Below are 57,671 nucleotides of genomic sequence, written 5' to 3' on the forward strand. Positions count from 1 at the left end.
GTTTTTTTTTTTTCTCACTACGCCTCCACTTGACGGGGGCCGTTTCAGACCGCCCCCCCGGGGGGGCACCCCCCCGGGGCCCCCCGCCCGCCTGCCTGCGCAAGCTGCTTCTTGCGCATCTCGAACAAATGGCCGCAGCGCCGCGCGCCCGCACCCCGCTGGCCTTCCGGCAGACCAGACATGGCCATGGGTGCAGCGCGGTGATTCTCATAAATGAACAGTTGCGAGAGTCCTGCGAGAGCCCCGAAGTCGATCACGTTTCCCCAGCTCGCCGTTGGCCGAAAACCTCTCAAAACCTAGGCGTTGTGCGAGACAGTTCTGACAGACTGCCGGGGTGCATCGGGCGCCCGATCAAGCCGCAAACGCGGTAGAACGAAACGACTGTCCGAAGTGTGAAGCCCCGGCGGGCGGTCGGTGCCGCACCCGGGCCGGGAAAACCGCGACGAAGTACCACACCGCCCGCTTCATCCTCGTCCCCGCGCTCCGCGAGGAGCTGGAAGTGCCGGTGCCCGAGGACCACGGCCACGGACGGCCGTGGAAACCGGGCCCGCCCGTCGAGGCGGCGCCGGCCGACCCAGGTGGCCCCCACCGGTCCCGGCAGCGGCACCACCGACGCGGTGGGCACGCTCGGCCCGGCGCGACGGGGAGGACGGGTGATCCCGCTGCCGCCGCACCGTACGAAGGGCCCCGGCGTACTCGGAGCCGAAGGCCCTGGCCAGATCGGCCCGTTCGGCCGCTGGCCCGAGCCCGGCGAGGACGAGGAGACAGAGGACACCCACCCCGGAGAGCTGCACCCAGAGCATCGCTCTCAGCTACTTGTCACTTCGCCGTAGCTTCGGGAGAACGGGGCCGCCTCCAGGGTGCGAGGCGGCCGCCGGACCCTCAGTGCTCGTAGCGCGTGAACACGTCGTACAGCCGGTTCTCCGGGCCGCGCAGGAACAGCGCCTCGATCTCGTCCTGCGGCACGCACAACGGCACGTACCCCTCCTCGTCCTCCTCGCCCTTCCCGTCCTCCTCCGGGACGGGCGGTTCCGGCAGGGTCACGAACGGTGTGTCGTACTCCCACTCGGTCAGGGCCTCGCGCGGGCGGCACTTCCACACCGTGCCGCAGTGGCGGACCTGCACCTCGCCGAGGTACCAGGCGGCGACCTGTACGCGCGGGGTCGCGGCGGCGGCGTGGATGTCCTCGTAGGTGGAGTACCAGCTCCGCAGCAGTCGCTCCAGGCGGTCGACGGAGGCGGGGGCGAAGTCCCAGTCCTGGCCCGTGTCCCGGGCCCAGGCGGGGAACGCGGCCCGCTGCCGGGCCAGCCAGTCGTGCAGCCGGGGGTTGTCGAACCAGTCCTGGGGGTCGTCCGCGATGGTGTCGTTCATGGTCTCCGAGCGTACGGCGACATGGGCGCGGAACTGTAAAGATCCTGTAGGGAAAGGGAGTTGGCGGGCAACACGCCGGTGAATCGGGGTACCGACCGACGTCGTTCCGCCTAGGCTCACGTGTTCGGCGGCGCCAGTGAGCACGGGGGCCCTTGGCGCCCTGTGAGTGAGACCCATTCTTCGTGGGCTCCCGGGAAAGCACCCTTCACTGTGAGAACACGCGGTACGCGCAGTACGCGCATCACACATCGCCGTCGCGGCCTGCTGTGGCGCACCACCGTCGCGGCGGCGGTCGCCGGTTCCGTCGCGCTCGTCGGGCTTCCCTCCTTCGGGGACGAGGCCCAGGCCGCGCCCAAGTCGGGCCAGAAGTGCAAGGACCTGTTCAAGGACGTCGTGGGTGACGTCGCCGACGACCTGCCCTTCGACGACGGGTACGTCCGTCCCGAGGCCGACTGGGACACGTACGACTACGACAACCCGCGGCACTCGTTCGACGGGCTGAGCCTGCCCGCCGATCCGGCCGAGCGGGAGCGGTTCCTGAAGAAGATCGGCACGGACTACAAGAAGTACCCCGAGGACTCTCCCGAGCGCGTCTACGCCCGCTTCTACAACAACCAGGTCAACGGCAAGCAGCCCGCGTCCAGTTTCACCGACTGGCTGATGGACGACTACATAGGCCTGGAGGGCGACCGCGCGCGCGGCAAGCAGTACCACCGCAAGGTGGTGCAGGACCTCGGTCTGCTCGGGGACGACTGGCTCTGCGAGGAGCCGATCGAGTACATCGACAAGAACGGCAACAAGCGCTACCGGAAGTACGACTTCGTCAACTACAGGCTGGGCATCTTCGGGGAGGTGAAGTCCGGACCCAACCACGACGGCAGCCAGCGGCCGGCGGACCGGATCATCCTCCAGCAGGACAAGTACAAGAAGTTCACCCTGTACGCCGTCCACGGGGACAAGCCTTCCAGGGAGACCGGGACGGCCTGGAAGAACCTCAACAAGGAGGTCGGCGGCACCGACACCGACAAGCGGGTGAAGGTCATCCAGCACCGGGCGACCGGCAAGCCGCGGTACGAGCTGACCAAGTACACGGACAGGGCCAAGTGGCAGGCGGGGCCCGGAGCCGCCGGGGCCGTCGGCGGCGCGGTCGACGAGATCCGTCGTTCTCCGGAGAATCCGCGCCAGCTCGCCGAGCGTCTGGCGCGGCTGCGGGCCAACGACCCGTCCGGCCTGCGCGGCCGCGGTCTGGGCGGGGTGGACTTCTCCACCCTCGAACTGCGGTACATCGGCAAGCCGGTCAAGGGCAAGGGAATCGAGTACGCGTACAGCGCGGCCGCGGCGGACGAGGAGGACGGCGTCGGCTGGGGCGGCAGGGCGAAGGCCCAGCTGATCTCCGACAGCTTCTTCACGTGGATGGCGCTGACCCCGGAGAAGTTCTGGGTGAACCTCAACCCGGACCAGCCGGACAAGATCATGGACCCGCTGTTCGGGAAGACGGACGCGGGCCGGGTCCTGCTGGAGGCCGACCTCCAGATGAAGCACGACTACGCCCGCAACATGGATCCGCGTGAGGGCGTCGGCAAGCTGTACTGGGACGCGATGACGGCCGCCGGCGTGCCGTGCGGGCACGGCCTGCGGGTGTGGATCGTGCCCCGGCCCGCGCAGGTGCGGGCCGAGGAGGAGGGTCTGTACATCCTCGACGCGCCGCTGGAGGTCAAGAGCGAGCCGCTGGAGGTCGAATTCCCCGACCCCAACGGCGAGTGCGCACTGACGGAGGCCCAGCGGAAGACCTCACAGCGGCTGGTGAACGAGCTGGTCGTGCCGGACATCGAGCGCCAGGTCAACGCCGATCCCGAGTACGCCGACCTGCGGCGCGTGTACAAGGCGCGGGTCGCGGCGGAGTACGTCCGCCAGCAGGACGCGGCGAAGGCCACCGACTACCGGTCGCTCATCAACGGCAATGACGTCAAGGCGTGGCCGCTGCGGGCCCCCCACCAGGACTGGACCCCGCGCAAGACCTGGGACGCCTACATGAAGTCGTACACGGAGGGCGACTACACCTACCCGTGTGAGATGAACGGGGAGCAGAAGACCTGCGTCATGGGTGGCGTCGACTTCTCCAAGGCGCCCAAGCAGCAGGTCTCCAAGGCTCGGTTCACCAGCGAGCACCGGCACCTGCCGCGCACCACGCGGACGAGCGTGAAGGCGCTGACGCCGGACGCCGAGAACCACAGTCTGATGGCGATGGGCGCTTCCGGTGACGTGAAGTCCACCACCCCGAAGCCGGTCCCGACTCCGTCGCCGAGCGACGACGGCACGCCGAGCCCGCAGCCGTCGACGCCCACGCCGACGGCCTCGCCGGAGCCGACGCGGTCCGGTGGCGTGCGGCCGACCACGGCCCCGCAGGACCCGGGCGGCGACCTCGCCGACACCGGCAACGGCATGCCCGTGGGGCTGATCGGCGGGTTCGCCGCCGCGCTGCTGGCCCTCGGCGCCGTACTGACCTGGCGGATGAGGCGCCGCCGCGGCTGAGACGCGGACGGAAACAAAGGGCGGTGTCGCCGGTTCCCCGCGCGTGCGGGGCCGGCGGCATCGCCGGGCCGCCCGGCTCGACAACGGTGCGAGGCGCTTCTCCCTCCGGTCGGCCACCCGGAGCCGGCCGTGCCGATCGTCCGGCCGTCCGCCGCGACCAGCGCCTCTCCAGCGTCTCCAGCAGACGCAAGCAGCCGCCCGCCTCCCGCGTCTCGGCCGAGCTCTGTCACTCCTCCCGGCGGAACACCATCACGAAGTCCGCCATCTCCCGCACCCGGGGTACGTCCGGGTCCGGGAGGGCGCGCAGGCGGTCGCAGGCGTCCGCCACGAGCGGGAGGTCCTCGTCGCGGAGCTGCCAGGCGCCGGTGAAGAGGCGCCCGGTGGCGATCGAGTCGGCCATGGCGGTCGGGGAGACGCGGAAGACGGTGGGGCGTTCGCCCGCCGGGCCCTCGTAGGTCAGGCCGTGGGCGGCCGCGAGGGGGGTGAGGACGTCGGGGGCGTCCTGGCGGGTGGCCGCGGGGTCGAGGCGGGCCTCGAGGGCGCGCACGATGCGTCCGATGTCGTCGTCGGGTTGCCTGCCGCGGGCCGGGATCACCAGGTAGCGCCCGCCGGGCCGCAGGACCCGCGCCACCTCGCGGAAGACCGCCCGCGGGTCCGGGCCGGCGTGCAGCAGCCAGGTGGAGACGGCCTGCGCGACCGAGGCCGTACGGACCGGCAGCCGGCCCGCGTCGCCGACCGCCACCCGGGCGCCGAGCCGCTCGCGCGCGTGGGCCAGCATGCCGGGGGACAGGTCCACTCCGTACACCCGGTGGCCGAGCGCGGCCAGTTCGGCCGCCACGATCCCGGTGCCGACGCCGATGTCGAGGACCGGCTCGGCCGGGTCGAGCAGCGGGGCGAGCTGCCCGGCGAAGCCGGCGGCCCGGGCGGTGCCGCCGCGTGAGGCGTCGTAGGTGGGGGCGATGGCGTCGAAGGCGGCGGTCACGCGGTGCCGCCGCTCGGTGCCGACGGCGTGAAGCTGACCGGCAGGGTCGCCATGCCGCGCAGGATGCCCTCGCGCCGGGTCAGGTCCTCGTCCGGATCCGTGAGCCGAAGGTCCGGGAAGCGCCGCAGCAGCGTGCCGAGCGCGATCCGGGCCTCCGCGCGGGCGAGCGGCGCGCCCAGACAGAAGTGCATGCCATGGCCGAAAGCCAGCTGTTGCGGCATCTCCCGGCGGGCCACGTCGAGGACGTCGGGTCGGTCGAAGCGGCCCGGATCACGGTTGGCCGCCGCCAGACCGATGATGATCATCTCTCCGGCCGGGATGGTGACGCCGCCGATCTCGTACGGGTCCGTGGTGAAGCGCGCCACCCCGCGGCTGACCGGCCCCTCGTAGCGCAGCAGCTCCTCGATCGCCCCCGGCAGCAGCGAGGGGTCGTCGCGCAGCGCGGCGAACTGGTCGGGGTGGCGCAGCAGGGCGTGCACCCCGTTGGCGATCAGGCTCGCCGTGGTCTCGTGCCCGGCCAGCGTCAGGAGGATCGCCATCGCGAGCAGTTCCCGGTCGCTGATCTTCTCCTCCGCCTGTGCCGCGCACAGCGCGCTCAGCAGATCGTCGCGCGGCTCCTTCTTCCGCAGGGCGATCAACGGCTCGTAGAACTCGGTGAGTTCGGCCCGCGCCCTGGCCCCCTTCGCGAGCCGCTCCGGAGTGTTCGGCGGCATGATCAGGCCGACCGCGAGCCGGGCGAAGTCCGGCCGTCCCTCGGCCGGGATGCCGATGAGCTCGGCGAGCACGGCCATCGGCAGCGGCAGGGCGAACTCGGCCACCAGATCGGCCGTTCCGCGCGCGGCGAAGGCGTCGAGATGGGCGTCCGTGTGGGCCTGGATGCGCGGAGCGAGCGCCTCCACCCGGCGCGCGGTGAAGGCCTTGGAGACCAGGTTGCGCAGCCGGGTGTGGTCGGAGCCGTCGGCCACCAGCATGCTCGCCATCAGGACGTTGGTCCGCTCCTGGTGGGCCATCTCCTCGGCGAGACCGTTCACCCCGGCCGGACTGCTGCTCAGCCGGGGATCGGTGAGGGCGGCCACCGCCTCGTCGTAACCCGTGACCATCCAGACTTCAAGGGTGGGATTCAGCCGAACCCGCTGCACCACCCCGTGCTCCCGTATCCGCTCGAACAGCGGGTACGGGTCGGGCTGTTGAGCGACGTTCAGCGGCACGTCATGGACGATGGTCTGACCCTGATCCGACATCCGCTACTCCCCGTGAGCGTGGGAAAGATCTGTGGCAGGTAGTCATACCAGCCACGGAAGTTGCGTGGTAGCGTCACCGGCCATCGGCACGGAGGATTACCCGCGGAGCGGCGCCGCCCACCGGCGAAACGTTTGTTCCGCACTGCTCAACCGCAAGCATTTACGGCCTCGACCAGGTCCTACGGCGCAGGGAGAGACGTTTCGTGGCAGAGCTCGACCAGACGGTGAAGGACGATCCGCTCCTGGGACTCGCCCGCCCCGACGTCCTGCGCAACCCGTACCCGGCATATGCCGAGTTGCGCGAAAACACCCCTGTCCTCTGGCACGAGCCCCTCGGCTCCTGGGTCCTCACCCGGCACGCCGACTGCCTCGCCGTCCTCACCGACAGCACCCGCTTCGCCTCCGACTGGCGCCGGGCCGGCGAGGACGTCCCCGACCCGCTGCTGAGCGTCCAGACCCTCGACCCGCCCGAGCACACCGCCATCCGGCACCTGCTCCTCGACGGCTTCCGCGCCCAGGACCGGCACGCCCTGCACGAGCGCCTCGACCACCACGTCAAGGAACTCCTCGCCGACCTGGCCCGCCGCCCCTCCTTCGACCTCGTCGGCGAGCTCGCCGAACCGCTCGCCCTGCGCTTCGTCACCGACTTCCTCGGCGTGCCCGCCCCGGACCTCGGCCGCTTCGTGCCCATGTCCCGCGCCATCGTCGACGGCATGGACGCCGGACTCTGGCCCGAGAAGCACGAACCCGCCGTCGCCGCCCGCGCGGAACTCGCCGCGTACGCCGGCGGCTGGCTCGCCGACCCGCCCGAGCACGGCCTCATCGCCCACGTCGCCGCCCACGCCGACGACAGCGGCGTCGCGCCGGCCGTCCTGCGCAACAGCCTGCGCGCCGTCCTCCACGCCGGCTACGAGTCCGCCTCCCGGCTCCTCGGCAACGCCGCCGCGGCCCTGCTCACCACCCCCGGCGCCCTCGCGGCCTTCCGGGAGGCGGGGCCCGCCACCGCCGTCGACGAACTCGTCCGCTACGACGCCCCCGTCCAGGCCGACGCCCGGGTCTGCGTCACCGACACCGAGATCGGGGGCGTCACCCTCCGGGCGGGCGACCCGGTGACCCTCCTGCTCGGCGCGGCCAACCACGACCCGCTGCGCTTCGCCCGCCCCACCGAGCTGCGACTCGACCGCGCCCCGAACCCGCACCTGGGATTCGGCCGCGGGGCCCACGCCTGCCTCGGCGCGTCCATGGCGATCCGGCTTGCCGGATCGGTCCTCGGGACCCTCGCCACGGACCACCCCCAGGCGCGGGCGGTCGCGGAACCACACCACCGGCGCAACCTCACCCTCCGCGGACTCGACCGCTTCGAGGTGACACTGCGCCCCACGACGGGGGAGGAGGTCAGGACATGAAGTACTGGCACTGAGCACGCACCGTGTGATGCCCGCGCCCTTCACCGAGAAGGAGGTACGGACATGAAGTACTGGCACTGAACCTGACCACCGCGCCGCCCGCCCGGCGGGCGGCCGCCACGCCATGAGCCCCGGCCCCGCGCACAGCCATCCGCGCGGGGCCGGGCGCCCGGCCCCCCGACCCCGCCAGGCCCCCACCAAAGGACGCGCCCCCGGCCGCCTACCCGCGCAGCACCCGCACCCGGCCCGCCGGGAGCTTCGCCCACCAGTGGGCGTACCGCCCGTAGAGCCCCGGATCGCGGGCCGCGAGCAGGCCGTGCAGCGACCGCGCCTCCTCGGCCAGCCCCTCCCACACCGGGGCCGGCAGCTCGTGGAAGGCCGTCGCCTCGATCCCGCCGTCGACCGGGCGCCACACGCCCGCCACCCGGCCGTCGACCAGCAGCGTCGGCAGCACGTCACCGTTGGCGCGGATCACCGTCCGACGGTACTCGGGCGGTATCACCCGGCTCCGGTCCGCGTACGCCAGCAGGACGCTGTCCCACATCGCCATCAGCCGCGGCGGAGCCGGCGTCTCCGCGTCCGGCCGCGGCGCCCCGGGCAGATCGAAGAGCTCCGTGCCGTCCGGGCCTTCGAGCCGCTCCACCTCGTCGTCCAGTTCCCGCAGCACCCGCCGGATCGGTGCCCTCTGCACCATGGCGAACTGCGCCATGTCCGCCACCGAAGCGGGCCCGAACCCCGCCAGGTACCGCAGCAGCAGATGCCGCAGCGCCCCGGGCGCGCCCTCGCGGCCCTCGGGCAGCGGGCCGCCTCCGGCCGCCACGTACGAGGGACGCTCGCCGAACGACCAGGGGCCGCCCGTGGGGTGGTGGTGCAGCGGCGCGTAGCCGCGCAGCCCCCACCAGGCCGCCTCACGGCCCTCCGCCCCGACCCGCCGTTCCAGCCAGTCCCGGAACTCCGCACTCGTACGGGGCACTTCGGCGAAGGCCAGCAGATCGGGCAGCAGGGCGTGCGCGTCGGCCGGCGAGAAGCCACCGGCCGCGAACCGGAACCCGAGCCGCGCCCCGTACAGCGTCGACTGCATCGCCTCCCGGAAGACCGGACAGTCCTCGGCGTGCACCACGTGCAGCGTGATCCGCATCAACGTCGCCTTCACCACCTCGCGGCGGGCGAAGACATCGTCCAGCTCGGCCGGATCAAAGCCCGCGAGCCGGTTCCACAGCGCCACGTACGGCGAACCCGGCTGCTGCGCCTGCAACGCCACGACCCGCCGCACGCCCTCCGCGACGGCCAGTCGCTCGCGCGCGAGGAGCAGTTGACGGCCGAGAGTGGCCCGGTTGAGCTCCCGGGCGGTGATCTTCACACCGAGCATTCTGCCCGCCGCGCCGGCCCGGCCGGATGAGAGGGTGGGCCAGGAGACGGATCCGGGGGCACGGGAGGCGACGCCATGGCGGTCGGTGAGCTCGTACGGGCGGAACTCGCCCGCCACGACTGGGCGTCGCTGCGCTGCGGATGCGGGGACACCGCGGAGCACCTGCCCCTGATGTTCGAGACGATCCTGGAGGCCGCAACCGCCCGGGACATGATCGGCTACACCCTGGAGGACCACGTCGAACGCAACGGCGCCCTCTTCCCCTGCTTACCGCCGGCCGTCGCCGTGATCCTGGCCGCCCTCGCCAGTGGACCCTCCCCGCTCGCCCGCGGAGTGCTGCTCCAGACCCTCTGGTCCATGTCCGGATGCGACACGTCCTTCGGCCCGCCCGACACGATCCCGGAGGACTGCCGATCCGCCGCCGACCGGGGCTTCTGGGTGCTCGTCCACCTCGGACTCAGCGGCGACGCGGAGGACGCCGAGCACGTCGCCGACATCTGCGCGTTCTTCGGGCTCGGCGGCGAGCGGCACGCCGACTACCAGCGGCTGCTGCGCGAACGGATGGTGACGAAGACCAAGCGCCGACAGCGGCGGTGACCCCCGGGCGCGTCGGACCGCGCACATCTCGCCAAGGTGCCGGGACAGTTGGCCGAGACCCGCTGGTGCCGCCTTTGCGGCTTGCTCCGGCGCCGCCGTACCGGCGAGGATCGCCGCTGAACGACGCGTCGAACGGGGGACCTCATGAAGCCTCGCCTGGTCTTCGTCCACGGCATCGGCGGTCCCCGGGACGCCGCCGCCGACCTGGACGAATGGCTACGGGCCGTCGCCGCCGGCGCCCGCGCCGCGGGACACTCCGCCCAGGTGTCGGCCCTGACCGGCGGCTGGGGCGCCGACGCCCGCTTCGCCTACTACGGCGACCTGTTCCGTACCGCCGGAGCCCAGGGCGGCCCCGCCGGCACCGCCGAGGAACAGGACGACGAACTGCTGGCCGCGCTGCTCCTCGAAGCCGTCGACGAACGGCTCGCCGACCCCGCGCTCGACCCCGCCGAGGCCCGCGCCCTGCACGCCGCCCGCACCCGGCTCGCCCCGCCCGGCGGCGCCCAGGGCACCGGCGCGCCGGCCCGGCGCGCGGTCAACGCCGTCACCAGCCTGCTCGCCGTGCCCGGCCTGCGCTCCGTCGGCGGCTGGCTCAGCGCCCGCGCCACCGTCGGCATGCTCGGGCAGGTCGCCCGCTACCTCAACCGTGGCGAGACCGACGGCACCACCACCCTCGACCAGCGGATCCGCGCCCGCGTCGCCGACTGCCTCGACCCCGACGGCCCCAACATCGTCGTCGCCCACTCCCTCGGCACCGTCGTCGCCCTGGAAACCCTCCACGAACAGGCCGCCGACGTCCCCCTGTTCGTCACCCTCGGCTCCCCGCTCGGCATCCGCACCGCCGTCCAGCCCCGGGTCCGCCCGCACCCCCTCGGCACGCCCGGCACCGTCCGCCGCTGGCTCAACTTCTGGGACCGTGACGACCTCGTGGCCGCCCGGCCGCTCCTGGAAGGCTTCGTACGGCCCAACGCCGACGACGTCGTGCCCGCCAGCCGCCGCGTCGACTCCGACGGCGCCTGGGTCCACCCGGCCGCCAAGTACCTGGCCCAGCCCGCCGTCGCCGGTCCCCTCGTCGAAGCGCTCACCACCGTCGCGGAGCGATGAGCGCACCGCGGCACGTACTGGTGATCGGGGCCCAGTGCCCCGACCTCGGCCTGCTCGACGACCTCGAACGGGCCGCCCGCTCCCTGCACGACACCCTCACCACCCCGTGGGCCGGCGCCTGCGAGAAGGACCCGGCCCACGGCCCCACCCTCCTCGTCGGCCCCGACCTCACCCAGCAGCGGATCGAGACCGCCGTACGCCGGGCCGGCCGCACCGCCGCCGAGGCGGGCGCCGTCCTCGTCCTCGCCTTCCTCGGCCACGGCATGGCCGCCGGCACCCAGCTGTACTTCATGGCCGGCGACTCCCGCGCCGAGGACCCGCTCAGCGCCGTCGACGTCGGCTCGCTGCTCGGGGGGCTCCTCGACAGCGCCGGACTCGACGGGCTCGTCGCCCTCGTGGACACCTGCCACGCCGGCCACGCCCTGCCCGACCTGAAGTCCCTCGCCGGCGGCATCCGGCGCGGCGACACCCGCCTCTCGCTGCTCATGGGCGCCGCCGCCGACGAGGAGGCCTACGCCCTCCGCTTCAGCACCACCCTCGTCAAGGTGCTCAACGAAGGAATACCCGACGCCGGCGAGACGCTGACCGGAGCCGTCGTCGCCCGGGCCGTACGCGAGGACGGCGGCGCGGTGGGTCAGGCTGTCCAGCACGTCGACTACGACGGCGCCCAGTTCTCGGCGGGCCCGCTGTGGCTCGCCCGCAACGCCCGGCACACCGTCCGCCGGACCGGCTCCCCGCTCGGCCCCGTCGGCCGGGCGGAGCTCGACCGGGCCCTGCACCCCCTGCGCCTCATGAACGGCGACGGCGGCGGTGACGGCGACGGCGCACGGGACGGCGCGGGTGACGTGGGCGACGGAGCTGGAGGCGGCGGGAGCGCGTGCTTCGCCGCGACCGCCGTCGACGGCGCACTCCACCTCCACGACCTGGAGGCCCCCCACGACCTGGAGGCCCCCCACGACCTGGAGGCCCCCCACGACCTGGAGGCCCTGCGCGGCCGCGTCGAAACCCTGCCGGCGCCCGAGCGCCAGTGGGCCCAGGGCGTCCTGGACGCCCTGCGCAACGCCGCCCGCACCGTCGACCTGCTCGACGCCTGGCCCGGCACCGCCCTCACCACCACCCTGCTGCGCCGCGGCCTCGCCGCCGTCGAGGCCGCCCCGACCGCCCCGCTCCCGCGGTCCACCGGCACCGACCTGCTCCGCGACGCCGTCGAACACCTGCTGCTCCGCGCCCCCCGTGCGGGACGCAGCCGCACCGGACCGCTCGCCGAGTTCGTCGCCCTGCTGGCGAGGGAGACCGGCGTCGACCCGCAGGACCCGGCCCTGCGCGCCTGGGCCAAGGAGACCGGCGCCGTCATCGACCTCAACGACGCCTTCGCGCGGCTCGCCGAACGCACCGAGGAGATGCGGCTCCGGCTCGTCGTCAGCCTCCACTCCGCCGTCGGCGACGAATGGCCCGAATCGCTCGCGGCCTGGCTCCTGGACGGCGGCACCGTCCGCCACCGCGAGGAGTTCCCGTGCGCCGGCCAGGACCGCGCCGGCACCGAACGCGCCCTCGGCACGGTGCTGCGCTGGGCCTCCGGACTCGCCCGGAGCCTGGACACCCCGCTGCGCCGGGTGGAGATCGCCGCGCCCGCCCCGCTGCTCGCCTGCTGGCGGCCCGAGGAGACCGACCTCGGCATCCGCCTCGGCACCCGCTACGACGTCGTCCTGCGCTGGAGCGACCGGATCCAGCCACCCGACCACCTGTGGTGGATCAACGACCAGGCCCGCGACATCCTCAAGGCCATCGACCAGGGCCCCGGCGCCGACGGCAGCCGCGTCGACTGGCTCGGCGAGGCCGACACCCGCCGCGTCCCCGAACTGCGCGCCCGCCTCACGAGCGCGCCCCGCACCCGCGCCCTCGCCCTGGCCCACCGGCCCGAACGGCTCGCGGACCTGATGGAGACCCTGCTCGCCTCCTCGCCCATCGTCCTGTGGCCCGACGACGACCCGGCCCGCCCCGCCGTGACACCCGTGCCCGCGCCCGTACGACGCACCGTGGACACCCACTGGCACCTGCTGCCCGTCGGATTCTGCCGCGCCTACCGGGAGAAGTGGAGCGCCTGCTCCGCCCCCGACGACCACGCCCCCGCCCCGGACGGTGGCGGTCTGCACCACCTCGCCCGGCTCCGTACCGTCTGGGACGGACCCGAATGGCTGGACTTCTGCGCCTGGTTCGACCGAGAGCACACGGACCACGCGCCCATGGACCACGCGCCCACGGCGCACGAGCACACAGATCGCATGCACACGGATCGCGCGCCCATGGATCGCGCGCCCATGGATCGCGCGCCCATGGACCACGCCCACACGGATCGCGCCCCCATGGACCACGCGTCTCTGGGCCACGCCCACACGCGCCACGCTCACATGGACCACGCGCCTACGGATCGCGCCCCCATGGACCACGCGCACACCGAACGGGAAAGGCTCCACCCGGAGCCGTTCCCGACGCACGGGGAGGAACCCGCATGACCTGGCAGCCCTTCTACGCCGGCCACGGCACCCCGCCCGCCGGGCCCGCCGACCGCGTCGAACTCCCCCCGGCTCCGCCGTGGCGCGAGTTCCCTCGCCGCTCCCTGCACCGCCAGTTCGTGCCGCCGCCCGGACTCGTCGAGGCCGTCAACGCCGCGCTCGCGCTGCGCCGCCCACTGCTCGTCACCGGACCCGCCGGCTCCGGCAAATCCACGGTGATCGAGCAGGTCGCCGCCGAACTCGACCTCGGCACCGTGCTGCGCTGGCACATCACCTCCCGCAGCAACCTCGCCGACGCCCTCTACCGCTACGACGCCCTCGGCCGCATCCACGCCCAGCGCCTCCAGGGCCCCGCCGGCGGCGACGACATCGCCCCCTTCCTGCGGATGGGCCCCCTCGGCACCGCCCTGCTGCCCGCCGACCGGCCCCGCGCCCTGCTCATCGACGAGATCGACAAGAGCGACCTCGACCTGCCCAGCGACCTCCTCGACGTCCTCGAACGCGGCGAGTTCGAGATTCCGGAGCTCGCCCGCTACGGGACGGACGTCGTCGCCGTACGGGAATGGCAGGGCGACCGGCACCACGAGGTGCGCCGCGGCCGGGTGCAGTGCACCGAGTTCCCGTTCATCGTCATGACCAGCAACGGCGAACGCGACTTCCCCGCCGCCTTCCTGCGCCGCTGCGTCCGCTTCACCATGCCGCTGCCCACCCCCGAGACCCTGCTGCGCATCGTCGAGGCCCACATGGGCGCCGGCACCGCCGGCACCCCCGAGGCCGGCCGGCTCGTCACCACCTTCCTGGACCGCCTCAGCGCCGGCGAGAGCCTCGCCGTCGACCAGCTCCTCAACGCCGTCCACCTGCTGTCCGGCACCGACGCCCCCGACGAGGCACGCCGCCAGGCCGTCGAGGACCTGATCCTTCGCGAGCTCTCACATGCCTGATCCGCTGCCCCGGCTGCTCTCCGCCCTGCGCGCCGCCGTCCCCGAACTGGACGGCACCGCGCTGGCGGAGGCGCTGTGGCTGGCCGCCCGGATGGCCGACCGGCGCGAGGGCGACGGGCCCGACCCCGTACCCCACCCGCCGGCCGACCCGGACCGGCCCACCCGGGCGCTCCCGGAACCGCCCGCCCCCACGGAAGCGACGGGGAAGCCGGCACCGGCCCCCGCACCGGCACCGCGGTCCGGCACGCGCGACACCACCCCCGCCGCCCGGCCCCTGCACGAACGGCTCCCCGGCAGCGCCGCCCCCCTCCGCGGCCACGCCGTCGCCGGGCCCCACGCCGCCGGCCTGCCCCGCCCCCTGGAACTCACCCGCGCCCTGCGCCCGTGGAAACGGCGCTGGCCGGAAGGCCGCAGCACCGCCCTCGACATCGACGCCACCGTCGACGGCTACGCCCGCAGCGGCGAGCTGATCCCGGTGCTCAAGGCGGCACCCGAGCGCTGGTTCGACCTGGTCCTGGTCGTCGACCGCTCACCCGGCATGCGGGTGTGGGCCGAGACCGTCGCCGAGTTCACCGCCGTCCTCGACCGCCTCGGCGCCTTCCGCACCCTCCAGGTCACCGACCTCACCTTCGCCGCCACCGGCGAACCCCAGGCCCCGGGACCGCTCCGCTCCGCCGACGGACGCCGGCTCGTCGTCGTGGTCTCCGACTGCATGGCCGACGCCTGGCGCCGCCCCGGGATCTGGCACCTCCTCAGGGACTGGGCCGGCGCCCACCCCACCGCCCTGCTCAACCCGCTGCCGACCAAACTGTGGCGCCGCGGCGGCCTCAACCTGCCCACCACCCGCTTCACCCCCGCAGCCCCCGGCACCCACCGCAGCCGCGTCCCCGTCACACCGCCCCCGATGCTCGGCCCGACCGCCCCGGACCCGACGGCGCGGGACCGTGGCGGACAGGGCGGCGACGGCACATGGCTGCCGATCCCGGTCCTGTCCCTCACCCCGCACTCCCTGGGCCGCTGGTCGCGCACCCTGATGCGGGGCGACCCCGAAGGCTGCACCGCCGTCCTCGTCCCGCCCACCGGGCGCACCACCGCCGGGACCGCCCGGCCGCGCACCACCCCCCTTCCCCCGGGCCGAACTCGCCCGTCGCTTCCTGCGCACCGCCTCCCCCCGGGCGGCCCGCCTCGCGGTGCTCTGCGCCCCCTTCGACCGGCTGAGCCTGCGGCTGCTGCACCTGGTCCGCGAGAAGCTGGTCCCGGACGCGACGGTGGCCGACGTGGCCGAGGTCGTCACCAGCGGCGTCTTCGAGGTGGTCGAGCGGGCCGGAGCCGGAGCCGGCGCCGGGGCCAGCGCCGGGGTGGGGGCGGGGGCCGGTGCCGGGACCGGCTCCGGGGCGGGGGCCGGGATCGTCGAATTGGTCCTGCCGCCCGGCGCCCAGGAGGTGCTGCGCGAGCACCTGCCCGCCCACGAGGTCTGGTCCCTCCACCAGGCCCTCGACCACCACATCGCCTCCCGCGGCAGCGGGCGCACCCGCCTTCCCTCCGTCGCCCACGACGGCGAGGGCCCGCGCGACCTGGCCGCGGAGAAGGCGGCCTTCGCCCGCGCCTCCCGCCGCACGCTCGAACTGCTCGGACTCGCCGAACCCCGGCCGGAGGGCGAGCCGGAGCCCGTACCGGGGGAGGGGGACACCGCGACGTGGACGGTGCTCCCGTCGGCACCGGAGCCGTACGTCGGTCACGCCGGCCTGGCCGACGCCCTCGTCCGGAACCTGGGCCAGGGGACCGTGCGGGCCGCGTGGATCACCGCCGAGGCCGCCGTGCCCGGCGCCGGCCGCACCGCCCTCGCCCTGCACGTGGCCCACCGGCTGCGCGAGCACTTCCCCGACGGGGTGTTCTTCGTACCGCTACGGAGTTCCGGACGCCATCCGGTGGCGCCGGACACCGCGCTGCACCGGCTGCTCGGCGACCTCGCGACCCGGACGGGCCAGGCGCCGGAGCCGGTCCGGCCGGGCCGCGACGCCTTCGGGGACCTGGTCGCCGTCAGCGCCCTCCTCCGGACCCTCGGCGGACGCCGGGTCCTGCTCGTCCTCGACGACCTGGGTACGCGGCAGACCGACCAGGAGTTCGCCCACGAGCTCGCCGACGGCCTGCCCGAGGGCTGCGCCGTCCTCCTCACCACCCGCGCCACCCAAGGAACTCCGCGACGTCACATGGGGGTGGAACTGCCCCCGCTCACCGGCCGCGACGCCGCCCGGCTGCTCGCCGTCTCCGGCGAAGGCGGCGGCGAACCCGCCGAGCACGGCGCCTGGTGGCCGCTCACCCTCCGTATCCTCGGCGGCGCCCTCGGCTCGCGCGACCCCATGGTCGTGCCCAAGGCGGGCCGCTACGCCGCCGAGTGGCGGGACACCGGCCGGGCGGAGAACCCGGAGAGCGCCGTCCGCCGCTGGCTCACCGACCTGGCCCGGGGGCGCGCCACCACCCTCGTCGGACTGTCGGTCGCGGCCGCGGGGGAGCTCACCCGCGACGAGGCCGCGACCGTGCTGCGCACGGACCCCGAACGGGTCACCGCCGAGCTCGAAAGCCTCGTGCGGGAAGGGCTGTTGGAGCACCCGGACCCCGGGCGGTATGCCCTCCCCGCGGTCGTCGAGGCGGAGCTGGCACGGCTCGAAGGCTACGACGCCCGGCGCGAGGCCGCCCGCGCCCGGATCGGCCCCTTCTACCGGCGGGCCGCCGCCGCCCTCTACCTCGACCGGCGGGAGGGCGGCGGACTGGCCGGACGCCTGCGGATCGGCGCCGCACGGGCCCCCCGGCCCGAGGTGTGGGTGCCCAACGCGCTCGCGTTCGACGGCGTGGACGCGGAGACACTGCTGCTGCTCCACGAAGCGGGGGCGGCGGAGCTCCATCCGGAGCAGTTCGTACGGGCGGCCAAGGCGCTCGCCGCGGCCGACCGGCCCGACGGGCGCCACGCGAAGGGGCGGGCGGCGCTCGTCCTGGCGCTGGCGGAGCACGGGGCCGGGCGGCCCGAGGTCGCCTGGGAGGTGCTGCACCACGTGGGCATTCCCCGGCTGGAGGACGACGAGGCGACCTACGGCCTGGCCGCCCTGCTGCTCGCCCGGCTCGCGCTCGCCCTGTCGCCCTCGGGGGCGTGGACCGCCGTGGCGTGGGCACAGGAAGCCCTCGCGTACGTGGGCGGCGAACCCACCCCCGAGACCGGTGACGTGCTGCTCTGTCTGGAACGGGCGCTGACCGTGCGCGGCGTAGGCGAGGAACTCGCGGCCGTCCAGCGGCAGTTGTCCCTCCACTACCGGGCCCGCGGCCTGCGCCTCGACGAGGCCCGGGCGCTCGCCCGCACCGCGGCGACGCTACGAGGGCAGGGCCGCTCCGCCGAGGCCGAGAACGCGACGCGGCAGGCCCTGGAGATCCTGGACCACCTCGACCGGCTCGGCCAGGGTGACCCGGCCGCCCGGGAGGAGACCCGGCGGCTGCTGCGCGGGGCGGGCACGACGACCCTCATCGCCGTCGACGCCTCTTCCGCCGCCGGCCAGGAGCCGGTGCTCAAGGACCTGCTCGCGGGAAGCCCCCTCGTGCAGGGCGTCCGTTACCGCACCCGGCTGTTCGACGACTGCCAGCTGCTGCTCGTCGAGGGCGACGTGCCGATCGTCCCCTTTCTGAGCAGAGGGGCCAGGGGGCTGCCGGGGTGGGGGAGGAACGCACCGCGACGGCGGCCTGCGCCGCGCCTCGCCGTGCACCACGGCCCCGTGGGACCCGATCCGGCTGACGACGTCGCCGTCGAGTACACGCGGACGATGCTGCGCTCGGCGGAGTTCCGCCGGGTGGCGGACAACTACCCGGACGATGCCGTGCTGTGCGTCTCACCGGAGGCGTACGAGATGCTGGCGCGCGAGGACGGGCAGCAGGCGCTGGCCCGCGACTTCGCCGCGCGCGAGGTGCGCAGCCGCTCCGGGGAGGTGGTGTGCGTGATCCTCGTCCCGCGCGTCGACCTGTCGGCGTACGACGCCGAACTCCTCGGCCTGGCCCGGCTGTTCAACGAACTCGACCCGGACGGGCGGACCCTCGCGGGTGTCCTGCGCCGCTGCCTCGACGTCGCCCTGGGGACCTGGTCCACCGGGACGATCGACGTGCGGGACCTGGACGGCGCGCGACGTGACGTGCTCCGGGGGGAGTTCGCGAAGGCGCTGTGCGACGTGTTCCCCTTCGGCCCCGCACCGGCCGGCCGCACCGGCAGCCTGCTGTGGGAACGACCGCAGGGAGCGGTGCCGTTCCAGGTGCGGCTGTCCCTCGACGGCCCCGGCCAGAGCCCCTTCGAGGCCGGGACGGAAGGCTCCGCGTGCCTGGTCGTGTTCCCGGACGACCGGAGCGCCCGGTGGTCGGCGGGTCTCGTGCGGGCGAAGGAGGGACCGGCGGCGCCCGGCGCGGTGCTCTGGCTCCACCGGGACGCCCCGCTCCCCGAGAACGTCCTCCTCGGCCTCGCCCCGGAGGACCGCGCCGCCGTCCTCGCCCGCCCCGACGACGTGCGACGCGTGGCCGAACTCTTCCGCCGCACCCGCTTCCGTACCGTGCCCGCCACCGCGCTGCGGCCCCTGGTGCGCGAGAGCGCCTGGGAGAAGGAATGGGTCGTGCGCCTCGCCGGCGCGGAGCTCCGCGAGGACGGCCTGCTCCTCCTGGCGGGCAACGCGCGCGGCCGGGCCACGGCGGAGGCACTGCGACAGCCCGTGCCGCAGCCCGGCGAGTACGTGTGCGTACCGCTCGTCCGGCAACGGCCGGACCACGGCGGCCGGCCGTCGGTCGTCGTGGACGGCACCGCCTGGGTCGTGGCCCGCGAGGACGAGGAACGGGCGCCGCTGCCGGGCGGCTTCCCGAGCCTGCGCACCCGTTGACGGTACGACGGCGGGCGCGGGCGGTGGTCCGTACGAGGTCCGTACGAGGTCCGTCGGGTGAGGGGCGGCCTCGGGCGCCCTCCGCTCCTTTGAACCGGCCCCGGGAGGACGGACGTTTGCCGTCCGGGCTTCATGTCCCCGTCTTCCCTGGTGCCCTCCCGCCACCCGTGATCGCTTGGTAGCCTCCGTCCGTGCTTCACGCGCGTCGACGTCCCCACAGCGGCCGCGGCGGGCCCTCGTGATCGTGCGTCAGGTGATGCGGCGGGCCGCCTCGGTCACCGGGCGATCCCCGCGTGTGGCCGCCGGTCGCGCCTCGGAGGGGCAACTGCGCGCGGTCGTGGTGGCCTACGCGGTCTCCTCCTACGGCACCTTCCTCAACCTCATCGCGCTCAGCCTGTTCGTCTACGCGGTCTCCGGCAGCGGGCTCGGGCTCGGGCTGCTGATGGCCCTGCGGCTGTTCGCCGGACTGCTGGCCGGGCTCGGCGCCGGTGCGCTCGCCGCCCTGATCGGGCGCAGGCGGATGATGATCACGGCGGATCTCTGCCAGGCCGCGGCCATGGCGGCCCTGGTCGTCCAGGGCCGGTCGGTGCCGGTGTGGCTGCTGGCGGTCGTGGTGAGCGTTCTCGGCGCGGGCAACACCTTTTACAACGTGGCCCTGCGCAGCGCGATCCCGGTCCTCGTGGGTGCCGAGGCCCGGGTGCGGGCGAACGGGCGCCTGGTGACGGCCCGTTCGCTCGCCACCGTGGCCGGCTTCGCCTCCGCGGCACCCGTCGTCGGTGTCGCCGGCCACGAGGCCGCGTTCGCCGTGAACGGCGCCAGCTTCCTGGTGTCGGCGGCGGTGATGCTCCGCCTGCGGGTGCGGACCGAGGAGCCGGGCGAGGTGCCGGAGACGAAGGCGCGGCAGGTCGAGGTGCCGGAGGCCAAGGCACCGGAGGCCAAGGCACCGGAGGCCAAGGTGCCGGAGTCGGAGGCTTCCGGGGCGGGGACCACAGCGGCGGGGACCCAGGTGCCGGGGACTGAGGTGCCGGGGACCTCGATGCGGGGCGTGGCGCCGGAGACCAAGGCACCGGAGTCGAGAGCTTCCGAGTCGAAGGTTTCCGGGCCGGGGGCCTCGACCCTGCGGCGCGTCCTCACGACGGTGCCGGCCTTGCTGCTCGGCATGGTCGTCCTCCGCGGCGTCGACGCCCTGGCCTCCTCCTCGCACAACGTCGCGCTGCCCCTCGTGGCCGAACTCCGCACGCCCTCGAACCCCGCCCTCTTCATGACCCAGTTCTGGGCGTCCTGGGCCGCGGGCACCTTCCTGGCCCACCAGATCCTGAAACGGCGGCAGGCGGCCGTCGCCGAAGGACACGGCGGCACCCTGGCCTTCGCCGTCGGCACCTGCGCGATGTCGATCTGCTTCGTGCTGGCCTTCACCGGCCCCGCCCCCCTCCTCCTGGCCGTGGTCGCCGGCCTCGCGGGCGTCGCGGACGGCATCACGGAGATCGTCTACACCTCCCGGCTCCAGGCGGCGCCGGACCGCGAGCGCAGCCGCCTCTTCGGCCTGTCCGCGACGGCGGAGACCTGCGGCTTCACCCTCGGCACGATCGGCGCCGCGGCCGCCCTCGACGCCTGGCCCGCCCTCGCGGTCGTCGCCCTCTTCCACGGCCTGGCCTGCTGCGGAGCGCTGTTCCTGCTGCTCACCACCTACCGCGCCCGCCGCCGGGCGCACCGACCACAAGCCCCCGCCCGACGCACGACCGCACGCTGACGTAGACGCTGACGCAGACGCACGAGGAGAACCGACCCATGGAGCGAGCGCCCGGCCATGCCCTGTACCGAGGGCCGGAGCTGGAGTTCACCGACGACGACGCGCCCCACGCCGTCGCGGCCCTCCACCGTGCGGCGGAACGCCACCCCGAGGCCGGCGTCGTCATCGTCGAGGACGACGGCGCGACCCGGACCCTCCGCTACCCCGAACTGCTCTCCCAGGCCCGCCGCATGCTCACCGGGCTGCGGCGGCGCGGCCTGCGACCCGGCACGGACGTCGTCCTGTGCGGCCTGCCGCTGCCCGTCTTCTTCCCCGCCGTATGGGCCTGTCTTCTCGGCGGTACCCGCCCCGCGCTCGTCGCCGAACGCGCCGAGCCCGGTTCCCCCACCCTCGAACGGCTGCGCCACACCTGTGCGTTGCTCGACGGGCCGCTCGTGCTCACCGACCGGGCGGGCGCCGCCTCGCTGGCCGCCACCGCTCCCGACCTGCGCCGCGTGGTCGCCGAGGACTGCCTCGACGGGCGGCCGACCGAAGCCGGGGCCGAAGCCGGGGCCCCGACCGAAGCGCAAGCCCAAATCCAAGCGGGAGCGGAGGCGGAGGCCGAGGCGGAAGCCGACGGTGGCCCCGGCGCGTACGGCGACCTCGGCGCGTACGGCGTCCTCGACGCGGGTGTCGTCGAGCCCGACGGCTCCGACGTCGCCCTCCTCATGCTCTCCTCCGGCAGCACCGGCGCCCCGAAGGCGGCCCGGCTCACCCACGCGGGCCTCGCCGAGTTCGCCGCGAGCACCCGCAGGATCCTCGACGTGCGGCCGGGCGACACGAGCGTGAACTGGCTCCCGCTGGACCACAGCGGAGCCTTTCTGCTCTCCCACCTCCTCGAGGTGTTCGCCGGCTGCACCAACGTGCACGCGCCCACCAGTTACGTCCTGGCCGACCCCCTCCGCTGGCTGGACCTCCTCCACGCGCACCGGGCGAACCACAGCTGGGCGCCCGCCTTCGCCTACCGGCAGGTCGCCGAAGCGGTCGCGGAGCACCCCGACCGCACCTGGGACCTGACCGGCATACGGTCGCTCCTGTGCGGCGGCGAACAGATACCCCTGCCGGTGATGCGCGCGTTCCTCGGCGCCCTGGAACCGTACGGCGTGCGCGAGGAGCACATCGTCCCCGCGTGGGGCATGGCGGAGACGGTCACGGCCATCACGTACGGGCGGCTCGGACGCCCGGGCTCCGTGCACCGGATCCGCAAGGACACCCTCGGCGGCACCCTGATCACCGCCGACGCCACCACGCCCGAGCGGGACGTGCTGACCTTCGTGTCCGTCGGCGCCCCCGCGCACCGCGCGGAGGTGCGGGTCGTCGACGGGCGGGGCGAGCCGCTCCCCGAACGGCGGGTCGGCGCGCTCCAGGTGCGCTGTGCGGCCCGCGTCACCCCCGGGTACGTGCGCGACGCCGAGGCCGACCGTGCCGCCTTCCCGGCCGGCCGGGACTGGCTCGCCACCGGTGACCTGGCCTTCCTCGCCGACGGGCAGGTGACCATCACCGGCCGGAGCAAGGACCTGATCATCGTCAACGGGCACAACGTGCTCTGCCACGAGGTCGAGGACGTCGCCTCCACCGTCCCCGGCACGCGCGCGGGCGCCGTCGCCGCCTGCGGCGTGCCCGACCGGACCACCGGCAGCGAGTCGCTCGTCGTCTTCTTCGTCGGCTCAGGGAGCCCTGCCACGGACAGGGACATCGCCGCCGGGATCAAGGCGGCCGTCTTCGCGGGGCTCCGGCTCACCGTCGCCCGCGCCGTGCCCGTCGCCGAGGCCGACTTCCCGCGCACACCGGCCGGGAAGATCCGGCGCGCGGAGCTGCGCGACCGCCTGCTCACGGGCACCTTCGACGCGGACATGTGCGACGCGGACATGTGCGACACGGACACGTGCGACACGGGCACCTTCGGCACGGACACCAACGCCGCCCCCGACACCGCCCCCGACACCACTCCCGACCCCGACCCCGTCACCGGGTACGCCTTCGGTGCCGACAGCGACGCCCTGGACGCGATGCGGGAGGAGGTACGGGAGGCGGTGGCCGCCCTCGTGGAGCGTCCCGTCGACCCGCACACGCCCTTCTACGAGCTCGGCATGACCTCCCTCGCCCTCGGCCGGCTCCGGGGCCGACTGGAACAGCGCCTGGGCCGGGCCGTCCCGGTCACCGCCCCCTTCGAGCACCCGACGGTCGCCGCCCTCGCCGCGTATCTGGCGAGCGACCCGACCCGGTCCACCAGCCGGACCACCGTCCATGCCGGCACCCGGCCCCCCGCCCGGCCCGACCACCGCATCGCCATCATCGGCCTTTCCGCCCGCTTCCCCGGAGCGTCCTCCGTCGACGCCTTCTGGGACAACCTCCGCCACGGAAGGGACAACGTCAGCGTCTTCCCGCGCCGCTCCGACGCGCCGTCCCACGTGCCCGTGGGCGGTGTCCTCGACGACATCGAGGGCTTCGACGCCGAGTTCTTCGGCATGAACCCGAAGGAGGCCGGACTCACCGACCCCGCGCACCGGCTCTTCCTCGAATGCTGCCACGAGGCACTGGAACAGGCGGGGCACGCGGCCCCGGCGCCCGAGACCCGCGTCGGTGTGTTCGCCGGCAGCGGCATGAACCTGTACGACCACCAGAACGCGGCCGGCACCGAGCCGCCCGCCGGCGACGGCAGCACCCCGGCGGCCCCCGCGGACCCGGCCACCGGGCTGCTCACGGCCATAGGACGGCAACCCGACTTCCTCGCCACCCGTGTCGCGTACCGACTCGGCCTCACCGGCCCGGCCATCGGCGTCCAGACCGCCTGCTCGACCTCCCTCGTCGCCGTCCACCTCGCCGCCCAGTCCCTGATCAGCGGCGACTGCGACCTGGCCGTGGCGGGTGCCGCGGCCGTCCACACCCCGCAGGACTCCGGCTACCACAGCCACCCGGGCTCCATCCTCTCCCCGACCGGCCGCTGCCGGGCCTTCGACGCGGACGCCGACGGCACCGTGGGCGGCAACGGCGTCGCGGCCGTCGTCCTCAAGCGGCTCGACCGCGCGCTCGCCGACGGCGACACCGTGCACGCCGTCATCCTGGCGTCGGCGGTCAACAACGACGGCGCGGGCAAGGCCGGTTTCAGCGCCCCCGGGCTCGCCGGACAGGTCGACGTCGTACGGCAGGCCCTGCGCAAGGCGGCGGTTCCGCCGGAGACGGTCACCTACGTGGAGGCGCACGGCACCGGCACCCAGCTCGGAGACCCGGTGGAGTTCGAGGCCCTGTCCCGCGCCTACGGGGCCGGCGCCGAGCACACCGGCTTCTGCACCCTGGGTTCGGTCAAGCCGGCCATCGGCCACCTGGACAGCTGCGCCGGCATGGCGGGCCTGATCAAGACGGTGCTCATGCTCCGGCACCGCACCCTCGTGCCGACGCTCCACCTGAACCGCCCCCACCCCGCCCTCGCCCTCGACGGCAGCCCCTTCGTGCTCGGCACCCGGCTGCGGCCGTGGACGGCGCCGACCGGGACACCGCTGCGGGCCGGGGTGAGCGCGCTCGGCGTCGGCGGGACCAACGCCCATGTCCTCCTGGAGGAGGCACCACCCCGCCGGACCCTCGCCGCCGCCCCGCACCAGGCGCCGGTGCCGGGCGCCTTGCCGCGCCCGGTGCTCGTGCCCGTCTCCGCCCGGGACGCCGAAGCCCTCACCGAGCTCACCGGCACGCTCCGCCGTCATCTGCTGGACCACCCCGACCTGACCGCCTCCGACGTGGCGGCCACCCTCGCACTCGGCCGGCCCCACCGCCCGTACCGCACCGCCGTCGTCGGACGCACGGCGGGGGAGCTCGCCCAAGCCCTGGAACACGCCGCCACCGACCCCACCCCGCTCGGCCGGCAGGCGTTCGCCTATCCCGGCCAGGGCAGTGCCCGCCCCGGCATGGCCCGCGAGATCCACGCCGCCCACCCCGAGGCCCGCCGGATCCTGGAGCTGTGCGAGCGGGTCTATGCCGAGGAGTTCGGCGGCACCCTACTGCCCCTGCTGCTCGACGCGGGCACGGGCACGGACACGGATTCGGCTACGGACGCGTACACGGATACGGATACGGCCGACGACCCGATCTGGCCGACCTCGATGGCCCAACCCGCCCTCTTCGCCCACCAGATGGCCCTCACCGCATTGTGGCGGGCGGTCGGTGTGCGCCCGGCCCTCGTGCTCGGTCACAGCGTCGGCGAGTACGCCGCGCTGTGCGCGGCCGGTGCCCTGTCCGTCGAGGACGGACTGCGGATCACCGCCCGGCGCGGCCTGCTGATGGAGCGGCATTGCCCGCCCGGCGGCATGCTCACGGTCCGCGCCGACCTGACGACCGCGCGCCGTGTGGCGGAGGCGTCCGGCACCGATCTGGCCGCGGTCAACGGACCCCGGTCGCAGGTCCTCTCCGGCTCACCGGAGGCGCTGGCGGACGCCACCCGGCTGCTGGACGCCGAGGGCATCTCCTGGCGCGGGATACCGGTCGACCGGGCCTTCCACTCGCGTCACCTCGACGCCGCGCTCCCCGAGCTGGGGGCGCTGGCCGACGGCCTGGAGCTCCGCCCGCTGCGCCTCGCGCTGGCCGGCGCCCTGGACGGCGTGGTGCGCCCGCCCGGCTCGACGGTCGCCCCTGAGTACCTGGTCCGCCAGGCGCGCGAACCCGTCCGCTTCGACCTGGCGGTGGCCGCGGCCGCGCGCGAGGGATGCGCGGACTTCCTGGAGATGGGCACCGGCGAGGTGCTGGTCCGCGTGGGACGGCACTGCCTGCCCGACAGCCGCTGGCGGCCCGGCCAGGGCGCCGCCGCCGGCGAGCAGTGGCAGGGCTTCCTCGACTCGCTCGGCGAGCGCTACCGCCGTGGCGCGGACATCGACTGGTCCCAGGTGACCCCTGCGGGAGGGCGCGTTCCACTGCCCGGCCACCCGCTCCGCCGCCGCCGCTTCCCGCTGCCACGGGCCGCGTCCTCCGCCCAGGCCCCTGCACCTGCCTCCGCTCCGGCCCCTGCCCCCGGACCGGCCTCTGAGCCCGAGCCGGTGGCGGCGCGGACGGGGAGCGCCGCACTGGACGACATCGTCCTCGGCGTACGGGAGTCGGTCGCCGGCAAGCTGGATCTCGACCCGGCGGACGTGGGCCCCGACGACTCCTTCTTCGCTCTGGGGGCCGACTCCCTGGCGCTGATGGGTCTCACCGCCGACCTGGAGCGCCTCTACGGGGTACGGGTCCCCGTCCGCGAGCTGTTCGCCGACGCCGACACCCCGCGCGCCCTCGCCGAACTCGTCGTACGGCTCCGTGGAGACGGGACCGACGCCCAGCCGCAGCCGCAGCCGCAGCCGCAGCCGGAGCCGGAGCCGAAGTCGAAGCCGAAGCCGGAGGCGGAGGCGGCTCCGGCGGTGGCTCCGGAGACCGGTGAGAACGATCCGCGGGAGGTGGTGGCCCGGCAACTCCGCTTCGCGGAGCACCTCGTGGACCGCATGGCTGACCTGATGGAGCGTCAGCTTGAGGTGCTGAAAGGCACCCCCTCCGCAGCGGCGGCGCCACCGCCGACCCCGTCGCCGGCCCGGACCGCCGCCCCCACCCCGGCCCCGATCCCCGCCCCCCGACCAGCCCCCGCCCCGCAGCCGACGTGCCAACCGACGGCGGCCGGATGCGACTTCAGCCTGTACTTCTTCGGCGACTATCCCGAGACCGGCACCGCCGACACCTACGGGCTGATCCTGGAGGCGACGGAGTTCGCCGACCGGAACGGCTTCCACGCCGTCTGGTTCCCCGAGCGGCACTTCGACTCGTTCGGCGCGCCCTTCCCCAACCCCTCCGTCCTCGCCGCCGCCCTCGCGACCCGTACCAGCAGGGTCCGGCTGCACGCGGGTTCCGTCGTCCTTCCATTGCACCACCCGGTCCGGGTCGCCGAGGAGTGGTCCGTCGTCGACAACCTCTCGGGCGGCCGGGCCGGGCTCTGCTTCGCGAGCGGCTGGCACGCGCGGGACTTCGCGCTCGCGCCGGAGAACTTCGGCTCGCACCGGGAAGTGATGTACGAGCGCCTGGAGACGGTCCGCGCGCTCTGGTCCGGCCGGCCGGTCACCATGACCGGGGGCGACGGTGACCCCGTCGACATCCGGCTGCACCCGACGCCCGTCCAGGACCGGCCGCCCCTCTACGTCGCCGTGCTGGGCAATCCCGACAGCTACCGCCGGGCGGCCGCCGAGGGGCTCGGTGTCGTCACCAACCTGATGGCTCAGTCGGTCGAGCAGCTGGCCGAGAACATCGCGCTCTACCGGCGCACCCGCGCCGAGCACGGTCACGACCCCGCCGCCGGCCGGGTCGTGGTCCTGGTGCACACCTACCTCGCGGAGGACGCGGAGACGGCACGGGCGGAGGCGTACCGGCCCTTCGTCTCCTACCTCCGCTCGTCACTCGCCCTCTTCGACCAGGTCACCAACAGCCTCGGCTTCGACGTGGACCTGGCCAACACCCCCGAGGAGGACGTGGACTTCCTGCTCGGCCGCGCCTACGACAGCTACTGCGCCTCCCGTGCGCTCATCGGCGACACCCGGTCCGTGGCCGGCACCGTCCAGCGGCTGACCGAGGCGGGCGCGGACGAGATCGCCTGCTTCGTGGACTTCGGCGTCCCCGCCGACAAGGTGCTCGCCGGGCTGTCCGAGATCGACGCCCTCCGCAGGCAGACCGGAGCCCGCCCCGTCTCCCGTGTCCCCGCCGGTGTCCCTGCGCCTGCCGTGGTCCCTGCGCTTGCCCCCGCCTCCGCCGTGGCCCCGGCTTCTGCCGTGGTCCCGGCTTCTGCCGTGGTCCCGGCTTCTGCCGTGGTCCCCGACACCGGCCCCGTCCCCGCCGTCTGCGCCTCCGTCGGCGAACTGTCGCCCCCTGAGCGGCGGATCTGGCTCGTGGAGCAGATGTACCCGGGCACGAGCATGTACCACGAGCCGAAGGCGATCCGGCTGGACGGACCGCTGGACGTGGGCAGGCTGCGGTGGGCGCTGCGGTGCACGGTGGCGGGGCAGCCCGCCCTGCGCACGGTCTTCGGCACGGTCGACGGCGAACCGGTCCGGCGGATCCACGACCATGTCGAGGTCGACTGCCCGGTGGAGGACCACACCGGCTCCACCGAGGAGCAGGCCCTGGCCGCAGCGCTGGCCAGGGCGGCGGGCACGGCCTTCGACCTGGCGACGGGCCCGCTGTTCTCCTGCCGGCTGCTGCGCCTCGCGGAGGACCGGCACCTCCTCTTCCTCCTCGCCCACCACATCGTCTTCGACTCCTCCTCCACCGTCGTGTTCACGCGCGAGCTCGCCGCCCACTACCGAGCCCGGCCGGGCACCGCCTCGGACACCGCCCCGGACACCGCCCCTGCGCCCCGCCCGCCGGCCGCACGCCCGGCCCCGGTCGTCACGCCCGAACGCCGCGCGGAGGTCCTGGACTTCTGGCGGCGCGAGCTGGCGGGCGCGCGGGACGCGACCCTGCCCTCGGACCGGCCGCGCCCGGCCGTGCGGTCCGGACGGGGCGCGAGCCTCACCCACGCCCTCGACGCACGGCTGACCTCCGGCCTGAGAACGTTCGCGGCCGAGCGGCGCTCCACCCTGTTCATGGTGCTCACCGCGGCGATCGGCGCCGTCCTCGGCCGGTTCGGCGGTCACGACGACGTGGTCGTCGGCACCGCCGTCTCGGCCAGGCCGGAGGGCGCCGAGGACGAGATCGGCCTCTTCCTCGACACGGTGGCACTGCGGGTGGACCTGGCCGGCGATCCCGACTTCACGGAGCTGCTGCGCCGGGTGAAGGAGCGCAGCACCGCCGCGTACGAACACCGCGACGTGCCCTTCGACGAGCTGGTGTCCGCGCTCAACCCGCACCGCGACCCCGGACGCAACCCGCTGTTCCAGGTGATGGTCGAGTACGAGAACGAGGGGCGGGTGGACTTCGACCCGCCGGGCCTCGACGCGACCCTCCTCGACGTGCCGTCCGCCCGCGCGCCCTTCGACCTCGCCGTCTATCTGACCCACCACCGCGACGGCGTGCGCTTCATGGCCGAGTACGACACGGACCTGTTCGCCGAGAGCGACGTCCGACGGTTCACGGACTACGTGGAACAGCTGCTGCGGCGGGTGCTCGCCGACCCCGGGGCGCCGCTCTCCGCGCTGACCGCGCTCACGGACACCGACCGGGCGGAGCTGGCCCGGCTCGGGCGGGCCGACGAGGCCCCGCCCGCCGTCACCGACACCCTCCACGGGCTGTTCGAGGCGCAGGCACGCCGGTCACCGGACGCCGTCGCGCTGCTGTCCGCGGCCGACGGCGGGCGGACGAGCTACGCAGAGCTCGACGCCGCCGCCGACCGTCTCGCGGCCCGGCTGCGCGCGCGGGGCGCGGGCCGCGGCGAACGGGTCGCGGTGCTCCTCCCGCGCGGCCCCGGACTGATCACGGCGCTGCTGGCGGTGCTGAAGAGCGGGGCCGCGTATCTGCCGGTCGACGTGGCCCAGCCCGGGCCCCGTGTCGACCGGCTGCTCGCCGACGGCCGTCCCGTGCTGGTGCTGACCGACGAGGCCACGACGGCCCGCCACCCCGCCCTGGAACGGTGGCCGCTCCTCACCGTCGGCGCATCGGCGCGAGAAGCGGACCGAGACCTCTCCGTGCCGGCCCCGGACCTCTCCGCCTCGGACCGGGACCTCTCCGCCCCGGACCCTTCCGCCCCCGACCCTTGCGGCGGGCTCCCCGAAGTGTCCGCCGACGACCCCGCGTACTGCATCTACACCTCCGGCTCCACCGGCCGGCCCAAGGGTGTGGTCGTGCCCCATCGCGGCCCCGTCAACATGGTGCTGCGGCACATGGAGGAGCATCCGGGGCTCCGCACCCTGCAATGGACCTCGCCCGCCTTCGACGTCAGCGTCCAGGAGATCTTCACCACCCTGGCCGCCGGAGCCGCCCTCGTCCTCGTCGACGACGAACTGCGGCACGACCCCGCCGCCCTCGTCGAGACCGCCCGCCGGCACCGCGTGCAGCGCATGTTCCTGCCGTGCACCCCGCTGACGTATCTGATGGAGACCGCGCCGCGCCTGCCCGACCTGCGGGAGCTGTTCTCGGCGGGCGAGGCCCTGCACCTCACCCCCGCGTTCCTCGACTTCCTCGACCGGCATCCGGACTGTGTGCTCCACAACCAGTACGGGCCGACCGAGACCTCCGTCATCGTCACCTCCCACCGGGTGGACCCCGCCCGGGGCAGCCGGCCGCCCATCGGCAGGCCGCTGCCCGGCGTACGCATCACCCTGCGCGACGCGACCGGGGCCGAGGTGCCGCGGGGCGCGGCCGGCGAGATCCACGTGGGCGGTGTCGCCGTGGCGTACGGCTACCACCGGCGGCCCGAGGAGACGGCCGCGGCCTTCCGCACCACCCCGGCGGGCGAAGCGGTCTACCGCACGGGCGACCTGGCCCGCTGGCGGAACGACGGCACCCTGGAGTTCCTCGGCCGGGTCGACGACCAGGTCAAGATCCGTGGCCACCGGGTCGAACCCGCCGAGGTCAAGGAGGCGTTGACCCGACGGCCCGCCGTCCGGGACGCGGCCGTCGTGCCCCGCAGGAACCGCAAGGGCGACACGGAACTCGTCGCCTACCTCACGCCCGCCGGCCCGCGCGTCCCCGACACCCCGGGGGAGACCGAAGCGCTCCGCGCCGACCTGGCCGCCGAGCTGCCCGACCACCTCGTGCCCCGCCACTGGGTGTGGCTCGAACGGCTGCCCGTCGGCACGTCCGGCAAGCTGGACCGGAGCCGGCTGCCCGCCCCCGAGGACGCCGTCGCCCCGGCCCCGTACGACTCCGGTGAGGAGCCCGCCACCGGCGCCGAGAAGGCCCTGCACGAGCTGTGGTGCGACGAACTGGGCGTCGGGAGCGTGCCGGTGACCCGCTCGTTCTTCGAACTCGGCGGCCACTCGCTCAGCGCCGTACGGCTGCTCAACCGGATGACCGCCGAACACGGCATCGCCCTGTCCATGGCGGACTTCTTCCGCGCCCCCACCCTCCGCGCCGTCGCCCGCCGGCTCGACGCCGAGGACCCCGCCCCGCTCCCCGCGCCCGTACGGCCGGCCGGCCCCGTCCCCATGCCGACCACGCTGCGCAGGCTGTGGCGCCGCCACCACGAGCGCACCGACCCCGCCGTCTACAACGTCGTCCACCGCGTCGACCTGCACGGCCCGCTGGAGCCGGAGGCGCTCAGCCGGGCGCTCGCCGCCCTCGTACGCCGCCACGACGCCCTGCGCAGCCGGGGCGTGTCCCAGGGCGGTGAGCTCTTCGTCGAGACCCTGGCCGACGTCCCGGTCGACCTGCCCGTCGACGACCTCACGTCGCTCGACCCGCCGGCGGTCGACCGCTGGTGCCGGGAGGAGGCGGAACGGCCCTTCCGGATGGACCGGGCGCCGCTCTTCCGCTTCCGGCTCGGCCGGACGGCCGAGGACCGGTGGGTGCTGATGGTCGTGCTCCACCACGCCGTGTGCGACGGCTGGTCGATGGGCATCCTGTGGAACGACCTCGGGCGCCTGTACGAGGGTGAGGTCGGCGGCCCGGCCGTCGAAGCGCCCGCTCCGGCGGACCCGCTCGCCCTGACGGACCCGCTCGCACCGGCCGTCACGTCCGACCGGCTCGCTCCGGCGGACCCGCTCGCACCGGCCGTCACGCCCCACCCGCTTGCTCCGCCGGTCACGCCGGACTCCCTCGCCCCGGCCGTCACACGCGACCCGCTCGCCCCGGCGGGCACGCCGGGCCCCCTCGCCCCGCCCGCCGCACAGTTCATCGACTTCGCCCGCTGGGAGGCGGAACAGCTCGCCGGCCCCCGGCGCGCCCGCCTGGAGGCCTTCTGGCGCGAGGAACTCGCCGGTGCGCGGCTGCACCTGAGGCTGCCGTACGACCGGCCCCGCCCCGCGACGCTCTCCGGAGACGGAGCCCTGCACCGGCACGTCGTCGAGGGCCCCGTGCCCGACCGGGTCGCCGAGGTCGCGGGCCGGCTCGGTGCCACGCCGTACACGGTGCTCGCCGCGGCCTTCGCCACCTGGGTCGCACGGTACGGTGACGCCGCCGCCGACGTGGTCCTGGCCGCCTCCAGCGCCAACCGCGCCGGGCGGCGCGCCCACGAGGAGATCGTCGGACTGCTGGGCGACGCCGTCCTCCTGCGCGCCCGCCTCTCCGCGGCCGAGACCTTCGCCGACCTGGTCACCGGCCTCGGCGCCACGCTCTTCGGCGTCCTCGACCACCAGGCGCTGCCGCTGGACGAGGTGGTGCGCCTGGTCGCGCCCGACGAGGCGGAAGGGCTCTTCCCCCGGGTGCTGTTCACCGTCGTCACCACCCCGGCACCGGTCCTGCGCCTGGGCGGGGTCTCCGCCACCGTCACCTCCGTCCCGGTCCGCGGCGCGGCCCGCAACGAGCTCTACGTGGTGCTCGTGCCCCGGCCGGGCAGCATCACGGTCACCTTCGAGTACTCCACCGACCTCTTCGACGCCACCACGATCACCCGCTGGGCGCGGGAGTTCGCCCAGGTCCTCGCGACCGTCACGGCCCGCCCGGACACACCGCTGTCGGTGCTGACCGAACGCCCCCCGGTCCAGGGCCGGTCGACGTGACAGCACGCCCCGGCGGCACTCCCACCGGCGGCACCCATCGCCCAGTGGCCCGCCCCCGGCCGATGACACACCCCGGCGAACGGCGCTCCCCGTGGGAGCGCCGTCGCTCGGCGTATCTGGGCATCCGGCCGCGCAACATCGGGTCCGGTTGCCGATGAATCCGCCCAGGCGCCCCCGCAGACTGCAGACATGCCCCCCGGAACCGGCCGGAACCAGGCCGAACCAGTCACGGGTGGGGAAGCCCCGCCCCGTCTCGACGGCGGCCTCCTCGCGGCGAGCCGCCGCCAACTGCTCGCCAAGCGGGCCATGGACGTCGGTCTCGCCCTGCCGGCCCTCGTCGTGCTGTCACCGGTCCTGCTGGGCGCGGCCTGCGCGATCAAGCTGTCGTCGAGGGGACCCGTCTTCTATCTGCAGGAGAGAGTCGGCCGCGACGGGAAGCCCTTCAGGATGTACAAACTGCGCTCCATGTCCCTGGACGCGGAGCGCCGGCGGTCGGACTATCTGCACCTGAACGAATCCTCCGGGCCCCTCTTCAAGATCCGGCGCGACCCGCGGGTCACCCCGGTCGGCCGCGTCCTGCGCAGCTGGAGCATCGACGAGCTGCCCCAACTGCTCAACGTCCTCCACGGCGAGATGAGTCTCGTCGGCCCGCGCCCCGCGCTTCCCGAGGAATGCGAGCACTACGGCCCGCGCGAGCGCCTACGACTGCTCGTGAAGCCCGGCATCACCTGCGTCTGGCAGGTGAGCGGCCGCTCCGACATCCCGTTCGCCGAACAGGTGCGGATGGATCTCGACTACATCGCCAACTGGAGCCTGGGGCTGGACATCAGACTGCTGATCAGGACGGTCCCGGCCGTGCTCGGGCGCCGCGGCGCCTACTGAGGACGACTCGCCTACTGAGGACGACTGCGGCGCCCGAGGCCACCTGTGCATCACGGGGTCAGACCAGCAGCTCCGAGAAGACCGACGGCAGACGGGGATCGGTGGTGCGGGAGTGCAGGAGCAGCGCCTGGTGGGCGAACATCGCGCACCAGACGTTCGCGATGTCCTGGTCGCCCGAGAAGAGGACTTTGCCGTCCGGCCGTACGAAGCCGAGCAGCGCCCCCGCCAGCGCCTCCAGACGCCCCGCCCAGTCGTCCCCGCGCAGCAGTCCGCGGCGGCGCAGCAGCAGGCCGATGCGCAGGGCCTGCGCCAGCACGTCGGAGCGGACCTTACCGCCCGCCGTGGTCTCCGCGAGGGTTCCGTCGCCGTGCTGGAGCCCCATGAGGCGGGTGTAGATCCTCTCGACGAGCTCCAGTCGCGGGTCCGCCCCGCCCTCGGTGGCCCCGCCCTCCGCGGAGGGCTCCGGGGGAGCGAGGAGCAGGCCCTCGATCCCGTACAGGAGCGGATGCAGCTCCCGGCAGGGCCAGGCCTCGGCCAGCCTCGCCTCCCAGTGCGCGCGGGTCCGTCGGCAGACCCGTACGAGAGGTGTCCTGAGCACGCCGTCCGGCACGCGCAGCAGGGCGGCGGCGGCTTTGAGGTGGTGCGGGCCCGGCCGTGTGGACCAGCGGTCGGGCAGGGGCGCGCCGCCGACCGTGTCATGGGAGCGCAGGAGGGCGGCGCCCGCGCAGATGCCGTCGACGAGGGCGCAGAGGTCGGCGGCGGTCTTCCGTGCCGCGTCGCGCCGCTCGGCCCGCGGGTCGGTGTCCGCGAAGGAGGTGACTCCTCGCGCCGCCATCGCGAGGTCGAAGGTGAACACGCCGGCGTTCCGCCAGTCGGAGCGTCCCGACGACAGATACAGCCGGGTGGGCGGCACGCCCCCGTCGGCCAGACCGCGGGTGATCCAGTCCAGTGCCTGCCGGCCGTGCGCGTGCGCTTCCGCGGCGCGCTCCGGGGAGCTCGCCGCGCCCGACGCCAGCCAGGCCATCGTGGTCAGGTAGTAGCCGGTGATCTCCAGGTAGACGAACTCCGGTCGTCCGTCCCGGTCCAGCCACCCGGCGACCGCCCCCCGCTGGGGGCCCTCCTCGATCTGCGCCCCGCCGCGCAGCAGCCACCGTTCGACGAGCCGGGCCGCCTCCGCCGTCCCGGCGGCCCGCCCGGTGCCGACGACCGGTTGTGCCGCCGCCGTGGCGGCTGTCGCCGCTGCCGCCCGTGCCGTCTCCGCCCGTGCCGTCTGCGCCCTTTCCGTCTCGGCCCGTGCCGTTTCCGTCCATCCTGCTGTCATTGCCGGAACTCCGTCCCTGTCGACGGGGCGAGCACCTCGCCGAGGATCTTCGCGATCCGCTCGCCGGCGAGGCCGTCCCCGTAGGGGTCGTGGCGGGTGGCCATGCGCGCGTACCGGTCGGGGTCGTCGAGCAGGGCGGCCACCGCGGCGACGATGTCCTTCTCGTCGGTACCGACGAGGTGGGACGTCCCCGCCCGCAGCGGTTCCTCGCGTGCCGTACGGCGGTTGACCACGAGCAGCGGTTTGCCGAGGGCCGGTGCCTCCTCCTGGATCCCACCCGAATCCGTCACGATCGCGTACGAGTCGGCGAGCATCCGCATGAACGGGATGTAGCTGCACGGCTCCAGCACGTCGATGTTCGGCGGGTGGCCGTCCTCCAGCGTCTCCCTGAGCATCCGGGCGACCGGGGGAGAGGGGTGACGCACCAACTGGAACCGCACGTCGGGATAGCGCCCGGCCAGCTGCCGGACGGCGCCGAAGACGGACCGGATCCCGTCGGGAATGCTCTCCCGCCGGTGGGTGGTGATCACGATGCGGCGTTCCCCGTCGGGCGGGGCGGGCGTCCGCCGGGGATGGGACAGCGCCCAATAGAGCGCGTCGATACCGGTGTTGCCGGTGAGGAACACCTGGTCCGCCGCCACTCCTTCGCGTACGAGGTTGGCCGCGGCCAGCTCGCTGGGCGCGAAGTGCAGATCGGCGATGGCGCCGAGGATCCGCCGGTGGCCCTCCTCGGGCCATGGGGCACTGTTGTCGTAGGTGCGCAGTCCGGCCTCGACGTGCGCCACGCGCGTGGCGGAGTGGAAGCCGGCGACGCCGGCGGCCATCGTGGTCGTGGTGTCGCCCTGCACCAGGACGACGTCCGGGTGCCACTGGTCGCAGATGTCGGCGGCCCAGCGCGCCACCTTCCACGCCACTTCGGCGGGGCGTTGGTTCTTGCGCATGACCGCCAGATGGTGGTCGACGCTCATCCCGAACGTCGTGAGCGCGTCGGACAGCAGCTCCGAGTGCTGGCCGCTGGAGCACACGATCGTCTCGAAGGTCGAATCCATGTCCCGTAGTGCCCGGACGGGCGAGTACATCTTGATGACCTCGGGCCGTGTGCCTAGGAACGCGGCCACGCGGATGCGTCGTGCCATGTGTCACCTCCGACGTCCGGCGCCGGCAGGGGATGCCGCGGATGGGTGGACTTCGCAGCCAGCCTGCCGGGACGCCGGGGCGGGGTTCATCGGCAGCCGGACCCGATTTTTGCGTCGGGGGATACCCAGAAACCGCCGGTGGCCACGACGACACCTCGGGTGTTCCCGGTGCCGCGGGCCGCGAGAGCGCGGTCTTCCCCGCTCATCTCGACATGTCGTCGTCGTCCAGCGGGATGGCGGCCGCCTCGCGCGAGTGGACGCCGAGTTTCGCGAGCACGGCGGCGACGTGGTGGGCGGCGGTCTTCGGGGTGATGTAGAGCCGGGCGGCGATCTCCCGGTTGGTGAGGCCCTCGCACAGCAGCCGCTGCACCTCCCGCTCCCGCCGGGTCAGACCGTACGGGTTGGCGCACGTCGAGGCGCGCCTGCCCTGGGGGGTGCGCCGCACCCCCGCCGCCCGCAGCCGTTCCCAGGCGCGGTCCGCGGCGGGCCGGGCGCCGAGCGAGCGGAAGGTCTCCAGGGCCTGCCGCAGGGCGGCCACATCACCGCCGAGGCCGGCGAGGGCCGCGTCGTACGGGCAGCCGAGGCCCTCCCACGCTCCCACCGCCTCGCGCCACCGCCCGGCCCGCTCCAGGGCGTACGGCTCCGCCACGCGCGCCCGTGGGAGTTCCCCGCCCGCCGGCCACGACCAGCGCAGCATCCCGCCGACGAGCCACGGGTCGCTCTCGGAGGTGACCGCCTTCAGACCGTGCTCGGCCTCCGCCACGGCGAGGCCGTCGTCCCCTTCGAGCCAGGCCGCCTCGGCGCGGGCGGCCCACACCGGACCGGCGAGGAACAGATCCGCCTCCTCGGCGTACGACAGCGCCTCGTCGAGCAGCGGCCACACGCCCGCCTCGCCGCGGCGGGCCCTGACCAGCGCCGCCGTCACCAGGGGCAGCAGCCGGTGCAGCGGCTGGGCGTTGCGGTCGAGGACCTCGCCCGCCTTCTGCGCCGCCTGGGCCCACCGCCCCCGGTGCAGCATCCCGAGGCCGGCCGCCCCGAGGGCCGGCACGAGGAACGTCGGAAGCTCGTGCTCGCGGCAGTACGCGCACGTGCGGACGGTCAGCCGGTCCAGGCGCGGCAGATCGTGGTGGAGCGCCGCGGCCCAGCAGGCCATCGCCCCGATCTTGCAGGCGTCCTCCGCGAGACCGTCCCTGGCCATGGCCGCGTGCCAGGCGTCCTCGAAGTCGGGCCAGCCCTGCCCGTGGCAGACCACCCGCACCAGCGTCTCGTGGAGCCGGGCATGGGTCTCGAGCGCCGGTTCCCCGAGGCGCGGCCCCAACCGGGCGGCCCGGCCCGCGTACTCGGCCGTCGCCGCCGGGTCGTGGCCGAGGCACGCCAGCTGGGCGAGGTTGGCGTAGGCCCACGCGAGCTCCCGGGACGGGCCCTCCTCGCCCTCCAGCACGCGCACGGCGTCAAGGCCCGCCCGCCAGGCCTCCCGCGCGTGCATCGCCGGCCAGTGCAGCACGGACAGCCGGCGCAGGCCCTCGGCCTCCCGCCGCCGGTCGCCCTGCTCGCGGCGCAACCGCACCGCCTCCTCCCAGGCGTCGATCGACTCGGGGAGGTTTCCGGTCACATAGCTCTCGTGGGCCTGTGCTTCGAGGAGTTCGACGCGCTGCGCGGGCGGGGCGGCGGCCGGGCTGCGCACCGCGCGCCCGTACAGCTCGGCGGCCTCCCGGTGCGAGCCGAGCGCCGCCGCGTAGGAGGCCGCGCGCGGGGCGTACTCGGCGAGGGCCGCCTCGTCGCCGGCCTGCTCGGCGTGGAAGGCCAGTTGCGCGAGGTCGCCCGGGTCGACCGGGCCGGAGCGCAGGACCGCGAGGACGCGGCCGTGCAGTCCGGCCCGCCGGTACGCGGGCAGCGACTCCCAGACCGCCCGGCGGGCCAGCTCGTTGCGGAAGCACAGCACCGGCCCGTCCGAGCGCAGCACCCCCGACGCCAGGCAGTCCGCGAGGCCCGTCGCGGCGGCCGGTGACACGGCGGTGATCAGCGGTTCGGTGGCGCGGGGCCCGATGACGGCCACCGTCTCGGCCGCCTCCCTCGCCCGGTCCGGGAGCCGCGCGACGCGGCCGAGGACCGCTTCCCGCACCGTGGTGGGGACGCCGGGGCCGGGGGCCGCCAGGACCTCCGTGACGTAGAACGGATTGCCGTGGGTGTTGCAGTAGAGCTCGTGGGGGTCCACCGGGTGACCGGCCGCCGCCGTCAGCTCGGCGACCGCCCGGCGGCTCAGCGGGCCCAGCGTGCAGCGGTGCACCGCGCGGGAGGAGGCCAGGTCGCCGAGGACCACCGCCAGCGGGTGGGTGGGGCCGATCTCGTCGTCGCGGTAGGTGACGAGGAGCAGCAGGGGGATCCGGTCGATCCGTCGGGCCACGAAGCGCAGCAGGTCGAGGGTGGCCTGGTCGGCCCAGTTCATGTCCTCGACGACCAGCAGCGTCGGCTTCCCTCCGGCCTGGCCGCCGAGGGCGGTGAGCACCCCGCTGAAGATCCCGCCCGGGTCGGAGCGGCGGCGCAGGCCCGCCTCAAGGGCCTGGGTGACGGGCGGCCCGAGCTGTTCGGCGATGTCCGTCAGGGGGGCCAGGGGGCGGGGCGCGGAGAGCGGGTCGCAGGCCCCCGTCAGCACCCGGGCCCGCCCGCTCGCGCCGGTCTCCTCCGCGAAGCGCCGTACGACCGAGGTCTTCCCGATGCCCGCCTCGCCGCGCAGCAGGACCAGCTGTCCCTCGCCCTGTCCGGCCCGTTCCAGGCAGTCCGCGAGATCCCGCAGTACCGCGCCGCGTTCGAGGAGATCGCTCACCGCTGTCCCCAGCGTGGATGCGTCGTGTGTCCGTCCACCTCTCAGTCTAGGATCTTCGGCCCCGACCGCCCGGGGGGCGCGGGTGGGCCGACGGTCCCGACGCCCTGCCGGACCGCCCGCCCTGCCGGACCGCCCGCCGGGCCCGTACCGACCGGCGGGCGGCGCGTGAGAACGTCGTCACCGTACGTATCTGGGCACCCGGGCGGCGAAAACTGGGCCCGGCTGCCGATGAACGCCGTTCCCGCGCCGCCACAGACTGCTGGCATGCGCCCCGAATCCGCCCCCACCACCCCGAAGGGTCCGCCCCCGCCCGAGATCCATCTGTTCGAACCCTCGGGCTACGCCGGAGTCTTCCAGCACGCCTGCCGGCTCGGCGAACTCCTCGGCCGGTCCGGGCGGCGCGTGGTGCTCCACACCGGGCACGAGCACGAGACGGTGCGCCTCGACGGCGTCGAGCTGTGCCCGTGCTCCTGGTGGCCCCGTCACCGTGACGGCGGCGCCCGCCGCTCCGCCGCCATCGCCGGCAGGTACGTCACCCGTACGCTGCCGCACCTGCACTCCGCGGTGCCGCCCGGCGCGGTCCTGCACGTGGAGGGCATCGCGGCGGCCGGAGCGCTGACCCTGCTCGCGCTCGGCGTCGCCCGGCTCAGGGGCCGCACGGCCGTCTACTCGCCGCACGACACGTTCTCGCGGCGGGGCCGGGTGGACGGCGCGCTGCTGCGGCTCGCCCTGCGCGTCCCGCACGCGCTGATCGTCTACTCCCAGGCGGACGTCGAGGTCCTGCGCCGCCGCGGTCTCCACGCGCGCCGGTCCCCGCTCGTCCAGCTCGTGCCGCACGCCTCAAAGGAGCAGCGGCTCGCGTGGCGCGCCGCGTGGGGGGCCGGTCCGGACACGTCCGTCGTCCTCTTCGCCGGATGCATCCGGCCGGAGAAGCGCCTCGACGTGCTCATCGAGAGTGCCCGGCACTGGCCCGCGAACCGGCGCCTGGCCGTCGTCGGCGAGGACCGCGGCGGGTGGGCCCGCTGCGCGGAGCTGGCGAGGACCTACGGTGTCGACGTCGCCGCCCGCGTGGACTTCCTCGACCTCCCGGAGTTCGCGGCGGCGATCTCGGCGGCCGATCTCGTCGTCCTGCCCTACGACAAGGCGAGCCAGAGCGGGGTGCTCGCGGTCGCCCGTCAGTTGGGCACCCCGACGGCGGCGGCGAACGTGGGCGGCCTGCGGGAACTCGCCTCTCAGACCTTCGCGCCGGGTGATCCGCACGACCTCAACCGGGCCATCGACGCACAGCTCGCCTCCGGCACGGCACCCGACCCGTCCCTGGACGAGAACCAGGCGGTCACCGTGCACCTCCTCGCATACGGGCAGCCGGCATGACCACGCACCTGCACCGACGCACCCCCGCGACCACGGCCGTCGCCGACGGCACCCGGCCCACGGCGCCGCGCCCCGTCGAGCCCGCCACCGCCACCGGCGGCGTCCCCGCCCACCGGGTCCTGCGCTGGTGGCCCCTGATGCTGCTCACCACGATCGCCGCCGTGGTGGCGAGCCTGGTGGTGGCCCTGGGGTCGCGTGACCCCTCGTACAGCGCCACCACGAAGATGCCGGTCACCCCGCTCTCGCAGTCGGACGAGACCTTCCTCGGAACCAGCCTCGTCCGCGACGCGGGCGACGCCGACCGCACCTCCTCGACGGTGGCCCGGCTCCTGGACTCCCACCGTGTCGCGCGGGAGACCGCCCGGTCCCTCGGCGGCGCCTGGACCCCCGAATCCGTCGGCCGCGCCGTCGACGTCACGCCGGTCGGCGAGACGAACATGATCGAGATCACCGCACGGGCGGCCGAGCCGGGCCAGGCGGTCCGCCTGTCGCAGACGTTCGCCGAGACCGCCCTCACGGAGCGGTGGCGGACGATCTCCGCCGAACTGGACCGCCGCATCGCCTTCGCGGAGCGCACCACCGACACCGACCCGAACGCCGGTGAGGAGTCCCGGCGGCTGCAACTCCTCACCTTCGTCCGCGAGAACGGCGTGGACCCCACCCTGAGCATCGACTCGACGACCCCGCCGGTGCGCGTCCAGGAGATGTCCGGGGCCGTGGTCGTCGGCATGGCGGCGGTCGGCGGGCTGTTCGTCGGCGTCGTCGCGGCCTACGGGATCGAGCGGTTCCGGCGCCGCCCGCCGGACGAGGACGCCACGGCCGCCGACGGCGAGCCCCCCATGTCCCCGCACACCCTGAGGAGTTGAGTGGCGATGTCGTCGCCCGCCCCCGTATCCGCTCAACCCCGCCGGATCACCCGCCTCATGGGCATGCCGATCGACGCGGTCACCCTGGACGAGGCGGTCGCCCGGGTCTTCGACGGCCTGGCGTCCGGCCGGGGCGGCACGGTGCTGACACCGAACGTCGACATCCTGCGGCAGTACCGGCGCTCGCCCGAGCTCCGGCGCCGCTTCGAACACACCGAGCTCGTCGTCACCGACGGAATGCCGCTGGTCGTCGCCCTGCGCCTGCAACGCACCCCCGTACCCGGGCAGATCACCGGCACGGACCTGCTGTGCGCCCTGGCCGCGCAAGCCGCCGCACGAGGCCGCACGATCCTCCTCGCGGGCGGCCGCCCCGGCGAGGCCCGGCGGGCCGCCGACCGCCTCACGGAGCTGAACCCGGGCCTGCGCGCCGCGACCCACTCCTGCTACGTACGGCCCGAAACCCTGGCCGCCGAACTGGCCGCCCTCGAGCGGGCCGTCATCGCCGAAGCCCCCGACATCGTCTTCATCGGCCTGCCCTTCGCGAGCCAGACCGCGGCCATGAGCGCCCTGCGCCCGGCCCTGCCCCGCACCTGGTTCGTCGGTGTCGGCTCCAGCTTCGACTTCGTCAACGGCGACCGCACCCGGCCCCCGCTCCTCGTGCGCCGCCTCTGCCTCGAATGGGCCTGGCGGCTCATGAGGCAGCCCTGGCTCTGGCGGCGCTACCTGGTCCAGGGAATGCCCACCACCGTCCAGCTGGCCGCCTCGGCCCTGCGCCGGCGCCGGCGCGGGGACGGCTCACCGGCGACCCCACCCCGCGGCCCGGCAGTCCCGTGAACCCCGGCACCGAGGCGGCCCCCACACGGCGCGAGCTGACCGGCCGCGGCCTGATCGCCTCCGCCTCCTGGATGACCGGAAGCCACCTGGTCGCCCAGGCCTTCGCCTACGGCTCGCTCATCTTCCTCGCCCGCCGCCTGCCGCCCGCCAGCTTCGGCACCGTCGCGGTCGGCACGGCCGTCGTCTACATCGCGACCCTGGTCGTCGACCGCGGCACGTACGGCGGCCTCATCGTGCACCCGCGTCTCACCCGCGCCTACCTCCTCCGTGCCTTTTCGCGCTGCTTCCTCGTCGCCGCCGCACTCGGCGGGGCCATGGCGGCGTCCGCCGCGCCCCTGGTCGACACCTTCGCGGGCGGCGGGGACGCGCCCGCCGTCGCGCTGCTCGCCGTCTGCCTGCCCCTGCACGCCATCGCCATCGTCCCCACCGCCCTGCTGCACAAGCACATGCGGTTCCGGCGGCTCGCCGGGACGATGGCCGTCGCCAACGTCGTGTCCGCCGCGGTCGCCGTGGCCGCGGTCCTCGCCGGAGCGGGCGTCTGGTCCCTGGTGGCGCGCCAGGTGGTCCTCTTCGGCCTCATCGCAGCTGTCAGCAGCGCGCTCTGCCTGCCCGATCTGCGCCGCGGACCGGACGCGCCGCACCCCACCGACGCCGGGGAACACCCGCGCACCGGCCACCGGTGGTTCTTCCTCTTCGGCGTCACCACGATGCTGGCCGCGAACCTCGACTACCTCGTGGTCGGCCTGTCCAGCGACGCCAGTCTCGTCGGCCTCTACGCCCTCGCGTTCACCATCGCCATGGCCCCCTCGACCCAGTTCTCCGAACAGGTCGGCAAGGTGCTCTTCGCCGCCGCCGCGACCAGCCCGGAAACCACCGGCGAACGGACGGTGCAGTCCGTGCGCCTGATGTCGACGCTCCTGCTGCCGCTGCTGCCGGTCGGCATCCTGCTCGCGCCCGTGCTGCTGCCGGCCGTCCTGGGCTCCGAGTGGGTGGGCATGGTGGCCGCGTTCCAGGTGCTGTGGGTGGCCGGCATCGGCTACGCCATCGACAACTGCATCGGCGAAGCGCTCTCCGGGACCGGACACATCGACTTCCGCGCGAAGGTCATGATCGCGCGCTGCGTCGCCACCGCCACCGCCCTGTGGGTCCTCGTGTCGGTCGACGGGATCCGCGGGGCCGCACTGGCGCACCTCGCCGTCTTCCTGCCGTACGCGGCGGTGTACGCCACCGTCGGCGCGCGGCTCGCCGGGACCGGCCCCGGGGCCCTCGGGCGCGCCCTGCGCCCGGTCGCGGCCGCGCTGGTCTGCCAGCTGGCCGTCACCTTCGCCCTGCTCCTCTCGCTGCGTGCGTCGGGCACGTCCGACGGCGTCGCCGTCAGCGCCGCGGCCACCGCCGGCCTCGCCGTCTCGGGGCTCCTGCTGGCCTGGCCCTTCGTCAGGAGGCGGTCACGATGACCGATACGGTTCTCGCGCGCAGCCGGCCCCGCGTTCCCCCGCTCACCCCGGGGCGGGACCGCCGCGCCCTGCGCACGGCGTGCGTCGCCGTCCTCGCGGCGCTCGCGTTCGGGGCCCTCCTGCCGCTGTCCCCGCTGACGGCCGTCGGCGCCCTCGTGGTGATCCCGCTGGCGTTCGGCGCGCCGGTGGCCGCCCTGTCCCTGATGCTCGCGATCACCGTCCTCGTGCCCTTCGAGGTGCAGGACCAGTTCTCCGCCGTCGGCGGCTCCGGCCGCCCCGGGCTGCTGCTCGTCGACGTCCTGCTCCTCCTCGGCCTCGGCCGGATCGCCTGGCTGATGCTGTCGCGCCGGCTCGCCCTCGACGGGCCGCTGCTGGCCGCCACGGCGGTCGTCCTGGTGCTCGCCGTCGCCCTGGCCTGGGGGATCGCACACGGAGCCGCCGTGAGCGAGGCGGGCCACGAGACCCGCCGGGTGCTGCTCGGGGTGGGCGCGTTCATGCTGGCGTGGCCGCTGGTCCACGACCCGGCGGCCCGGCGGCGCCTCGAAGCGGCCCTCGTCGCCCTCGGCCTCGCGCTCGGCGTCTGGGGCCTGGTCCAGTGGGGGTTCTCCATCGACTACACGAGCGCCGCCGACGTCGGCATCCGCCGGGGCGTCGACCTCACCACGTCCGGCCGCGGCTCCCTGCAGGGCGGGCTGTACGCGTACCCGCTCGCCGTGACCCTGACCTGGGCCGTGCTCGTGTCCGGCCGCGTCCGCTCGGCCCCGGTCCGCCGGCTGCTCGTGGCGATCGTGTGCCTGAACGCGGTCTGCCTCTGGCTGACGTACGAGCGGACCTTCTGGCTGGCGACGGCGGTGGCCTGCACGGCCGTGGTGGTGCTGTCCGGCGCGCATGCCCGCCGGATCGCGCTGAGATGGGCGCCGATCGGGGCGGTGGGCCTGCTCGCGTTCCTCGCCGCGCTCGCACCCGGCGAGATCCGTACGGCCCTGGAACGCCTGCTGTCGGTCAACCGGCTGGAGATCGACAACTCCTACGAGTGGCGGGTGATCGAGTCCCGGCTCGTCCTGGACGAGATCAGAGAGCGGCCCCTGACCGGATCGGGCTTCGGCGCGACCCTCACCTGGGGCAAGGACGACACCTTCGCCACCATGACGACCCCCTTCGCCCACAACGGCTACCTCTGGCTGGCCTGGAAGATCGGGGTACCGGCGGCCGCGTTCCTCGCACTCGTCATCGTGGCGGCGGTCGTACGCCGGGGCCCGCCGGAGGAGGAGTGGCGGACGCACACCCTCCGGATCGGCAGCCGGGCGGCCCTGCTCGCCCTGCTCCTCACCAACGTCACCTTCCCCGCCTTCGACGCCCTGGGCATCACCGCGGTGACCGGACTGCTGGTCGCCGTCTGCCTGAGCGGTGGGCGCGCCCCCGCCCCGGCACGACCACCCTCACCACCCCGCCCCCCTGCGCCGGGACAGGCCACGGCCCCGGCCCGGCCGCGGTGAGGAGGTGATGCGCCCGTGCCGGCCACCGGCTTCCCCCGCGACGACGGCCCCGCGCCCCGCGACAACGGCGCCCCGCCGCACGCCAACGGCCCCGCGCCCCGCGACAACGGCGCCCCGCCGTACGGCATCGGCCCCGCGCCCCGCGACATCGGCCCCGCTCCGCGCGGCCGGTCCAGGCGTCGCGCCCGGATCCTGGCCGGCGCCGCCCTCGGCGCCGTCCTGAGCCTCGTGCTGAGCGTCGTGCTCGTCACCACGGGGACGTCCGGAAGCTCCGGGGACCCCGCGTCCGGCCCGGCGCAGCAGCGGCAGCACGGTTTCGCCCTGCCCACGTACTCCCGTGACGGCTACGGCGACACGCGCGTGATCGAGGACCGGCTCCGGCAGATCACCGGCATCGGCGCGGACTGGATCCAGATCACCCCCACCTGGTACCAGAGCGGCCCCGACGCCCACGAGATCACCCGCGCGCCCGCCGGTGCCGTCTGGCAGACGCCCGACGACACCGGCGTGCGGAAGGTGATCGCCCTGGCCCACCAGCGCGGACTGAAGGTCCTGCTCAAACCGCACATCGACCTGCCGCACGCCGAGAGCCGGGTCCTCATCCGGCCCCGCGACCCCGCGCGGTGGTTCGCCTCCTACACCGCGTTCATCACCCACTACGCGGATCTCGCCGCCCGCACCGGAGCGGACCAGTTCGCCGTGGGGACCGAACTCCAGGGCGTGTCGGGGGACCGGGACGCCTGGCTGGCCGTCATCGACGCCGTACGGGACCGGTACCCGGGGCCGCTGGTGTACGCCGCCAACTACGAGGAGTACCCCCGCGTCGCCTTCTGGGACGCCGTCGACCTCATCGGCGTCGACGCCTACTGGCCCCTCAGCACGCAGCCGACCCGGGACGTGGCGGCCCTGGAACGGGCCTGGAAGCCCCTCCGCGAGGAACTGGCCGCGTTCGCCGCCGAACGGGGCCGCTCGATCCTGTTCACCGAAGCCGGATACGTCAGCCAGCGGGGCACCACCACCGCCCCGTACTCGTGGACGGTCAGCACCACCGTGGACCAGGCGGAACAGGCCGCGGGCTACGAGGCGCTGCTGCGGAGCTTCCGGGACGAGCCCTGGTGGGCCGGCGTCTTCTGGTGGGTCTGGGACGTGACGCCCCACGGCAGTCAGGACGACTCCCTCGACTACACGCCGCGCGGGAAGACCGCCGAGGAGGTGGTGCGCCGATGGTGGAGCTGACCGGCACACCGGGCCCGGCCGAGGCCCTGCGGCGGGCGCTCGGGCCACGGGGCCGCCGAGCGGCGCGGTACGCCGTCGACGCGGTCGCCGGGCCCTGGCTCGGATCGGTCCGGCGGGTGCGCACGGACCTGCCGTACGTCGCCGTGACCTTCGACGACGGCCCCGACCGGACCTGGACCCCGCAGCTGCTCGACGTCCTCGCCGAACGGGCCTCGCACGCCACGTTCTTCATGCTCCTGTACAACGCCCGCCGGAACCCCGGACTCGTCCGCCGCGTGGTCGCCGAGGGTCACGAGGTCGCCCTGCACGGCGCCGACCACCGGAGCCTCGTCCACCTGTCACGCCGGGCGGTACGGGACCGCCTCACAGCGGCGGCGGCGGAGCTCGCGGCCATCGCCGGGGCTCCCGTCACGCTGTTCCGGCCCCCGTTCGGGGCGCAGACACTGCGGACCTACCTCGGCGTCAGGGCCGCCGGGCTCGACTGCGTCGTCTGGGACCTCGACAGCCTCGACTGGTGCGGCGAGGACGAGCGGCAGGTCGCCGACCGCGTCCTCGCCGACGCCGCCGCGGGCACCATCGTCCTCGCGCACGACGGACGCGCCGCCGCCGACGAGCCCCCCGACTCCGGGGCCCCCGACGGATCCCGGGCCGTCCGGCCGCCCCGCATGGCGGAACTCCTCCTCGGCGGCCTGGAGCGACGCGGACTGCGCACCACCACCGTGTCGGACCTGCTCACCACCGGGAAGCCGCACCGCACGGTCTGGCTCTCCCACTACGTACCCCCCGAACACCCCAGGTGGCGCCGCGACGGGACCACCGACGAGGAACGCTGAGCACGCGCACACCGGGAAGGCGGACGTGATGGCGGACATACAGGGATCAGCACACGACACCGAGCTGGACGTCGTCATCGCGACCCGCGACCGCCCGGCACGCAAACTCGACGCCTGTCTCGACGCGCTGCGGCAGCAGACCTTCCCCCGCTTCGGGGTGATCCTGGTCGACGACGGCGGCCGGGACCCGCTGGCCCCCCGCATCGGCACGGCCCGCCCCGGCCGAAGGCCGCTCCCGATCCGGGTCGTCCGCAACGAGGAGTCGAAAGGCCCCGGCGCGAGCCGCAACCAGGGCGTGGCCCTGTCGGACGCGCCGTACGTGCTGTTCATCGACGACGACTGCGTCTCCCGCCCCGAACTCGTCGCCCGGCACCGCGCCGCACTGACGAGGGCCGCCGGACCCGCGGTGTCCCTCGGCCCGATCCTCGCCCCGCCCCGGCGGCGCCTGCCGCCCTGGACCCACTGGGACGCCGACCGCCTGGGACGCGAGTACGCCCGCCTGGCGCGCGGCGAGAGCACGCCCGCGTGGACCCACTGCTACACCGGCAACCTCGCGGTCCGGCGCGCCGACTTCCTGGCCGTCGGCGGCTTCGACGAGCGGCTGGCCCGGCAGGAGGACATCGAACTCGGCTTCCGGCTCTCCCGGCTCGGCTGCCGCTTCTCCTTCGACCCCGCCGCCGTCGTCTGGCACGACAGCGACCGCACCCTGCGGTCCTGGACCCGCATCGCCGCCCTCAGCGCCCGCTTCGACGTCCTCATCGACCAGCTCGTGCCCGACGCCCACCGCCTGGCCTCGGTCCGCGAGGGCCTCGGGCGACGCCACTGGCTGCTGCGCCTCGCCCGCCGGCTCTGCCGCCCGGCGGTGGCCCGCCGGTGCGCCGTCGCCGGTGCGATCGCGGTCGGCTGCCTGCTCCACGCCCTGCACGTCGACCGGCCCTCGCTCGCGGCCTTCAGCCTGGTCTGGGACCTCGAATACACCCGTGCCCTGGAGGAGGCGACCGGCGCCCCGGCGCCCCGGTGACGTCCGCGCGGCCGGCCTCAGCGGCCCGGACGCCGCCCGCACCGCCCGTGCGGGCGCCTCGGGTCCGGCGGCGCGGTCCGGAGAGGCAACGCGGTCCACGGACGTACGGCACGAGCCGCGCGACGGCCGCCGCGTAGCCGATGCCGAACGCCAGGGAGACCACCAGCGCCAGGTGCTTCGACAGCCCGTCGACGAGCGGGTAGACCTGTCATTGCGTCAGATAGATGGCGAGGGAACTGCCCGCGAGCAGGCCGGCCAGCTGGTTGACCCGGCGGACGCTCGGCAGCGTCGGAAACCACACCAGCAGGCAGAAGCCCGCCATGACGAACAGCTCCCGACGCGGCTCGCCGGGGAAGAAGCCGGGGACGGTGGCCGGCGCGACGGCCGTCACCACGAGCCGGTGCGGCAGGTTCCGGGCCCGGGCGGCGGCCCAGCCGAGCGCGAAGAGCCAGAACACGGTGACCGCGTCGGTGATCCGGGCCCGGTCCGGCAGCCCCACCAGCTCGTGCCGGGTGAACAGACCGAGCCCGAGGAGGGCCGGCGGCAGCCCGTACGGGAAGCGGCGCTCCAGGCGGTGCACGGCGGGCGCGGCGAGCAGCGCGGTCACGGCCGGCAGGATGTAGACGGGCGCCTCGACGAACCCGAGCCCGCTCCGCGTCGGCCCGGGCCGGCGGGTCGGCATCCGCCTCGCCGGCGAGGCCACCTTCCACCCCCGCACCACCTGACGGACGGTGCGGGCCGGTGGCGGCCGGTGCGGGCCGGTCCGAAGGCAGAGCAGCCGGCAGGTCAGGAGAGCGGAAGGCACACCACGAGCAGGCAGAGCTCCGACGGCGAGGTCGAGGGCGACGCCGTGCCAGGTGCCGTGCCCGACGTCGTGCCCGGTGCCGTATCCGGTGTGGTGTCGGGCGTCGTGCCGGGAGGGGCCGTCGGCTCCTGGTCGGCGGTGGCGGGAGGCTGGGTCCGCGGGGCCGTGGTGTCCGGCGCGGTCGCGCGGGTGGGGGCGGAGACGGTCGGCGGGGTGCTCGGCGGCTGCGCGGCCTGCGGCAGCGTCCTCTGACGCGGGGCGGCGGCATGCGCCTCGGCATCCGGCGACGCCGTCCGCGGGGCCGCCACCGTGCCCTGCCGGTGCGACCGGTCCGCCGTCGGAGCCGCCGACGGGCGCTGGACGGCGGGCAGGGCCGACGGGGGAGGGGTGCCCTGCTCCACCTGCTCCTCGGTGGCGCCCGCACCCGGATCCTGGGGCGCCGTGGCCGCCTGGGCACGGTCGCCCCCCTGCCGGTCCGTCGCGCTCATCGTCAGACCACCGCCCACGAGCGCGACGGCGGTGGCGACCACGGCCCGGCGCTGGTTCTTCTTCCAGCGGGCCCGCTGCCGACGCCGTGCCGCCCGCCCCTCGGCCGCCGTCGGGACCCCCGCGAGCTCCACGGCGGCGTCGTTCCCCGGACCTCCGTCCAGGACGGCACCCACCGGCGCCGACTCGCCCGCCGCCCGGGCGGCGCCGCGGGCCGGGACGATGCGGCCGCCGGCGGTGGTCGGGGCGATGTCCGGGGCGTAGGCGCCGCATCCGGGGCACACCAGAGCGCCGTTGAGATGCCGGCGGCACGACGAGCAGTAGTCCATCTCCGCGTCTTTCGGGGTCGACACGCCGCCGACCCGTGGGGCCCGCGGCCCGGTCACGTTCGCAAACGGATTCGAGCCCTGCAACGCTAACCAAGGCTTCGAAGGACCGTGCGGAGCCGGTGTGATGCTCCTGTGGTGATCTTCGGACGTTCGCGCGCTTCGTGTGCGGCGCCGGGTCCCGGGCGGCTCCCGCCGGCCGGCGGAGAGTGCGCCGTCCCGCCCGTGTGCTAGTGTCATGCGTTTGCGTGGTCGTCGCGGTGGGCGATTTTGTCCGTTCGGATCCGCTGTCGCGGGCCGTCGAAACCTGCCGGGCCTTCCTCGGTACGTCTTTCTGCGGAAGGCTGTTCATGAATCATCCGGACGACTCCGGCACCGCTCACGGCGGTCCCGCCCCCACCGAGGCCCCGGCTGCGGCGCTGCCCCCGGTCGCCTCCTTCGCCGACCTCGAACTGCCGGCGGAGGTGCTGCGGACCCTGGGCGACCTCGGGGTCCGCGAACCCTTCCCGATCCAGGCCGCCACCCTGCCCGACGCTCTGCGGGGCCGTGACGTCCTGGGGCGCGGGCGCACCGGATCGGGCAAGACGCTCGCCTTCGGCCTTCCGCTGCTGACCCGCACGGCCGGCCGGCGCGCCGAACCCAAGCAGCCCCTGGCGCTGGTCCTCGTGCCGACCCGGGAGCTGGCCCAGCAGGTCACCCAGGCGCTCGCGCCGTACGCCGAGGCGTTGCGGCTGCGCATGGCCACGGTCGTCGGCGGCATGTCGATCGGGCGGCAGATCGCCGAGCTCCGCGAGGGAGCCGAGGTGCTCGTCGCCACCCCGGGACGCCTGCACGACCTGATCGAGCGCAAGGCCTGCCGCCTGGGACGGGTGCGGATCACGGTCCTCGACGAGGCCGACCAGATGTGCGACCTGGGATTCCTGCCGCAGGTCGCCGACGCGCTCGACCAGGTGCACCCCGACGGTCAGCGGATGCTCTTCTCGGCCACCCTGGACCGTGACGTCGACGAGCTGGTCCGCCGCCACCTCCACGACCCCGTCGTCCACTCGGTCGACCCGTCCGCCGGCGCGGTCGCGACGATGGAGCACCACGTGCTGGTGGTGCACGGCCCCGACCGCTACGCCGTCACCACGGAGATCGCCGCCCGCGACGGCCGCGTGCTGCTGTTCCTCGACACCAAGCACGGCGTCGACCAGCTCACCCGGCACCTGCGGGCCCACGGGGTGCACGCCGGGGCGCTGCACAGCGGCAAGTCCCAGCCCCAGCGCACCCGGACCCTGGCGCAGTTCAAGAACGGCGGGCTCACCGTACTCGTGGCGACCAACGTCGCCGCCCGTGGCCTGCACGTCGACGACCTCGACCTCGTGGTCAACGTCGACCCTCCCACCGACCCCAAGGACTACGTCCACCGGGCCGGGCGCACCGCCCGCGCCGGCGAGTCCGGCAGCGTGGTCACGCTCGTCCTGTCGGGGCAGCGCCGCGAGACCAGCCGGATGATGACCGAGGCCGGCATCGAGCCCACCGTCACCAAGGTGCGCTCCGGCGAGGCGGCCCTGAGCCGGATCACCGGCGCCAAGGCCCCCTCGGGCACCCCGCTCGACGGCGGGCCCGCCGTCCCGCGCCCCAAGAACACCAACACGCCCTTCCGCGGCCTTGGCACCAGCAAGGACACCTCCCGCGGCGCCGGCGGCAGGTCCCGCAAGGCCGGCGAGGCCCGCAAGCTCGCCGAGGCCCGCAAGGCCGCCCTCGTGCGCCGCAACGGCTGAGGGCCGGCACACCGCACCTCGTCCGGCATGACAAGCTGTGCCTGCCCACAACCGAACCCAGGAGGTCACCATGACCGCAGAACCCGAGACGACCGAAGGTTCGGAGCCGGCCGCCCCGGAGACGTCCCCGGTGGCGCCCGACAACGACGGCAACTACGACCTCAAGCGCAGGTTCCGCGAAGCCCTGGCGCGCAAGCAGGGCGCTCAGGCGGACACGGCCGACGGCGCCGCCAACCCGAACGCGCCGAAGGTCCGCGCGGCCCACGGTCCGGCCGCGAGCCAGCGCTCCTTCCGCCGCAAGAGCGGCGGCTGAGCCTTCGAGGCCTCGCCTTCCTTGACGCCGGCCTCAGCCTCGTAGCCGCTCGAGGCCGTCGCGAACCGGCTCCCGCTCCTCTGCGGTGAGTCGGACCGCGGCGGCCCCGGCGAGCGCCGTCCTTGCGGTTCCCTCCTCACCGAGGCGACCGGAGACATCCGCGCGCAGCATCAGGAGCCGCAGCAGTCGCAAGGCCGTGCGCCGCTCGTCAAACGTGAACAGTGAGGGGCCGGTCGTCGCCGGACCACGGCGAGGCGGTGACCACGGACCTGCCTGCCAGGGCCCCTGCACTGAGTGTGCAGTTACCCTGGGGCCTGAGAGATGCCGAGTTGACTGAGCCAGCCGATGCTCGACAGCCAACGGCCCCCGGCAGTGGGCCAGATGACCGCGGACTGCTGGGAGTGCGCGAGAGCAATCACGTCGGGCGTCGGCCGTTCGGGCAACAGGACTGCCTTCTTTGGGTGGTCCAGAAAACGTGTGTAGTCGGCCAACTGGCTCAGTGCCATGCGGACGCTCTCCCGATCGGGTTTCGCTTTCGCCTCGATCAGGAGATAAGCCGAGTCCACCCACATGTCCGTGAACATGGGAGCGTGATCAGGTGTATGCCTGATCTGCAGACTGAGGGTCGAATGGCCGCCTCGGTTCAGGTGGCGGCAGAATCTGAGGACAAGTCTGCTCTCCGGGCGGAGCTTTGCGGTATCCAGGGCGCTCTGATCGCACAGCAAATCGCTACGCTCGACCGGCCTGAAGCTCACGACCTGCGCGTCGCAGACAGCGGCGAGCTGCCCAGGCACATGGGCCACGGTCTCCGTGGGACGCAACCTGAAGACAGGTGGACAGGCGAAACCAGTCCCGACCCGGAGGGGCTGAGATGGTCCCACATCTTCTAGGATGAACTCGTCGATATATCGTGCGGTGCGCCTTCCTGTCTCGAATACGTGGAGGGGGCGGCCCTCTTCGGCTGCCGCGAGGAGCCGAGAATTCGACGGATGGCTCAGAGCATCCCAGCCTTGTACAGGGCGGTCGAAGACAGGAGAAGCGCCCAGGTAGTGCAGCAGACCGTCCGTGCGCCAACCTGCGGCGTCCTGGGTGATGTTCGCTGTCCGCATCAGCAGGCTGGCATGTGAAGCCCGTCGATCGGCTCGGATGCCGGACTGCACCGCCAGGATTCCGGAATCCCTGAGCTCGGCGAGTTCCCAGAAGTCACCGGGTCTGCCCCTGAGATGTCCGCTGCGTGTTATCGGCTTGTTCCGTACCACAAGCTGGCCCTCGCTCTCCGATCCACCCAGGTGTGACTGAACTCGTCCCCGAACGTACACGGCATCACTGACATCACGAGACCGCCGCCGACGCCCCCGCCACACAACATCTCCGCAGCGCCGTCGACGGCGTTCGCGTCACCGGGCGAACGTCGCCACGGCCCCCAGCTTGCTCCGCCAGAACAGCAGCGGCGGCCTGTCGTTGAGGTGTCCGAGGTCGAGCACCTCGCCGATGACGACGTCGTGGGTGCCGGCGTCGACCAACTGGCTGACCCTGCAGTCGAAGTAGCCGACAGCCGAGGCGAGCACCGGACTTCCCGTGCGGGGCGCGGTGTGCCACTCCTCCCCGCCGAACTCGTCGGCCGCCTCGCCGCGGCGGGAGTCGGCGAACCACCGCGCGGTGTGCTCCTGCTGCTCGGACAACAGGCTGACGGAGAAGTGCCCCGACGCTCGCAGACGACGATTGAGGCGACCGTTCCGGTTGAGGCAGACGAGCACGGAGAGCGGGTCGGTGGACACGGTGGTGAAGGAGTTCACCGTGGTCCCGTACGGCCTGCCGTCCATCATGGTCGCGACCACGGTGACCCCTGTGGGGAAGTGGGAGGCGAGTCGCCGGAACGCGGTGGGCAGATCGGTGTCGCTCGCGACGAGGGCGTCGTGCCCGGGGGCGGGCCCGCGCAGGGTGGCGGTCATCGCGCCGCTCCCTGCCGCACCGTCTCGCGCAGCCGCGCGAGGTGGTGCAGGCCGTCGAGGATCTGCTGGTCCGGCAGGCCGAAGTCGACCAGGCAGGCGACTTCGTCGACTCCGATGTCCCTGAGCCTGTCCACCATCCGGGCGGCGTCCTCGACGGTACCGAAGAGGCCGCCGGTCTCGAAGTAGCGGTCGAAGGCGCGCTCCAAGAGGAAGTCGAGGTCCTCGGGGTCGAGGGAGTCGATGTCGAAGTCGGCCGGGATGTCGGGCATCGACTTGGCGATGAGGTGGAACGAGCTGCGCAGATACGCCGTCATCGGTTCGCGGACGGCGTCCCGGACGCGTTCCCTGTCCTCGCCGACGAGGGTGTGCAGCATGAGCACGACATGACCCCGCTCGCCCTCGGTGGCGGCGGCGTGCGAGGCGCGGTACTCCGTTATCTTCCCGGCCAGTTCGTCCAGGTCCTGCCCGAGCAGGTGGGTGAGCAGTCCCGCCCTGAGCTCGCCCGCGGCCCGGAAGGTCTCGACGCCGCCGGCGCTGGTGACCCAGACGGGGAGCTCGCCGCGTACCGGCGGCGGGAAGGTGCGGATCTCGGCGGGGCGGCCGACGCCGTCGGTGACGGAGAGCGGCTCGCCGCGCCACAGCGCGCGCACCTGCTCGATGGTCTCGGCCATGACGCTCTTGCGCTTCTCGAACGCCTCGGGACGCAGGGAGAAGTCGACCGGATGCCAGCCGGAGGCGAAGGAGACGCCGGCTCGCCCTCCGGAGATGTTGTCGACCACGGACCACTCCTCGGCGATCCGCGCGGGGTGGTGGAGGGGTGCCACCACGCTTCCCGCGCGTACGGCGACCCGCTCGGTGACCGCCGCGACGGCCGCACCCGTCACGGCCGGGTTCGGGTACGTGCCCCCGAAGGGGTGGAAGTGACGTTCCGGGGTCCAGACCGCGGCGAAGCCGTGACGGTCGGCGAATCGGGCTCCGGCGAGCAGAACGCCGTATCGGCCTGACGCGCTCTCCTCGGAGCTGTCGTTGGCGAAGTAGAACAGGCTGAAGTCCATGAAATCTCCGGGAGTTCCGCAGGCCGTCCTTGGTCTGCGGATGAGGGATGAGCGTCCACCGAGGTCTTGGGGATCTGCCCGCCGAGACGGTTCTCGCAAGGTGGGAAAACGCGACCGGGCACCGGAACGGCCGACATACGGCACGCACTTCAAGACCACCGGAGCATGTCGATCATGGCGAGAAAGGCCTTGATCAAGCCGCGTGATCACCATTCATCCGGAGGTCCCAAGGAGATGTCAAGTGGAGGAAGCTACGAAGACATGCCCTCTAGGCAGGCCCTTCATTGTTCAATTAACCGAAGATCTACGCGAGTTGCTGTGAATGATTCGGGCATATTGGTGTCAACCGGCCTCGATTCCTGATCAAGTGCTGTGTTAGCGTCCCGACGGCAACCGGGGGAACGGCTGCTCGACCGGCAGCCTCTTCAAGCCATTTGCTGCTCCCTTGGCCTCAAGAGCCCCGGGAGCGCCGCGCCTTGCTGACCACAAGTGCCGCGGCCCCTGTTTCTCGACCGTTTCCGGCCTCCGAACGCCTCGTTCCGCCCACCGGTCCCGTAAGAAAGGCTGCCTTCGTGAGCGCCCCTGCCGGCCACAAGCCCCAGCGCATTCATGAGGTTTTCGAAGCGCAGGTCCGCCGCACTCCGGACCGCATCGCCGTGATCTCGGGTCAGCGTCGTCTGACCTACCGCGAGCTCGACGAGCGGGCCAACCGGCTCGCCTGGGCCCTCACCCGCCGCGGCACCACCGCCGGCTCCCGCGTCGGAGTCTGCCTCGACCGCGACGAGTGGCTGGTCGCCTCCCTCCTGGCCGTGCTGAAGACCGGCTGCGGCTACGTCCCCCTGGACCCCGCCTATCCGGACGACCGGCTGGCACTCATCCGCGAGGACGCCGGCGTCCACCACGTCATCACCAACTCCCGCCACGCCGAGGCGCCTTGGCTGGCCGGCTCCGACTGGCTGCTCCCGGACTCCGTCGAGGTGGCCGACGCACCCTCCGGCGCCCCTGCGGTTCCCGGCTCCCCCGACGACATCGCCTACGTCATCTACACGTCCGGCTCGACCGGGCGGCCCAAGGGCGTCGTGGTCGAGCACCGCAACACCCTCCAGCTCGTGGACTGGGCCCTCGCCACCTACACGGCCGAGGAATGGAGCGGCATGCTCGCCGCCACCTCCGTGTGCTTCGACGTCTCCGTCATGGAGCTCTACCCGCCCCTGCTGAGCGGCGGGACCGTGATCCTGGCCGACAACCTGCTGGCCCTGCCCGGCCTTCCGGCCCGCGACGAGGTCACCATGATCTGCGGCGTGCCCTCGGCCCTCGCCGTGCTCTGCCGGGAGCCGCTGCCGCCCTCCGTCCGCACGGTCAACCCGGCCGGCGAGGCGCTGACCAGGGCACTGGCGGACCGCATCTACGCCAACCCCTCGGTTCGGCGCGTCGTCAACTGCTACGGCCCCACGGAGGCGACGACCTACTGCCTCGCGGCCGAGGTCCCGCGCGACGCCACGGAGGAGCCCGTCATCGGCAAGGCGATCGCCGGCGCCGAGGCCCACGTCCGGGACGCACACGGCAAGCCGCTGCCCGAGGGCGAGGCGGGCGAACTGTGGGTCGCCGGACCCCTGTTGACCCGCGGCTACCTCGACCGTCCCGACCTCACCGCCGAGCGATTCGTCCAGGACCCGACCGTACGGGGCGGGCGCGCGTACCGCACCGGCGATCTCGTGCGGGTGGTCGACGGCGTGTTCCACTACCTCGGGCGCATGGACGACCAGGTCAAGGTGCGCGGCTACCGCATCGAGCTCGGTGAGATCGAGGCCGTGCTCAGCGGCCACCCCGCCGTACGCAACGCCGTGGTCCTCGCCCCCGCGGACGAGGACGGCGTGCGCTTCCTCGCCGGATACGTCGAACTCGACGCCGACGGCCCCGCGGAGGACGAACTGCGCGACCACGTGGCCGCGCGCCTGCCCGGCTACATGGTGCCGTCCCGCATCGTCACCCTCGACGCGATCCCGATGGGACCGACGGGCAAGGCCGACCGATCGGCACTGCCGCCCGTGACCCCGCGCCGTGAGGCGAGCACCGGGTTCGTCGCGCCGCGCGACGAGACCGAGGAGCGGCTCGCCGCCGTCTTCACCGAAGTCCTCGGACTGGAGACGGTCGGTGTCCTCGACCGGTTCGCCGACCTCGGCGGACACTCCCTGGCCGCTGCCCGGGTCTGCGCCCGGATCCGTGAGGAGTTCGGAGTCGGTCTTCCCTTCGCGGACGTGCTCGCGGCCCAGACCGTCGCGGCGGTGGCCGACCGGATCCGTGAGGCGGCGGCCGTGACGCCGGACACCGGTACCGAGGCGCCCTCGGCCCCCGTGCGGCACGCGGGGCGGCGGGTGTTCCCCCTCACCGACGCACAGCGCGACTTCTGGACCATGCGGCAGCTCAACGCCACGGCCGGCCTCACCACGGTGGCCGCTCGTCTGCGGCTCACCGGCCGGATCGGCACCGACGCCGTGCGCGACGCGCTGGCGGCCGTCACCGAACGGCACGAGGTGCTGCGCAGCACGGTCGTCGAGCGCGACGGTGAGGTCGTCGCCGAGGTCCGCGACGCCCAGGCCGTACCGGTCGCCGAACACGACCTGAGCGCGCTGCCCGGTGACGCGCGGGTCCGGCGCGCCGCCGAACTCGCCGAGGCCGCCGCGGGCCACCACTTCGACATCGAGGCGGACACGCCCCTGCTGCGTGCCGATCTGATCCGGCACGGCGACGACGAGGCGGAACTGGTGGTCGTCGCCGATCACATCGCCTTCGACGGCTGGTCCGTCGGCGTGCTGATGCGGGAACTGGCGGTCCTGCTCGGGGACGATGCCGACGCCCCCCGGCTGACGGAGCCGGCGCTCCAGACGGGTGACCTGGCGGTCCACGAGGCCGCGGCCTTCGCACACGGCCGCGAGCGCCACGAGACCTTCTGGACGACGGAGCTCAGCGGCAGCGTCACCCCGCACGACATCCCCGGAAGCGCCGCGGCCTCCTCGTCCGCCGGGACCGGCGCCTCCCGGGGATCCGCCCGCGTCGTGCGTACCCTCCCCACCGGCCTCGCCGAACAGGTCGACTCCTTCGCGAGCGCCCACGCCGTCACCCCGTTCGCCGTGTACCTGGCCGCCACCGGCCTTGTGGTCTCCCGTCTGACGGGCCGGACCGACACGCTCGTGGGCGCGGCGCACGCCCGCCGCACCGAGGCCGGCACCGACCGGCTCGTCGGGCCGCTCGTCGGCGTGCTTCCGCTGCGTATCGACGTGGCCGCGACCACCCCGTTCCGCCGGCTCACCGAACAGGCCGCGGAGACCACGCTGCGCGCCCTGGCCCACTGCGACC

The 57,671-nt window shown here is 74.2% G+C and carries 33 protein-coding genes and 1 pseudogene (1 of these 34 running past the window's edge); 22 read left to right on the top strand and 12 right to left on the bottom strand.

Features of this window, described 5'->3' with window-relative positions:
- Positions 1-882: 882 nt before the first annotated feature.
- Positions 883-1,371 (bottom strand): hypothetical protein, encoded by a 489-nt coding sequence (locus ABTZ91_RS24005; RefSeq protein ID WP_352079276.1) that lies wholly within the window; start codon positions 1,369-1,371, stop codon positions 883-885.
- Between the two features lie 210 nt (positions 1,372-1,581).
- On the opposite strand from ABTZ91_RS24005, the gene ABTZ91_RS24010 reads away from it, so the two are divergent.
- Positions 1,582-3,903 (top strand): hypothetical protein, encoded by a 2,322-nt coding sequence (locus ABTZ91_RS24010; protein WP_352079277.1) that lies wholly within the window; start codon positions 1,582-1,584, stop codon positions 3,901-3,903.
- A 226-nt stretch (positions 3,904-4,129) separates the two neighbouring features.
- Here the strand turns inward: ABTZ91_RS24010 and ABTZ91_RS24015 are convergent, their stop codons facing one another.
- Entirely contained in the window at positions 4,130-4,885 is a 756-nt protein-coding gene (locus tag ABTZ91_RS24015; protein ID WP_352079278.1) for a class I SAM-dependent methyltransferase, read from the bottom strand.
- Complete coding sequence (locus ABTZ91_RS24020; RefSeq protein ID WP_352079279.1) at positions 4,882-6,126, bottom strand: cytochrome P450; 1,245 nt, start codon at positions 6,124-6,126, stop codon at positions 4,882-4,884. Before ABTZ91_RS24020 ends, ABTZ91_RS24015 begins: the two co-directional genes overlap by 4 nt.
- A 203-nt stretch (positions 6,127-6,329) precedes the next feature.
- Between ABTZ91_RS24020 and ABTZ91_RS24025 the strand changes: the two genes are divergently transcribed.
- On the top strand, positions 6,330-7,532 hold the full coding sequence (locus tag ABTZ91_RS24025; RefSeq protein WP_352079280.1) for a cytochrome P450: 1,203 nt from the start codon (positions 6,330-6,332) through the stop codon (positions 7,530-7,532).
- Between the two features lie 220 nt (positions 7,533-7,752).
- On the opposite strand, the gene ABTZ91_RS24030 is transcribed toward ABTZ91_RS24025, so the two are convergent.
- On the bottom strand, positions 7,753-8,892 hold the full coding sequence (locus tag ABTZ91_RS24030) for a winged helix DNA-binding domain-containing protein (protein WP_352079281.1): 1,140 nt from the start codon (positions 8,890-8,892) through the stop codon (positions 7,753-7,755).
- An 84-nt stretch (positions 8,893-8,976) separates the two neighbouring features.
- Here ABTZ91_RS24030 and ABTZ91_RS24035 point away from each other — a divergent pair, with 84 nt between their 5' ends.
- From ABTZ91_RS24035 to ABTZ91_RS24075, 9 genes and pseudogenes are all read left to right on the top strand, one after another.
- Positions 8,977-9,498, top strand: a complete 522-nt coding sequence (locus tag ABTZ91_RS24035) for a hypothetical protein (protein ID WP_352079282.1) — start codon at positions 8,977-8,979, stop codon at positions 9,496-9,498.
- Positions 9,499-9,642: 144 nt separating this feature from the next.
- A complete protein-coding gene (locus tag ABTZ91_RS24040; protein ID WP_352079283.1) occupies positions 9,643-10,602 on the top strand; it encodes an alpha/beta hydrolase in 960 nt (319 codons plus the stop codon).
- Entirely contained in the window at positions 10,599-13,115 is a 2,517-nt protein-coding gene (locus tag ABTZ91_RS24045) for a hypothetical protein (RefSeq protein ID WP_352079284.1), read from the top strand. The genes ABTZ91_RS24040 and ABTZ91_RS24045 overlap by 4 nt, the downstream gene beginning before the upstream one ends.
- Positions 13,112-14,056, top strand: coding sequence for a MoxR family ATPase (locus ABTZ91_RS24050; protein ID WP_352079285.1), 945 nt, complete (start codon positions 13,112-13,114; stop codon positions 14,054-14,056). Before ABTZ91_RS24045 ends, ABTZ91_RS24050 begins: the two co-directional genes overlap by 4 nt.
- A gap of 91 nt (positions 14,057-14,147) precedes the next feature.
- Positions 14,148-15,113: pseudogene (locus ABTZ91_RS24055) on the top strand (SAV_2336 N-terminal domain-related protein); the annotation flags it as partial.
- Positions 15,114-15,246: 133 nt separating this feature from the next.
- Positions 15,247-18,954 carry a NaeI family type II restriction endonuclease gene (locus ABTZ91_RS24060; RefSeq protein WP_352079286.1) on the top strand — a complete coding sequence of 1,236 codons (3,708 nt, stop codon included), beginning with the start codon at positions 15,247-15,249 and terminating at the stop codon, positions 18,952-18,954.
- A gap of 238 nt (positions 18,955-19,192) precedes the next feature.
- A complete protein-coding gene (locus tag ABTZ91_RS24065; protein ID WP_352079287.1) occupies positions 19,193-20,704 on the top strand; it encodes an MFS transporter in 1,512 nt (503 codons plus the stop codon).
- A gap of 38 nt (positions 20,705-20,742) precedes the next feature.
- On the top strand, positions 20,743-32,334 hold the full coding sequence (locus ABTZ91_RS24070; protein ID WP_352079288.1) for a non-ribosomal peptide synthetase/type I polyketide synthase: 11,592 nt from the start codon (positions 20,743-20,745) through the stop codon (positions 32,332-32,334).
- A gap of 189 nt (positions 32,335-32,523) precedes the next feature.
- Complete coding sequence (locus tag ABTZ91_RS24075; RefSeq protein WP_352079289.1) at positions 32,524-33,216, top strand: sugar transferase; 693 nt, start codon at positions 32,524-32,526, stop codon at positions 33,214-33,216.
- Positions 33,217-33,274: 58 nt separating this feature from the next.
- Here the strand turns inward: ABTZ91_RS24075 and ABTZ91_RS24080 are convergent, their stop codons facing one another.
- The 3 genes from ABTZ91_RS24080 to ABTZ91_RS24090 all read right to left on the bottom strand — a co-directional run bounded on the left by ABTZ91_RS24080 (position 33,275) and on the right by ABTZ91_RS24090 (position 38,497).
- Positions 33,275-34,537 carry a hypothetical protein gene (locus ABTZ91_RS24080; protein WP_352079290.1) on the bottom strand — a complete coding sequence of 421 codons (1,263 nt, stop codon included), beginning with the start codon at positions 34,535-34,537 and terminating at the stop codon, positions 33,275-33,277.
- A complete protein-coding gene (wecB, locus tag ABTZ91_RS24085) occupies positions 34,534-35,673 on the bottom strand; it encodes a non-hydrolyzing UDP-N-acetylglucosamine 2-epimerase (protein ID WP_352079291.1) in 1,140 nt (379 codons plus the stop codon). The genes ABTZ91_RS24080 and wecB overlap by 4 nt, the downstream gene beginning before the upstream one ends.
- A gap of 202 nt (positions 35,674-35,875) precedes the next feature.
- Entirely contained in the window at positions 35,876-38,497 is a 2,622-nt protein-coding gene (locus ABTZ91_RS24090; protein WP_352079292.1) for an AAA family ATPase, read from the bottom strand.
- Between the two features lie 264 nt (positions 38,498-38,761).
- Between ABTZ91_RS24090 and ABTZ91_RS24095 the strand changes: the two genes are divergently transcribed.
- The 8 genes from ABTZ91_RS24095 to ABTZ91_RS24130 are packed head-to-tail and all read left to right on the top strand — an operon-like array spanning position 38,762 to position 47,611.
- Positions 38,762-39,871 (top strand): glycosyltransferase, encoded by a 1,110-nt coding sequence (locus ABTZ91_RS24095; RefSeq protein ID WP_352079293.1) that lies wholly within the window; start codon positions 38,762-38,764, stop codon positions 39,869-39,871.
- A complete protein-coding gene (locus ABTZ91_RS24100; RefSeq protein WP_352079294.1) occupies positions 39,868-40,737 on the top strand; it encodes a hypothetical protein in 870 nt (289 codons plus the stop codon). The genes ABTZ91_RS24095 and ABTZ91_RS24100 overlap by 4 nt, the downstream gene beginning before the upstream one ends.
- Before the next feature lie 6 nt (positions 40,738-40,743).
- Complete coding sequence (locus tag ABTZ91_RS24105) at positions 40,744-41,571, top strand: WecB/TagA/CpsF family glycosyltransferase (protein WP_352079295.1); 828 nt, start codon at positions 40,744-40,746, stop codon at positions 41,569-41,571.
- Entirely contained in the window at positions 41,568-43,025 is a 1,458-nt protein-coding gene (locus ABTZ91_RS24110; RefSeq protein ID WP_352079296.1) for an oligosaccharide flippase family protein, read from the top strand. Before ABTZ91_RS24105 ends, ABTZ91_RS24110 begins: the two co-directional genes overlap by 4 nt.
- The gene (locus tag ABTZ91_RS24115; protein ID WP_352079297.1) at positions 43,022-44,521 is read left to right on the top strand and encodes an O-antigen ligase family protein; all 1,500 of its coding nucleotides are present in this window, start codon (positions 43,022-43,024) and stop codon (positions 44,519-44,521) included. Before ABTZ91_RS24110 ends, ABTZ91_RS24115 begins: the two co-directional genes overlap by 4 nt.
- Before the next feature lie 15 nt (positions 44,522-44,536).
- The gene (locus ABTZ91_RS24120; protein ID WP_352079298.1) at positions 44,537-45,757 is read left to right on the top strand and encodes a glycoside hydrolase family 113; all 1,221 of its coding nucleotides are present in this window, start codon (positions 44,537-44,539) and stop codon (positions 45,755-45,757) included.
- Positions 45,745-46,590 carry a polysaccharide deacetylase family protein gene (locus ABTZ91_RS24125; protein WP_352079299.1) on the top strand — a complete coding sequence of 282 codons (846 nt, stop codon included), beginning with the start codon at positions 45,745-45,747 and terminating at the stop codon, positions 46,588-46,590. Before ABTZ91_RS24120 ends, ABTZ91_RS24125 begins: the two co-directional genes overlap by 13 nt.
- Positions 46,591-46,618: 28 nt before the next feature.
- Positions 46,619-47,611 (top strand): glycosyltransferase, encoded by a 993-nt coding sequence (locus ABTZ91_RS24130; RefSeq protein ID WP_352079300.1) that lies wholly within the window; start codon positions 46,619-46,621, stop codon positions 47,609-47,611.
- 208 nt (positions 47,612-47,819) lie between these two features.
- Here the strand turns inward: ABTZ91_RS24130 and ABTZ91_RS24135 are convergent, their stop codons facing one another.
- Both ABTZ91_RS24135 and ABTZ91_RS24140 read right to left on the bottom strand, forming a co-directional pair.
- Positions 47,820-48,416, bottom strand: coding sequence for a hypothetical protein (locus tag ABTZ91_RS24135; RefSeq protein ID WP_352079301.1), 597 nt, complete (start codon positions 48,414-48,416; stop codon positions 47,820-47,822).
- On the bottom strand, positions 48,398-49,255 hold the full coding sequence (locus tag ABTZ91_RS24140; protein WP_352079302.1) for a hypothetical protein: 858 nt from the start codon (positions 49,253-49,255) through the stop codon (positions 48,398-48,400). The genes ABTZ91_RS24135 and ABTZ91_RS24140 overlap by 19 nt, the downstream gene beginning before the upstream one ends.
- A 323-nt stretch (positions 49,256-49,578) precedes the next feature.
- On the opposite strand from ABTZ91_RS24140, the gene ABTZ91_RS24145 reads away from it, so the two are divergent.
- Together ABTZ91_RS24145 and ABTZ91_RS24150 are read left to right on the top strand one after the other, a co-directional pair.
- Positions 49,579-50,994 carry a DEAD/DEAH box helicase gene (locus tag ABTZ91_RS24145; protein WP_352079303.1) on the top strand — a complete coding sequence of 472 codons (1,416 nt, stop codon included), beginning with the start codon at positions 49,579-49,581 and terminating at the stop codon, positions 50,992-50,994.
- 70 nt (positions 50,995-51,064) lie between these two features.
- Positions 51,065-51,307 (top strand): DUF5302 domain-containing protein, encoded by a 243-nt coding sequence (locus tag ABTZ91_RS24150; protein ID WP_352079304.1) that lies wholly within the window; start codon positions 51,065-51,067, stop codon positions 51,305-51,307.
- Positions 51,308-51,609: 302 nt separating this feature from the next.
- Here the strand turns inward: ABTZ91_RS24150 and ABTZ91_RS24155 are convergent, their stop codons facing one another.
- From ABTZ91_RS24155 to ABTZ91_RS24165, 3 genes are all read right to left on the bottom strand, one after another.
- Positions 51,610-52,467 carry a hypothetical protein gene (locus tag ABTZ91_RS24155; RefSeq protein WP_352079305.1) on the bottom strand — a complete coding sequence of 286 codons (858 nt, stop codon included), beginning with the start codon at positions 52,465-52,467 and terminating at the stop codon, positions 51,610-51,612.
- Between the two features lie 237 nt (positions 52,468-52,704).
- A complete protein-coding gene (locus tag ABTZ91_RS24160; RefSeq protein ID WP_352079306.1) occupies positions 52,705-53,259 on the bottom strand; it encodes a flavin reductase family protein in 555 nt (184 codons plus the stop codon).
- A complete protein-coding gene (locus ABTZ91_RS24165) occupies positions 53,256-54,314 on the bottom strand; it encodes a MupA/Atu3671 family FMN-dependent luciferase-like monooxygenase (RefSeq protein WP_352079307.1) in 1,059 nt (352 codons plus the stop codon). The genes ABTZ91_RS24160 and ABTZ91_RS24165 overlap by 4 nt, the downstream gene beginning before the upstream one ends.
- Positions 54,315-54,886: 572 nt before the next feature.
- Here ABTZ91_RS24165 and ABTZ91_RS24170 point away from each other — a divergent pair.
- Positions 54,887-57,671, top strand: partial view of an amino acid adenylation domain-containing protein gene (locus ABTZ91_RS24170; RefSeq protein ID WP_352079308.1) — the 5' portion only. It continues 2,189 nt past the right edge of the window; the window shows 2,785 of its 4,974 coding nt (coding positions 1-2,785); the start codon lies at positions 54,887-54,889; its stop codon lies beyond the right edge, outside the window.

It is taken from the genome of Streptomyces sp. NPDC126499 (genome assembly GCF_040302485.1).
Lineage (GTDB): Bacteria > Actinomycetota > Actinomycetes > Streptomycetales > Streptomycetaceae > Streptomyces.

What these genes read in the sequence shown, in the direction of transcription:
- ABTZ91_RS24005 (WP_352079276.1), bottom strand. Translation starts at nt 1,371, where the DNA reads ATGAACGACACCATCGCGGACGACCCCCAGGACTGGTTCGACAACCCC.
- ABTZ91_RS24020 (WP_352079279.1), bottom strand. Translation starts at nt 6,126, where the DNA reads ATGTCGGATCAGGGTCAGACCATCGTCCATGACGTGCCGCTGAACGTC.
- ABTZ91_RS24035 (WP_352079282.1), top strand. Translation starts at nt 8,977, where the DNA reads ATGGCGGTCGGTGAGCTCGTACGGGCGGAACTCGCCCGCCACGACTGG.
- ABTZ91_RS24040 (WP_352079283.1), top strand. Translation starts at nt 9,643, where the DNA reads ATGAAGCCTCGCCTGGTCTTCGTCCACGGCATCGGCGGTCCCCGGGAC.
- ABTZ91_RS24045 (WP_352079284.1), top strand. Translation starts at nt 10,599, where the DNA reads ATGAGCGCACCGCGGCACGTACTGGTGATCGGGGCCCAGTGCCCCGAC.
- ABTZ91_RS24050 (WP_352079285.1), top strand. Translation starts at nt 13,112, where the DNA reads ATGACCTGGCAGCCCTTCTACGCCGGCCACGGCACCCCGCCCGCCGGG.
- ABTZ91_RS24070 (WP_352079288.1), top strand. Translation starts at nt 20,743, where the DNA reads ATGGAGCGAGCGCCCGGCCATGCCCTGTACCGAGGGCCGGAGCTGGAG.
- ABTZ91_RS24075 (WP_352079289.1), top strand. Translation starts at nt 32,524, where the DNA reads ATGCCCCCCGGAACCGGCCGGAACCAGGCCGAACCAGTCACGGGTGGG.
- ABTZ91_RS24080 (WP_352079290.1), bottom strand. Translation starts at nt 34,537, where the DNA reads ATGACAGCAGGATGGACGGAAACGGCACGGGCCGAGACGGAAAGGGCG.
- wecB (WP_352079291.1), bottom strand. Translation starts at nt 35,673, where the DNA reads ATGGCACGACGCATCCGCGTGGCCGCGTTCCTAGGCACACGGCCCGAG.
- ABTZ91_RS24095 (WP_352079293.1), top strand. Translation starts at nt 38,762, where the DNA reads ATGCGCCCCGAATCCGCCCCCACCACCCCGAAGGGTCCGCCCCCGCCC.
- ABTZ91_RS24100 (WP_352079294.1), top strand. Translation starts at nt 39,868, where the DNA reads ATGACCACGCACCTGCACCGACGCACCCCCGCGACCACGGCCGTCGCC.
- ABTZ91_RS24105 (WP_352079295.1), top strand. Translation starts at nt 40,744, where the DNA reads ATGTCGTCGCCCGCCCCCGTATCCGCTCAACCCCGCCGGATCACCCGC.
- ABTZ91_RS24115 (WP_352079297.1), top strand. Translation starts at nt 43,022, where the DNA reads ATGACCGATACGGTTCTCGCGCGCAGCCGGCCCCGCGTTCCCCCGCTC.
- ABTZ91_RS24125 (WP_352079299.1), top strand. Translation starts at nt 45,745, where the DNA reads ATGGTGGAGCTGACCGGCACACCGGGCCCGGCCGAGGCCCTGCGGCGG.
- ABTZ91_RS24130 (WP_352079300.1), top strand. Translation starts at nt 46,619, where the DNA reads ATGGCGGACATACAGGGATCAGCACACGACACCGAGCTGGACGTCGTC.
- ABTZ91_RS24145 (WP_352079303.1), top strand. Translation starts at nt 49,579, where the DNA reads ATGAATCATCCGGACGACTCCGGCACCGCTCACGGCGGTCCCGCCCCC.
- ABTZ91_RS24150 (WP_352079304.1), top strand. Translation starts at nt 51,065, where the DNA reads ATGACCGCAGAACCCGAGACGACCGAAGGTTCGGAGCCGGCCGCCCCG.
- ABTZ91_RS24160 (WP_352079306.1), bottom strand. Translation starts at nt 53,259, where the DNA reads ATGACCGCCACCCTGCGCGGGCCCGCCCCCGGGCACGACGCCCTCGTC.
- ABTZ91_RS24165 (WP_352079307.1), bottom strand. Translation starts at nt 54,314, where the DNA reads ATGGACTTCAGCCTGTTCTACTTCGCCAACGACAGCTCCGAGGAGAGC.